Here is a 57,671-nt window from a genome sequence, read left to right as displayed (position 1 = left end):
CTGGCGGACCGACTCAGCCCATCGTACGCATCCCCAACCACGATATTTCGCTGATTAAGCGTTATCTGGATGCGGGGGTAAATACCCTGATGGTGCCGCAGGTGGATACCGTCGAACAGGCAAAAGCACTGGTCTCCGCCGTGCGTTATCCACCTCATGGCGTGCGCGGCTACTGTGGGGCGCCGCGTGCCTCCGGCTTTGGGCGGATAAAAAACTACGCCACCACCTGCGAGGAAGAAATTTGTCTCATCGTCATGCCGGAAACCACTCTCGCGCTGGAAAATATCGAGGCGATGGCGGCCATTGATGGCGTTGACGCTTTCTTTATCGGCCCCGGCGATCTCGCGGCCAGCCTCGGTTATATTGGTCAGCCGATGCACCCGGAAGTCATTAAAGTGATTGAAGAGACCGGCCGACGCATCAAAGCGGCTGGAAAAGCCGTCGGCATTCTCTGTACGGATGAAGCGCAAACCCGCCGTTATATCGAGTTGGGTTTTCAGATGATTGCCATTGGTTCTGACCAGGGGCTATTGACCAAAGGCGCGGAGCAACTGCTGGCGAAATTCAGATAGTTTCCCGAAGTACTTGTTTTGGTGTTTCTTTTCCGGATGCGCGCGGCAGCCTCATCCGGTTTTTTCTTTTAGCGACGGGGGCGAATCGCTTTTGTGGAGTCGCCGGTCACCAGTTGCGGGGTAAAGATCTGGCTATCGGTGGAGGCGTAAAAGGCCTCCGGAGCAAGCGTCTGCTCCTGATTCATCAGGCGATCAATGATGGCAACACAGGCGTCAGCAATCTGTTTTTCCGGCAGCGAAATATAGGTCAGTTTCATCTCCAGCAGGCTGGCCCAGGAGACATCGCCATAAGCCACCAGCGAAAGGTCGTCCGGGATACGGATATTTTTCTCTTTCGCGGCCAGTAAGATGCTCATGGCATAACGTGGGCTACCGAGCACCAGGGCGGTAGGCGGCGCCTCTGCGGCCATCACGCGCCTGAAAGCCTCACCGCCAAACTCGGCCTGCGGCGGACCGACATGAATAAGCGCCTGGAGCGCCGTCTGTTCTGCCGGGGTGAAACATTGCAGAAAGCCCTGTAACCGTTCATAGCCAGTGCTCAACTCTTCGGAGGAGCCAATATAACCGATACGCTGGTGACCCAGTTCTCGCAGATGTTTTACCGCCAGCGAAATGCCGTGGCGATCGTCTATAGCGATAACCGGCGCCTGCAGGCTGCGATGTTTGCGCAGTAGCTGGACGGCATTCGTACGGGTAATCAGCTCTTGCGTTTCTGCAAGAGGGTTGGCGGTTGGGGCGAAAATAATGCCGTCCACACGGGCGGTCATTAAGCGCAACAGCGCGGCATGTTCCATCTCCGGCTTGTCGCTGGTAATGCCCAGCATCATCTGCCAGGAGCGCTCGGCGGCGACATGCGCGATGGCATTGGTGACGGTAATAAAGAAATCGTTCTGAATATCCGGGATCACCAGACCAAATGCGCCGGTACTGGCATTACGCAGCGCGCGCGCGGCGCTATTGGGAATATAACCATAATCTCTGGCAGCCTGTAGCACACTGTCTTTGGTGGCCTGGCTAATGGCGGGGTGATCGTTTAAAGCACGCGATACCGTGGTATGAGATAAGCCCAATATTGCAGCCAATTTTTTTATTGTCACTGCGTCACCTTAATGTCGTCCTGGCGCGGATTTCCCGTCATCAATTCAGAAAGCCGGGGATTAAATTATAATCCCTACAGTTTTTCGCTGTGAAAATGCATCAAGAATATTGTGCAGAAGCCATAATAACAGATTCTTATATCTGGTACTATCGTTTTACCATACTAACATCTGCCTGAATTAATTAGACATAGTGCAAACTTATAAATATTTTAACTTGCCTTAAGAATTGTTTTCTTATTAAGAAAAAATTAAGGGTTATTATTATTGATAATGAAAAATGATATTTAATTCCCCCGAAACGCCCTCTTCCCTGTGCGCCTCTCCTGCCCGTCGTACCGATCTTTTACAAGAACAAGCGAGACATTCCTCACACTTTTACATGACAGGCTATGCTGTTAGGGAGGACAAATTTCATTCTAAGGAGACGCCAATGACCACCCGGCAACCGCTTTTCCCCCGCCGCCAGACGCATCCCGTTGCAGACGAGCACGCTGTTTTAAACTGGGCGCAAAACGCCACGCTGGCACAGGAACGCGCGGTTATCACACCAGAAACTGAAGCGCAGTTGCAGCAGGCGATTGCCAGTTGTCAGGGGCGGGTACGCATCATGGGCAGTCGCATGTCTCCGGGCAGGATGCTCGCGATAACCCAGCCGCAGGATATCCTGATTGATCTCTCCCGTCTGCGGGGCCTGCTGGCGGTGAGCGACGATAGCGTCACCTTTGCCGGTGGTACTCCGCTGCATGAGGTTTATGAAGTGCTGACCGCCATGAACCGTATGCTCCACGCCTCGCCGGGGGTGATTGCCTCGCAGACGCTGGCGGGCGCGATCTCGACCGGCACGCACGGCCAGGGTATGCAGCAAAGCTCGCTGGCGGATGAGGCGCTTGCTATCCGGCTTATTGATGCAGCGGGCCAGATTCATACGCTGGATGACCAGCATCCCTGGTTTGCGGCGGCACAGTTGGGGCTGGGAACGCTGGGCGCCATCAGCGCCGTTACGCTACGCACGCGTCCTTACACACAGTTTACCTGTTTTAAAAGCGCGCACAGTGCCGATACGCTCGAAGAAGATCTGGTGGCCTGGAATCAGCAATGGACATTCAGCAAGGCCTGGTGGTTTGTAGATGAAAACAAAGTCCACGCCTGGAATGCCCGTGAAGCGCATGACGATGAGCGTCAGACCTGGCGGGATAACCATGGTGACCTGCTGACGCTGGAAGAGACCAGTGATCAGATGAATGTCGCGGTGGAAAACACCCTGCAAAATATGCGCAACGACACCCGTATCGTGGATGAAAACGGTAAGCCGTTTCGTACTGTGACGCGCTTTAAAGATTTCTCCGACGTGATTGGCGATGTCTATCAGGTCTTCTGTCGCGGCATCGCCACGCCGCAGATCAATATAGAGATTGGCGTACCGATGGACCGCGCCCCCGCGCTTATCACGCGGATCCGCGAGTGGCACACCCGTGAACAACCTCATATGCACTACCCGATCATTTTGCGCTGTACCGGGCCATCAGGCGCCTGGCTGAGCCCATCCTGGCAGCAGCCCACCTGTTTCTTCGGTTTTGTGGTCTATTACGCCGAGGATGGTTCACTCTCCGAAGAGGGGCTGGCCTTTTTGCGCGCGGTGGAGACGCTTTTGGCAAGTGAGGGTGGGAAGCCCCACTGGGGGAAATATTTCGATGCCAGCCTGTATGACTGGCCCGCGCTTTATCCACAGTTACCTGCTTTCAAGGAGGTGCGCCAGGCGCTCGATCCGCAGGGTAAATTCCTCAATGACTTTATGGCGGAGCTATTGTCATGAGTGCCGCATTCGCCTGGGTGACGTTGCTCACCCAGCCCGGCTACGTACCGGGCGTGGAGGCATTGCGCCACTCGCTGCAAAAAAGCGGTTCACCGTGGCCGCTGGTGGTGATGGTGACGCCTGGCATTGAGGCCGCGACACGCAGGTCGTTGAGCGATGCCGGATGTGTGGTTCGGGAGGTGCCGATTCTTGGCCCCGATCCCGCGCTGGCACACCGCTACGCTAATGCCCGTTTTGCCGAGGTGTGGAGCAAACTGGCGGTATGGACACTTGAGGAGTATCAGCGCGTGGCGTTTCTCGACGCCGATATGCTGGTGGTACAGAACATGGATGAAGTGTTCGAGTTACCGCTACAGGCGGGCTTTATTGCCGCCTGCCACGCGTGCCGGTGTAATCCCAACCGTATCGCCAGCTACCCGGAAAGCTGGCAGCCTGAAAACTGCTATTACAGTTGGTGTGAAGATCCGCAGATGACGGCGCATCCACCGGCGACCCTGGATAATTATCTTAATGGCGGTTTTCTGCTGTTGACGCCGGATAAAGATATGTACGACAGGATGGTGACGCAACTGGCCGCCATGGCGGATATCTCCGATTACGTGTTTGCCGAGCAGGATTTTCTCAACGATGTTTTCCGCGATCGCTGGGTGCCGCTGCATTATGGTTATAACGCATTAAAGACGCTGGCGTTGCAGCACCCGCAGATGTGGGATTTCAGCCGGGTGAAGAATGTGCATTACATCATTGATAAACCCTGGGAGAAGTTCCCCGAGCCGGACGATAAGTGGTACGCATTGCACCGTCTGTGGTGGGAGTATTACCCACATTGAGGGGGGAAATCTGTGGGGTCTGCTCCCCCTCACCAGAGCACATTCAGGAAAAATCCCCGGTGGCGCTGCGCTTACCGGGGCTACAAATCGTAGATACTGTGAACGTCTTCAACCTTGTTAACCATGGCTGACTCGTTTTCCCGCATGACAACCACAGCGACATCTTTGTGCCCCCCTGGCGCAGAGCGTGCAGCGAGGGGGTTGAGTCCCCGCTGAAATCGGTGAGACGAAGACCCTATGACAAGGGCAGGCCGCCAGGGATGGCGGACTGAGGTTTGTCGAGACAGGACGTCGAGTCAAACCGACCGCAGGCAGCGGGGCGGGAGGCGAACGCAGTGCGAAGCACCGATTTTTTGCGGGGCCGCGGGGATTGTAAAGGGGAACGCGGTGTTCCCCTTTACCCGTTCACGTGTCCGGAGGTGACATTTCGCCATGAACATAAGGTGAACGGAACCCACCTTCCGAGCCGCATATTCCCCTCACCCCAACCCTCTCCCAGGGGGAGAGGGAGAAAACCGGTGGTAGCCCGGATAAGGCGTTTGCGCCGCATCCGGGAATGCGTTACCCCACCATCTCCAGGTAAATCCGGCGCAACAGCTTCGTTATCTCGCCAGGCTTACCGTCGCCGATTTGCTGACCGTCCACACTCACCACCGGCCAGACAAAGGTGGTGGCGGAACTGATAAACACTTCGCTCGCCTGGCGTGCCTCTTGCGGCGTAAATAACCGCTCTTCAAAGGTGATGCCGTGCTCCTCACCCAGACGGAACAACGCCTTACGGGTAATGCCGTGCAAAATATTATTGCTCAACGGCCGCGTAACGATGGTTTTATCCGCCGTCACGATATAACAGTTGCAAGAGCTGCCCTCGGTAATAAAGCCATCTTCCACCAAAAACGCATCATCCGCGCCGTTGGCCTCGGCCCAGGCTTTTGCCAGACACGGCGCCAGCAACTGCACGGTTTTAATATCCCGCCGCTGCCAGCGAATATCCGGGCAGGTCACCACACGGATGCCCTTACTGGCAGCAGGATGGTCCACAACCGCACGCGCCTGGGTAAACAACACCAGCGTGGTCGGCGTCTGCGCCGATGGAAAGTGAAAATCGCGATCGCCACTGTTACCGCGCGTCAGTTGCAGATAGATCCCCCCTTCTGTGAGTCCATTCTCCGCGATCAGGCGTTGATGGATCTCGCGCAGATCGTCTTGCGAAAGCGTCAGAGGTAAGCCCAGCTCACGACAAGATCGCGCGAGCCGCGCAACATGGCCGGCAAAGTCCACCAGCTTGCCGTTCACCACCGCCGTAACTTCATACACTGCGTCGGCAAATAAAAAACCACGATCAAAAACGGAAATTTTGGCCTCTTCTTCCGGCACATACTCCCCGTTGAGGTAAACCGTGCGTGACATGTCTATCTCCTTACATCATTACGCCACTAACCCCATAACGCCGGGGTCGGGGGAAAAAGTTCGCTGCCGTCGTAACGCAACCCGTCTTCACGATCTTCGACGAGCAATAGCGGCCCGTCGAGATCAACCACGCTCGCCTGCTGCGCCACTACCACGGCGGGTGCCATCGATAACGATGTGCTGACCATGCAACCCACCATAATCTGCAGGCCAAGACGCGTGGACTCTTCCCGCACGCGCAGCGCCTCGGTTAATCCGCCGGTTTTATCCAGTTTGATATTCACCATCTCGTAGCACCCGGCAATAGCGCCAAGCGAGCCAAGATCGTGGCAGGATTCATCGGCGCACAGCGGCACCGGATGCGGCAACTGAGCCAGCACCGCGTCTTTGCCTGCCGGGAGCGGCTGCTCAATAAGCGTGACGCCAAGGCGCGCCAGTTCGGGAGCCTGACGCAGATAGATCGTCTCATCCCAGCCTTCGTTGGCATCCACAATCAGTCTGGCCTGCGGCGCCCCTTCCCGCACAGCGCTGACCCGGGCAATGTCCTCATCATCGGCGAGCTTGAGTTTAAGTAGCGGACGCCAGGCGTTTTCCTGCGCCATCTGCTGCATGCGCGCCGGGGTATCAAGGGATAAGGTGTACGCGGTATGCAAACTGTGTGGTGCGGGTAATGCGGCCCGCTGCCAGACACTCTGCCCGGACGACTTACACTCCAGATCCCAGAACGCGCAGTCCAGCGCATTACGCGCCGCCCCCGCAGGCAGTGCGCTTTGCAATTGCATACGCGTCATACCCGCCGCCAGCGCGGGGCGCAGACGCTCGATTTGTGCCATGACGCTCTCAACCGATTCGCCATAACGTGCATAAGGCAGACATTCGCCGCGTCCGGTAAATCCCTGCAACTGAAGGGTGACACTCACCACATCGGCCACGGTTCGACTCCCCCTGGCGATGGTAAACGCATGGCGCAATGGCCAGCGTTCATGGGCGATGGTCAGTTCCATTACAGTGCCGCCAGCGTATCAACAATCGCGCCAACGCCCTGACGGAACGGATCCACAACCGGCAGTCCGTGACGTGCTTCCAGTTCAGCCATCAGTGCCCGCGCATCAGCATCGCTCAGGGCGGAAGTATTCAAAGAGATCCCCACGAAACGGGCATCCGGGTTGGTCAGTTGCGCCATTTTCAGATTCAGCGCCATACAGTCAGCGATGTCCGGAATCGGATAATCCACGCCGCGCATATGGGTGCGGGTCGGCTCGTGACACAGCACCAGCGCATCCGGTTGCGCGCCATGAATCAGGCCAGTCGTCACGCCCGCGAAAGAGGGATGAAACAGAGACCCCTGCCCTTCAATAATATCCCAGTGATCGGCCTCGTTCGCCGGGGCGAGCGTTTCCACCGCGCCGGAGACAAAATCGGAGACCACCGCGTCAACGCTCACGCCCGCCCCGCTAATCAGAATGCCGGTTTGCCCGGTGGCGCGAAATGTGGCTTTCCCGCCGCGCGCCAGGATCTCTTTTTCAATAGCCAGCGCGGTATACATTTTGCCGCAAGAGCAGTCAGTACCTACTGGCAGTACGCGTTTACCGCTGCGTTTGCGCCCGCTGGCAACCGGGTATTGCTGCGTCGGATGGCGAACATCAAACAAATTACGACCCAGCCGGTCGGCCAGCGCTTTTAACTCAGGAACATCGGCCAGTTTATTATGCAGGCCCGCCGCTAAATCCATTCCCTTTTCCAGCGCCGCACTCAGTACTGAAATCCACTCTTTTGAAATAATACCGCCACGGTTAGCCACACCCACCACCAGTGTTTTTGCCCCAGCTTTAACCGCAGCATCAATATCCATATCCGTTAATTGGCAATCGGCATGGCAATTCGCCATACGGTACTGACCCACGCAATATTCCGGGTGCCATTGTTTAATCCCATCGGCAACTTTTGCTGCCAGTTGGTCATGCGCATCACCAAGAAAAAGCAGATAGGGCTTTTGGATATTCATTATTTATCCCCCTCAGGATAAGACTGAAAATAAATTAACGCAGAAATAACATTTCTGAAAAAAATTAAATAAAGGCTGACTGTTAATGCAGGATAACAAGGGTTTTATTATTGTCAACTGTCGCTATTTCAGGCTTTATTTACCATGTTTATTGCAAATAGGTAGTGTTTTATTCTGATAAAAGAAATCCAGAAAACGCTTGTGAAAATATTAATCTTTAAATCCACCCCCTCCTCTCAGCCAGGCAATAAAAATATTTATCATAATGTGATCTCATCACTATTCACGCACCAATAAAGCGCAATGCACTATTTTAGCGATCCAAAACAGTGCTATTACGCACGATAAATCTATAAGAAGAATGGATGAGAAAAATCCAATTAATGGATGTAAGGTGAATCCGTTATTGATGGAAATTGTCGCCAGAAATATCTCTGGAAAATCAAAAGGCCTGGCCCTTAATTAATATTCATTTCTTCCGGCTTTCGTTTCTAACGGAAATATCAGGCTCGCGCTTACGGAAGAAGTCAGTACGACATGCAGCGCATTCCAGACGAAGCGGCCGCGTGGTGCCAGGCGCATCAGTATTCAGTGTTACGCGGTATTTGATGCTTCAACATTCACAATTAACTGACGGACGGTGAGGTAACAATGAAGAGTTTTTGTGGGAAAGTCTCTTTAATGGCAGTACTGATTTCCGGCCTGGCTGGGGCGCACAGCGCACTGGCGGCAGAGATTAAAATCGGTGTGGTATTGCCCCTGAGCGGGCCGCTCAGCGGATATGGTCAACCTTCACAGAAAGGCCTGGAACTGATTCAGAGCATCACCCCGACCCTGAAAAACGGCGACACCGTCAAGCTTATCGTGATTGACGATAAAAGTGACAAAGTTGAAGCCGCGAACGCCATGCAGCGCCTGGTCTCCAGCGACAAAGTCGACGCGGTAATCGGTGAAGTCACCTCCGGTAACACGCTGGCGATGGTCAAAATTGCCGATGACAGCAAAACTCCGCTGGTCTCCTCTACCGCAACCAACGACCGCGTCACCCGTAACCACCCGTATGTCAGCCGCGTCTGTTTCTCCGACAGCTTCCAGGGCGTGGTGGGTGCCAACCTGGCCTCACGCGATCTGAATGCGAAAACGGCGGCTATCGTCTTTGACAGCAGCAATGACTACTCCGTTGGCCTGGCTAAAGCCTTCCGCGCCCAGTTCCTGAAAAATGGCGGCACCATTCCTATTGAAGTCCAGGCACCTGCGGGCAGCAAAGACTTTAAAGCGCAGCTTTCCAGCGTGAAAGCCAAAAACGTCGACATGATCTACATGCCGATCTACTACACCGAAGGCGCACTGATTGCCGTGCAGGCAAAACAGTTGGGCTTAAACAAACCGGTTGTTGGCGGCGATGGTCTGGCGGCGGATCCGGTGTTCTTTGATGTGGGCAAAGATGCGGTGAACGGGTACATGACCACCGACTACTACTCACCGAACGCCAAAGAGCAGACTCCGGCAGGCGAAACCTTTATTAAAGGCTGGGAAGAGAAATTCAAATCACCAACCCATACCTGGGGCGCAATGGCAGCCGATGCCTACAACGTGATCGTCAATGCGATGAACCAGTGTAGCGATCCGCACGATCGCGTCTGCGTTAACGAGAAAATCCGCGCGACCAAAGACTTCCAGGGTGTAACCGGTACGTTAACTCTGAAAGACGGCGACGCCATTCGTAGCGCGGTGATTAACGAAGTGAAAGATGGTCAACTGGCATTCAAAACTGTGGTGAATCCGTAAGCAGTAATAAGAGGTTATTAAACGAGATGGATGGCACCATTTTTCTCCAGCAGGTCGTCAATGGCATGAGTCTGGGCGGCATGTACGCCCTGATCGCCATTGGCTATACCATGGTGTATGGGGTCCTGCGCCTGATCAACTTCGCGCATGCGGATGTCATGATGGTCGGTGCATTTGCGACCCTGTTTCTTTTTTCTTCCATTGGGCTGCCCTTCTGGGTAGCCATTTTACTGACCCTCGGGCTTTGCGGCCTGTTGGGAATGTTTATCGACCGGGTGGCTTATCGCCCGCTGCGTCAGGCATCAAAAATCTCCATGCTGATCACCGCCATTGGCGTCAGCTTCTTCCTGGAAAACTTGTTTAACGTCCTCTTCGGCGGCAGCTCGCGTTTCTTTTCTGCGCCGGACTGGTTCAACAACACCCTGACTTTTGGTCACATCATCATCACTAACGTGGCGTGGGTCGTGCCGCTGATCACCGTGCTTCTGCTACTGGCGATCCTCTGGCTGCTCTACCGCACCCGCTACGGGATGGCGATCCGCGCGGTGGCGTTTGACGTCAATACCGTGCGCCTGATGGGTATTGATGCGAACCGCATTATCTCGCTGGTGTTCGCCCTGGGCAGCAGTCTTGCCGCGCTGGGCGGTGTCTTTTACTCCATCAGCTACCCGACTATCGATCCGTTGATGGGCGTACTGATTGGCCTGAAAGCGTTTGCCGCCGCCGTGCTCGGTGGCATTGGCAGCGTCACCGGCGCGGTGCTCGGCGGGTTTATTCTTGGCTTCACCGAAGTGGTCGCTGTCGCGCTGTACCCCGAATTGGGGGGTTACAAAGACGCCTTCGCCTTTATGTTTTTGATTCTGGTCTTGTTGTTCCGCCCGGTGGGCATTATGGGTGACGAACGTCTGGAAAGGAGCCGCTTCTAATGTTTAACGCTTCAACCACTCTCGGCGCTCAGGGGCGTAACCTGGTCATTATTGTGCTCGCCATTGCGCTGCTGGCCGGGATGAATCTGGTTTTCAACGATTACATTATTCGGGTAATCAGCACCGTATTTGTCTTTATGATCCTGGCGGTGAGCTACAACCTGATTAACGGCGTCACCGGGCAGTTGTCACTGGAACCCAATGGATTTGTCGCCGTGGGTGCCTATGTTACCGCGCTGTTTATTCTCTCAAGCGACAGCAAAATCGATATGTTCGAGATGACCGCGCCAAGCCCGTTTATCCTGATGTTACACACCAGTTTCTTACCGGCGCTGTTGATAAGCGGACTATGCGCCGCTTTTCTGGCGGTCTGCCTCGCGTTCCCGGTGTTTCGCGTACGCGGCGACTATCTGGCGATTGTGACCCTGGGTTTTGGCTTTATTATCAAGATCCTCGCCATCAATAACCCGCAGATCACCAACGGCGCCATTGGACTTAATGATATTCCTCAGCAGCCCCATCTGCTGTTCTGGTGCGGGCTGTTCGCCCTGGCGGCATCGGGGATGATCCTGCAACTGGTGTGGTCGAAGTATGGCCGCATGATGAAGGCGATCCGCGATGACGAAGACGCCGCCATCGCCATGGGGGTGAATACCTTTCGTATCAAAACCTGTGCCTTTGCCACCAGCGCCTTTTTCGAAGGCATTGGCGGTGGGTTGCTGGCCTCATTGCTGACCACCATCGCGCCGGGATTGTTCGACTTTATGCTGACCTTCCAGTTGTTGATCATTATCGTGCTCGGCGGTCTGGGCAGCACCACGGGCGCACTGCTCGGCACCATCGTGGTTGTGGGCAGCGGCGAATGGTTGCGTTTCCTCGACCAGCCGCTGTCGCTGTTCGGCCACGACCTGGGCTCTTATCCGGGGCTGCGTATGGTGGTGTTCTCACTGCTGCTGCTGATCATTATGTTATTCGCCCGTGAAGGTCTGTTGGGCAAAAAAGAAGTGTGGCAAGTCCGCTTCGGGAGACGCCGTCATGATGTCAAATAACGCGATTCTCGAAGTGCAGGAGGTCGTCATGCAGTTCGGCGGCCTGCGGGCGATTGATAACGTCAGTTTTCACGTTGATGAAGCCGAAATCTTTGGCCTGATTGGCCCCAACGGCGCCGGAAAAACTACCCTGTTTAACGTCATCACGGCCAACTACAAGCCGACCAGCGGCAACGTGCTGCTGGCGGGCAAATCGGTCAAGGGCTTAAAACCAAACAAGGTGGTGAACGCAGGGATTGCCCGCACCTTCCAGAACATCCGTCTGTTTAACTCGATGACCGTGTTGGAAAACGTGATGGTCGGGCTGGATCACAGCAGCCACTATTCACTGCTGGAAGCCGCGCTGCATATTGGCCGCTATTTCCCTGCCGAACGTGCCGCCCGGGCAAAGGCGATGGCGCTACTGGACTATATCGGTATCGCCGAATACGCCAACATGCAGGCCACCAATCTGAGCTATGGCAACCAGCGCAAAGTGGAGATTGCCCGCGCGCTGGCGACCGGGCCAAAACTGCTGTTGCTGGATGAGCCCGCCGCCGGGATGAACCCCAAAGAGACAGAAGATCTGGCAAGCCTGATTTTCCGCATGCGTAAGGATTACCAGCTCAGCGTGTTGTTAATTGAGCATGATATGCCGTTCGTGAATGCCCTGTGTGAACGCGTCATGGTGCTGGAATATGGCAAACCGTTATTCAGCGGACTGATGTCCGACGCGATTCAACATCCGGAGGTGATCTCCGCCTACCTGGGGGACGTAAATTATGCTTAGCGCCCGTGAGCTGAAAGTGTTTTATGGCGTTATTCAGGGGCTGAAAGGCATCGATATCGAGATTAACGACCGGGAAATTGTGACGCTGATTGGCAGCAACGGCGCGGGGAAAACCTCGACGCTGAACGGTATCGTCAATATGGTGCGCTCCAGCGGAACGGTCAATTTTCTCAATGAGGATATCTCCCGCAGTCAGACGCACCACATCGTCCGCAAGGGGCTTGCGCTGGTACCGGAAGGGCGAAAAATTTTCACCAACCTGACCATCGAAGAGAACCTTCGCATGGGGGCGTATAACAATCTGGCGAATTTCACCCGTCTGCGCGACAGGATGTACAGCCTCTTTCCGCGTCTGAAAGAGCGCCGTAAACAGATGGCAGGCACGATGAGCGGCGGTGAGCAGCAGATGCTCGCCATCGCCCGCGCCTTGATGAGCGAGCCGGTGTTATTGATGCTTGATGAGCCGAGTCTGGGCCTTGCGCCAAAAGTGGTAGGTGAGTTATTTGCCACCATTCGCCAGTTGCGTGAGGAGAACATCACCATCTTGTTGGTGGAGCAAAACGCCACGGCGGCCCTGCGGATTGCCGACCGGGCCTATGTGCTGGAAAACGGCAAGATTGTGCTTTCCGGCGAGGCAAAGGATGTGCTCGCAAACCCGGAAGTGAAGAAGATGTATCTGGGGGGATAAACCAGGTTCCCGGATGACGGTGCAACGCCTTGTCCGGGCTACCTCGCCACGATCGCGGGTCAACATAACCTTACCTTTCAGCGGTGATTGCTGCGGCCATCCCGCGCAAAAAACCCTCTGTTTTCCGCATGATGAGTCGAAATATTAGTAGTTTTCCCTCCGGGAAATAGAACGTATATTGACGCAAATTCATTCATCTTGTTGTCGATACTATGCCCGTTCAATTTTCATCTTTACCCGTGACCTTAGGCGTCACCGGACACCGCGATGTGCAGGATACAGAGCAGCTTCTCATCCTGCTGGAGAGTGAAATCAGCGCGATTCAGGCGCGCTATCCTCATTCACCGGTCATGGCGCTCTCTTCGCTGGCCGAAGGGGCGGACCGCCTGTTTGCCCGCGTGATCATGGAAAAAAGATTACCGCTGCATGTGGTGTTGCCTTTTGCCAAAGAAGAGTACGAGCGTGACTTCGCCGACACGGTGACGGAATTTCGCGAACTCTACGATTACGCGCAAAAGACCGGCGGTATCTACTGCATCGACACGGTGATCCCCGGTTCTGAAGCGATGATTTCCCTGGATCAAAACCCGCAAGGCTCTCTCTACCGCGACCTGCAATATGCCAGAGCGGGTATGTACCTGGCGCAGCGTTGTCATATTCTTTTCGCGCTGTGGGATGGCGAAAAAGCCAGGGGCTTAGGGGGCACCGCGCAGGTGGTTAACTTCCGCCGCGAAGGGCGCATTCAGGAGCACGACCTGGCCGCGCTGAATGCCAGACTGCCCGGCATCAAGCGCTATCTGGGCCAATCCAACCTGCTGGATGTACCGGACACCGGCCTGGTGTGCCATATTCACGTGCGCCGTAAAGCGGGAACCTATGCTAACGGCGCCACCGCCCCTTCTGTCTCCTGGTATCCGCCGCTGCCGGTCAAAGGCCAGCCGGAGACGCCATCGATCCACGGCGAAGAGTCCTGGTATCGCAGCCTTGAGCGCCTCGATACGCTGAATGCGCGTATCACCAAAGAAGATGAGGCGAACGCCAGCCTCGGCGCATCGCATCTCTGTCACGCCGCTTTCGCCCATATTGACAGGCTGGCGAATAAACAGATGAAAGATATGCGTAAGGTGTACAACGTTATCTTTGGGTTGGCGGCCATCATGGCCCTGGTGGGCAACCGGGTGCCGGGTGATGGCGAGCACTGGGTTATCACCTCGCTGAGCCTGTCGCTGCTCCTGCTGGTACTGCTTTCCGTCGCGCTCAGCCGCGTCCACAGTTCTCGCGCTAACCGCAATGCCACCGAACTGCGTGCACTGGCGGAGGGGCTGCGTGTGCAGAACGTCTGGCGTCAGGCCGGGATTGCGCGCGCCGTTTCGCTACATTATCTGCGCCGCAGCCACGACAATATCGCCTGGGTGCGCCGGGCAATGCTGGCTGCGAGTATTTACCCGCAAAGCGAGGCCAGCACGCTAAAAACGGCGATTAACGCAGTGAAAGAGAGCTGGGTGCGCGATCAGAAAAATTACTTCGAAAAAAACGTCCATAAAAAAGAGCGCAAGCACCGCCTCGCAAAACGCATGGCTTTCGGGCTGTTTATCTGCGGTATCGCCATCACATCTGTGGTGCTGGCCTCCAGCCTGTGGGGGCTTACCGATGAGCACCTGGCGCATACACTCCATTTCTGGAATATGGTGGGCGAGCACCTGGCGGAGTTTTTGATCGCCTGCGCCGCACTCTGCGCCGCTTACGCGAAATTTCTTGGCTATGAAGAGGATATCGCCGACTACGAACGGTCCGCGGTGTTGTTCTCTACTGCGCTGGCGAAAATGGAAGCCCATTCGCCGACGCCGGATACCGAAGACTTGCAGGAAATCATGTATGCGCTCGGTATCGAAACCCTACAGGAAAATGCACGCTGGGTGGCGCGCACCACCGGACGTGATGTGGAAATTATTGGCGGCTAACACATATTAGGCGAAGGAATGGCATGATGACTCAGGCAACCACGCAGCGCGAAATCCGGGTATTTCTCTCCTCCACGTTTCGGGATATGGACGCCGAACGCCACTATCTGGTGACCCGCGTCTTCCCGGAGATCCGCCAGATCTGCTATCAGCGGATGATCAATTTCAGCGAAATCGATCTGCGCTGGGGAATCACCGAAGAGGCGGCCCACAATGGCCGCACGGTGCAAATCTGTCTTGAAGAGATTGAACGCTGCCGGTCGCTTGGCATTCCTCCTTTCTTTATCGGCTTCCTTGGCGAGCGCTACGGCTGGGTGCCGCAGGCTGACGATCTGGCCGCCTACTGGCAGCAATCACCGGACCAGCGCTACGCCGGGCTGATCCGTGACGCACTGGAAGAAAATATCAGCGTCACGGAGCTGGAAATTCGCTTTGCGTTTCTGGCGCCTCCGCCGGATGTCGCCCCCCTCTCTTCTGCCAGCACGCCGCGTGTGCAGATGTTTTTACGCGATCCGGCCCTCACTGCCACCATGGCAAGCGCTAACGCACCGCAGGATGTCTGGTTTGATCGCCTGCCTGATGGCACGCCGGACAGCACGCGCACAGCACAACTGGCTTCCCTGAAACAACGGCTGCGTCAGCATTTTCCGCAGACTATCGCTATCGATGGCTATGACAGCGTGGAACAATTCGGCGAGGCGGTAAGGGCTTACCTGCTCAGCGCCATCGATACGCTGTATCCGGCGGAAAAGATGCCCAATCGCTGGCAACAGCGCGCCCATGAACACGCGCAGTTCGCCGCCGTGCGTCGCCGGGCCTATGTGCCGCTTACAGCATTTCGCCAGCAGATAGTCAGCGAGCTTAACCAGGGCTGGATGGCCATTTCCCCGGAACCCTGGCTGATTACCGCCCCGTCGGGGATGGGTAAAAGCGCCTTTTTAGCCGACTTAGAAAGCACGCTGCGGGAGAAAAACCGGCAGGCGCCGATGCCGTGGGACGACGATTATGTGCCGCTTGAAATTAGCGAGCTCCTGAGCCAGGACGATAACTATCGCGTATTCAGCCACTATATTGGCGCGGATGGCGACACGACGCTCGACAACTGGCGTAACCGGCTGTTCTGGTTTTTGGCCGAAGAGGGAGATAGCACAGAGCCCGCCTCCGATGACCATCACGCCTGGCAGCAGGTGATGGAAAGAGTTCAACGCTTCCGTCAGCGCGAGAATGCGACGCTGGTTCTGATTCTGGATGCCATCAACCAGTTTGATAAACCTGAGCTTGCGATTCACCGCCTGCAACAGCTTGAATGGCCTTCACGCGTGCTGCTGGTCTTGTCCGCCACGCCAGAGGTGCAGTCATTCCTTGAGCAGCAAAAAATCACCTGGAAATGCCACTCGCTCCCGGCGCTGACGCAGGAAGAGCGCGAAGCGCTTTGCCAGGCAAGCCTGAGCCTGGTCAGCAAGTCCTTGTCCGGGGAGCTGACCGGGCAGCTTATCAGCGCGCCCGCCTGCGACAATCCGCTGTTTATGCGCCTGGTATTAGAAGAGCTTTGCCTGCATGCCCGACACGAAGCGCTGCCGGAGAGACTGAGCGCGCTGCTGGCCTGTGCCGGGCCTGGCGCGTTGTTTACCTCCGTATTAGCGGCGTCTGACCGTGATTTCTCATCGAAACTGGCGACCCGCGCCGCCTGCGCCATTGCGGCCTCTCGTCGCGGGCTGACCCATAGCGAACTGTCCCGCATTCTGGCGATTTACCCCTCGCTGAAAGTCCCGGATAGCGAGTTAGTGCCGCTGCTGGCACGGCTTGCCCCGTATTGCCAGAACAGCGATGGTCGCCTGCGGTTATTGCATAACACGCTCTATCAGGCGCTACAGGACAATGATGAAATGGAAAGCTGCCGGGAACGTATTCTCGGGGAGATCCAGGACAGCAGCGGCTTTGCGCTGGCGGAACGCACCTGGCAGTGGCTGTCGCTCGGTGAGATCGATCCGGTCATACGCGAACTCTCTGAGGTGATGGCGGTGATCCGTTTGCACGAGGTGGATCCAGGCCTGTTACACACCGTCTGGCAGTTTAGTGGTATTTACGACGGACGGCGTCTTGACCCCCGGTTTGAACAGACATTTGCGTGGACCGCCCCGGACCCGGCGGTGCTGCAAAACCACCTGCCTGCCGCGCTCTCCATCTTCACCTGGTTACGTCAGAGCCGGGCGGAAAAGGCGGCGACACAGTGGGCAGAGATGATTAAACCTGCCGTAGAGGACGATAAAACGCCGCCGGGGCTGAAAGCGCACTTTTACAATACGCTCACGGTACTGGCGCAAAAAACCGCTAACCCGGCACTGGCAAAAGAGGCCATGGATCAGGTGCTGGAAAATCTGTTTAACCCCGGAGAAGCCGGTATGAAAATGCTGGCGGTAACCATGTCTAACATGGCGCAGCAACTCAATGCGGCGGGTAAGAGTGAACAGGCGCTGGAACTTTACCAGAAGGCAAAAGTCGCGGCCCTGCAACCCCCGCGGGACCCTGCCGTTCTGGCCAACATTATCATGCAAATCGCGCAGATTAAGGCCCAAAGCGGCAACACCGCCGAAACGGAACAGCATCTGCAGGAAGCGGTTGCACTCATTGAACAGATGCCGCCAACACCGCAGCGGCAAATTATGCTGTCATCGTTTTATCAGGAACTTGCCACCGTTTATCTGGTGGAAAAAAACTTTGCCCGCGCCGTCGGGCTCTATGACCGCGCCATTGCCGCGGTAGAAACGATTTACAGCAGCGACGCAACCGAGATACGTAAACTCGAGGAAAGTCGCGATCTGTTTTACCGCCTGGCCGGCGAGCACGGCCAGACAGAGTAAGCCCGCTTAGTGAACGAGCTTATTCCAGGCACTGCGTAGCTTTTCACCCACGCTACGCTTTGCCTCTGTTTGCACGCTCGCAGGTTCCGCCGGAGATTCATCTGTCATGGATACCGGCTCCGCTGGCGTTCCAGGTTGTGCCGCTGTTGACCATGTTGAGACGTCGACTTTTAGGGATGTCTGCCATGACGGGGTCGCCATACTGACAGGCATCTGCCCCCATTGTTCCTTGCGCCCCGTTTTGTCCAGCACGCCTCTTGCCACCAGCCATTGAAACAGCGCGTTTTTTTCCGGGGATGCTTCAAGCCACTGCGGCTCCACCATGGTAAAGAGCGTGCGGTACAAGGTTTCCGCAGCCGCATACTCGGCCAGAAAATAATGCATTTCTGCTGCCTCCGCCACGGACTGCACCTTAAGCTCAACGTCACCATGGTCATGCTCAACACGAAGCGACATAATTTGCAGCAGCAATGCTTTCGCTTCCTGATATTTCTGCTGTGCTTTGTAAGTACAGGCCAGATTACGCATAACCTTGAGCCTGCCTGCATTCTCCGGCGCGAGCTTACCCTCCTGTACAGCGAGCCATTTCGCCCAAGAGGCGGCCGCCTCATCCAGACGATCCTGGCCCAGGTAGAGCATGCCGAGGTCATCAAGTAACCGTAACATCACCGGGCTTTCAGGCCGACTCAGTTCAGACTGCGTGGTCAGCATCGCTTCATACAACGGGATCGCCTTTTCATGGCGATCGTCTTCCATATAGAGGTTTGCCAGCGATTGTCGGGCAAATAGCAGCTCCGCCTGATTATCCGGCAGATGCTCAAGCAAAGGGATGGCTTCGCGCAGTTGCGATGCGGCGTCTTCAAGGCGCCCCATGGAATGGTATAACTCCGCCATATAGAACAGCCCGGCAATGAAGTCAGGATGGCCCGGTGATAACGATTTACACCGGATGTCCATCATCTGCGTAAACAGCGGTTCGGCTTTATCGGCGTCGCCCTGACGATAATAGAGTTCTCCCAAATCGTTCAGACTTGTGGCGATATCGGGATGTTCCGGCGGCAAAACCGCCTTACGCAAGGCCAGCACTTCAAGCAAAACAGGTTCGGCTTCGTCGTAACGCATAAGCTCCATATAGAGCCCGCCAAGGCTGCGCTTTAAGCCAATGAGATGGGGATTGTCGCGGGCCTGCAGACGCGCTCTCACTGCCAGCGATTTACGCAGTAAAGACTCCGCCTGCTCATATTCTTCCAGTTGTTGATAACACTCCCCCAGACTCTGGGCGAGGTTGGCAAAATCGATACTGTTTTCGTTGCTCACCGCTTGCAGTGCTTCGCGCAATAGCGGCTCTGCTTTTTCCGGCTGGCCCAGTGCGCCGTAAATTCCAGCCAGGTTATTCAGCACGACGCCAATATCCGGGTGCCCTGCGGGCAACATCTTGCGCATCATTGCCAGCGCATCATGCAGCAGCGGTTCCGCTTTGTCATACTGCCCAAGCAGGCGATAGAAAAGCGCCAGGCTATTGATCGTCCCCATGGTGTTGATCACGTTAACGGGCGTGGCTTTGCGTACCAGAACAGCCGCCAGTTCACTCCAGCGCACACCAATCTGCCAGAATCCGCGTTGCAAAAACCAGGCGCTTACCGCGTTCATTGTGGGCGTAAACACCACCTCAGGGCGCCAGACATTCCAGTTTTCCACCAGCGCATGTAATAACAGCGAAAGGGAGCTTCGCCCGGCGCCAAGTGCGAGCATTGCCTGCGAGGCCAGCTCCGGGTAGCTTTGCTGTAACGCGCAAAAGGCGTCGACATGCCCGAGGGTTTCCACCAGTTGCTCATAATTTTCCAGCGCCATCCATTGGTATGTGCGTTCGGCCACCGAAAACGCATCCCGTTGATTAAACCGGGCCACCAGCGCCCGCCGGGACGGGGACATCAACGGCGACAGCGCGGTCAGCGTTTGGGTAAAGATGGTATGGGTGATACGCAACCTGCCGTCTTCGTTCAGGCAAAACGGCGCAATACGCGCCAGCAAGCGCAGCAAGGTCTGGTCGGCCATTTTCAGGCCTGACTGGTGCAGATGCGGTGCCAGCAGGACGGCTAAATCACTGTGGGATACCCCCGCGCGGGAAGCGGCAATCAGCGTCGTCGCATGGCTGGCAAGGGAGTATCCCTCAGCGCGAAAATCCCGGTCGGTTTCATTTAACAGCGCCAGGAACAGTTGCCCCGCATCATCATAAGTGAGTAATGCGCTCACCCGTGCCGCCAGGGTGTCGTGATCCGCATGCAGGCGTAACTCTTCCATCACCAGACGCAAAAACAGCGCGTTACCGCAGGCGGGCGCGGCAACCAGTTGCCCGACTAACGTCTCCGGCAGCTTTTTACTGTACTGGCGCAAAAATAACGTTATGGCCTCGCGGCGATGCGCTTCGGTCAGTTCCGGGAAAGCCAGCGTCTGCCACGTGTCCGGTAGCGGTTCCGTTGAGGTCACCACCAGCAATGTGCCCGGTAAGAAGCGCAGGCCATTGAGGCGGCGCATCCCCGCCTCCTGAGGGGAGAACTGGTTAATGGCATCCAGCAGCAGAATGATGGGCTTGCCCATCTGCACCTGGGCGGCGCTCACGAGTTCCGCAAACGCCGCCCAGCGCGCGTCATCTTCGGTGGGAACGTCAAGCGTGGCGGGCAGATAAGGCGTAAGCACCTGTAGCACCCGCTCACGCCAGCTTTCCGGCGTGTTATCGCCGTCCGCGCCAACGAAATGGGCGATCACCAACGCCGTGTTAAAGGTTTCAGAGGCCACCAGGTCGGCCATAAACGCACTTTTCCCCCGCCCGGAATCGCCGACCAGCGCCAGACGGTTCAGGGGATCGCGCGCCTGATCTCCATTTGGGAGCATGGCAGCAAGCATGTCCTGTGCCCATGTCTCAACCTGCTGTTTAAAAGCGGGCAATGGCACATAGTTCTCGCGCCGGGAAAGCGCATAGCATTGTTGCGCATGTAACCTGAGTTGCCGCTCATTCGGCACCTCATCAAGGGGGAAGTGGGTATCCAGTTCGGCAGTTAAGAAATCGAGGATCTGCTGACCAAATTCGCTGATCGCCTGGTAGCCATCAACACCGATGCACTCCGCGTGCGTCTCTCTGATTGCCCTTTTCAGGGCCGCAAGCTTGTCGCAGGCAGCTTCTGTGCTTTCATAGAACGTGGCCGACGCTTTCCCGGCAAGAGAGGCCGTTAAATCCGGATGGCGAAAATAGAGCTGGACCCGCTGCCTGCTGACCCCCTGCGCATCGTCCATAAACCCAAAGCGCATCTCCAGTTCGGTAACGCTGATACCTTCCGCCAGCGCCGCTTCGATACGTCGGGCATAGGGGTTTTCATCCTGCGCCGCCTGGTGCCAGTAATTTTCCAGCTCGTGACGCTGTGGTACCCAACCGTAACGTTCGCCGATAAAGCCAATAAAGAACGGCGAAATGCCCAACGCACGGCAGCGGGCGATCTCTTCGAGGCAGATTTGCACCGTCTGGCCGTTGTGCGCATCCTCTTCGGTAATCCCCCAGCGCAGGTCAATCTCGCTAAATACCACCTGGCGTTCAAGACACTGCTGTCGAAACAGGGGAAAAACGCGGGTCAGTAATTCATGACGCTCGTTTTCCATATCCCGAAAGGTGGAAGACAAAAACAGGCGAATCTGGCGAGGCTGACTGGCTGACGTTGGCATGAGCGCTGTTCCATGTGGTTGGTCGGTAACATATTTATCCGTAACGACGAATAAGGTTCTGGGCCTGACGTTTCACCGAATCATTGACCCGTTCGGATGCCAGAATTTTCTCTAGCGTGGAGATGCCCAAACCCGATCCATATTGGCCACCCGCCACCGCGCATCATCACCCAGCGGGCGATTTTGGGTACGCAGAACACCACGCGCATGTAAAAGGGAGCGTATTTTTGAATGCAGAGACAATAAAGCGATAGCGCTTAACGAGGATAAATCCCGTTCTGAACAATCTGACTTATCCATGTATTTATCTGGACCCCAATGTCACCGCTACAAGATGGGCTGTCAGCCTGGCATTTTGCCCTTTCTGACCGGGTTCGTCATCCCCCCAGAACTGGTCGAAACGCGCCTTCCTGAAAACAGGGATTGTTACCCGCCCGCTGTTATCTGACAATGACAAAATATAAAGGCAGCCGCGCAGGGAAAGCCGCAGATGAAAAAGTATTCTTACCCCTATTTGTTGACCCTCGCCATTGCCGTTGTGGCGGCGATTTTTGGCTTTTTCGCCTGGCGCAACATGATTTATCGCCCCACCTTCCTGTCCCATGCGGCGTTTCGATATATGGTGATGACCGCACTTGCGATGACGGTTGTCGTCTGTTTTGCCCTACGAAAACGCTTTGCCGCCAATATCAGCACACGAACGGAATATCTCAAAGCCTGGTGCGGTATGGCCCTGGGGATGGTGTTTGTTTTTTCCGCGCTCTTCACCACGCTCACCTGGCTGCTGCCCGGCGTTGAATCGACCTATACCGCCCCTTATCGCTACAGCTCTGGCGGCTCACGAAGCTGCTCCGGGGCCAGCGTCTATGACCGCGATCTTGATGAAGAGATCCGCATCTGCGAGCCCTCCGGCAATCTCTATTCTGGTCGCACCCTGCGGGTAATAAAGCGGACCAACGCGTTGGGAATGGTGGTGATAGACGCCACCACACTTCCCTGAGGCTCCGTCTGTCGGCCTGAGAGAGCATCAGGCATATTTACCGTTAGTGACAAAATGGCAATGGGTAATGAAATATTGCGGGTTTCGCCGGAGCGCGACTGCGCGTAGCATGATGGCCTTCCCTGTGACCCGTGTCGGTGGCAGGGAAGCACGCAGGCTCGCCCTATTCTTCGACAACGTTATTCGATGTTACAGCGCAGGGAATGGAAGGATGTCATGTCTTTATCCCTGATAAAATCTCTCTCTGACACGTGGGAAAAACACAATGAAAAGCTGGCTTGTAGCGTTACTTAGCGCGGCACTGCTCTCTCCCCTGGCGGCATCGGCTGACAGCACTTACGTCTTCTTTCGTCACGGTGAGAAACCGGACAACAACAGCGGGCAGCTCACCTGCAAAGGGTTAAACCGGGCGCTGAGTCTCCCCTCGGTGCTGCTCAAGCGCTACGGTACCCCGGACGCGCTGTATGCCTCAGCGCCGAAAGAGAAAAAAACCGGCAGCTCGCTGCGCCCGCTGACCACCATCACGCCGCTGGCGATTCAGGTATCCAAACCGGTAGTGCTACGTTTCCATGCTGATGACACCAGTGAACTGGTTTCCGCACTGCTGGCGCAGCAAAACCAGCCGCTGACGTTTATTTCCTGGGAGCATAAAAATCTGGTCACCGCCGCAAAAACGCTGATTACCCAGACGGGTGGCGATGCGTCGCAGGTGCCGTCATGGCCGTCGGCGGACTTTGATTCGATTTATGTGGTTCAGCTTGACGCACAGCAGCATTTTAAATCTTTTACCAGGGATACCGAAGGGCTGGATGGCGTCTCCAGCCAGTGTTCTGCCCCGGCGCAATAATCGGTGTGAAAGGAAATAGCGAGGGGAAGGATAACCTCGTTATTCCTTTTAAAATGCTAACGTTTCTTTTATAGGAACAATAAAGTGCGATAAAAATGCGCGAAAGCAGAAGAGTAGTGCTATTAATAATTCTATTCAAAAACAAGAAGACAATTCGGGATACAACAGCGCATTATCTTTAAATCAGCGCATAAAAATGGCCCGTCTCCCGAGCCGAATAACAAAACGTTTATAAGTTTGATTTAGCTTAAGGTAGCGAAAATTTCGCGAGGAAAAATAGCGACCGAAATATACACCCGGAATATATCGAAAAATAAAGCAAAAAAAGAAAATCCCTTTTGCGACTTTAGCGTTGAGTCTTATCTGTATTCATAATGTAACCAGTAAAGACAGGGTGGTTAATTAATGCACAGAGCAATGCATAAATATATCGATACTTTCACTGATACCCTGCGCCTTTTCTTTTTTGGGTTTCTCTTTTTTTTCTGCCGCCCGGTACTGGCAGATGAGCCACACATTGCATTAAGCGAATATTTTATTGAAACCTGGTCGACAAAAGACGGCCTGCCACACAATAGCATCAACGCCATCGCACAGACCCGGGAAGGTTATTTATGGTTCGGCACCTGGGAAGGGTTCGCCCGCTACAACGGCAAAACCTTCCAGGTCTTCGAACGCGGCGGCGAAAGCGCCATGCCCGACTCCGGAACGCTGGCGTTTGTCGCCGGGCCAGACGGCAGCCTGCTGGTTGCAGGCGCGCGCGGCGGTCTCTCTTCCTGGAAAGATGGCATCTGGACGCCCTATGCTGCGGCACCGACCATGATTGGTTCCGCCATGCGCGACAGTAAAGGTAATCTGTGGGTGACCATGCCCGGAAAAGGCCTGTTAATGCGCCCCGCCAATGAAACCGGCGCAACGCGGGATGTGCATATTCTCGATAACGTCACCGCCAACAAAAGCGTGGAAGACGCGGACGGCACTATCTGGGCCGCAACCGACAACGGTCTGTATCAGGTGATCGACAATAAAGCGACCCCGGTGCCGCCAGCCAGCGGTTTGCCGCAAGTCCGCGCCTTTAGTTTGCTGGTAACAGACGATAACACTTTACTGGTGGGTACCGAAGCCGGCGTCTGGAAGCGCGTCGGTGAAGATTTTCAGCCGCTGCACCCGGAACTTACCAACGAAGTGGTCTCCACCATGATGCAGGATAAGCGTGGAGATATCTGGTTCGGCACCATTAACCACGGCATATTCCGCCTCAGTCCACAAGGGCTGGAACACCTGAATATTGATAATGGTATCGTTCATAACCGCGTGCAAAGCATCCTGGAAGATCGGGAACAAAGTATCTGGATTGGTACTAACTCGGGATTGATCCGCCTGCGTCGCGCGCCGTTTATCACCGTGAGCACCCGCCAGGGCCTGAACGGCGATTATGTTCGTACCGTGATGACGCACTCGGACGGCAGTATCCTGGTGGGCACCAGTACCGGGCTGAACCGCATTCGGAATGGGCGCGTCGAACAAATTAACTGGAATCAACACACGCAGCCATCGGTACTGAGCCTCGGCGAGGCCACGGATGGCAGCGTATGGGTCGGTACTTATACCGATGGCCTGCTGCACTGGAAAAATGGCCAATTAACCCCGGTATTACAGCAATCTAATGGCCTGCCCGGTAACGAGGTTCGCGCCATCCTCACCGATCACCAGCAGAACCTGTGGATCGGCACCGCCTCCGGTTTGAGCGTCTTACGCGCCGATGGCACGCTCCATACCTACTCGGCAGATGACGGTCTTCCTGCCAGCTTTATTATGGCGCTGCAGGAAGATGAACAGCAGCGCATTTGGGTGGGTACTGGCGTGGGGGTCTCCGTTTTTCATAACGGAAAATTTGAGCACATCGATATTTCCGCCATGGAGAATGCCGAATATGCCTTCGGCTTTTACAGCGAACCTGGCTATATGTGGATGACAACCGACCGGGGCTTGCTCCGTTATCGGAGCAGCGATGGCGCAATCGGTATGGTGGGGCGTAAAAACGGTCTGCCCATCGACAAACTGTTCCAGGTGATACCCGACAATATGGGATATCTGTGGCTTAGCTCGAACCGCGGCATGATTAGGATAAGCAAAGCCGAAGCCGTGGATGTTATTGAGGGGCGTAAGCGGCAGATTGCCGTAACCACGCTCGGTGAAAGTGACGGCATGATCAGCGCGCAGGCCAATGGCGGCTCAATGCCTGCCGCCACGCGCGCCGGTGATGGCGGTATCTGGGTGGCGACCGCGCGCGGTGCGGTGATGGTTCACCCTGAACGATTAGGGGAATTTAGCAAGACGCGGTTAGCTGCGGTGGTGGAGTCGGTTGAGAGTAACACCACGCCGCTCGACAATGACTATACCTTTCCTGCCGGAACAACACGCATCCGGATAAACTATTCCGGGCTGGGCTATGTTCTGCCGGAGCGTATTCGTTATCGTACCCGTCTGGAGGGTTTTGATCCGCAGTGGATCGATCGCGAAAACAATACGACAGCGGAATACACCAACCTGCCACCGGGGAACTACCGCTTCAACGTTTCCGCCAGTTACCCCAACGGCGAGTGGAATGGCACGGACACGGTTATCAACCTGCGCATTAACCCGTTTTTCTGGCAGCGGCCCCTCTTTCAGGTGCTGTTAGTGCTGCTGTTTCTGTTGGCGCTGTTCATGGTCTTTCGCTGGCGTCTGAGGCAGGCGCGCCGTAACGAAGAGCGCCTGCGCACGCTGATTGCCGCCAAGACGCTGGCCTTACAGGAGCAGGCTGAGGAGTTTGAACGACAGGCCAAAGAGGATCAGTTGACCGGGCTGGCAAACCGTCGGGTCTTTGATAAACAACTGATGCTCGGCTTCGACGATGCCCGTGCGCACGATTATCCGCTGACGCTGGCAATCTTCGATATTGATCACTTTAAGCAGATAAATGACCGTTGGTCACATGTGGTGGGCGATAAGGTGCTGCAAAGTATCGGGGACCTGCTGCGTAATACACAGCAGGACGCCAGGCTGAGCGCCCGTTGGGGCGGTGAAGAGTTCACTCTGTTGTTTCCGCATATGCCGATAGCGCAGGCTACGGCGATTTGCGAATCACTGCGGGTTACCTTATCGCAGACGGATTATAGGCATATCGCCGAAGGGCTGCAGGTGACGGCGAGCTTCGGCCTGGCGGAGTCGTCCTCTGCCAGTGACAGCAATGCGTTAATTAAGCAGGCCGACCACGCGCTGTATATCGCCAAACAGACTGGCCGCAACAAAGTGGTTTGCTGGTCCGGCGAAGAGGAGAGCGCATCTGGTCATTTTCAGATTTAGGGTTATGGCGTATTCAACACCAAATGAAAACCCGGCAGCGTTATTTCCATATTGGGAATAACGCTGTGCGAAAGCACAATTGCAATGCAGAAAGACTATTCGCAAGAAGCATAAAATTGATTTTGATTATTCCCAAACCATGCCGAACATTTCTTTGCCGTATCCGGTACTTTTAATTCCAGTGTTTTTTTCGTCCCCTTATAACGGCAAACAAGATAGAGCGGCAAATTCATTTCCCGGCCATAATCCTGATAATCTTGCAGCGTCCACACCATATCATTCAGCGTGTCAGGCATTAACTCTCCCAACTTGTCCGGTGGCCCCTGAAAAAGGCTGACGTCATCCATCCTGTATGAGGTATTCTTCACTGTCAGCGAATCAGGACATTGGATTTTTTCAGCGCTTGCCAAACCTGAAAACAGTAGCGCTACGCTTAACACTATCCCTTTACGTCTGGACATAATAACGACTTCCATTTTTCAGCAGAAATGCACATTGATAGCGGGTTTCTGAACAAAAACTGCGAATCCATACCTGTGCAGAGAGACGTTATTCGCAAGCAGCTATAAGCTTACGGTTCTTATCATAGGCAACGGAACATTTTTTGGCCGTGGCCGGAACAATCAACTCGACGCTCTGCTTCGTGTTCTTATAGTGGCATATAAAATAGAGTGACGTTTTATGCTCTTTCGCCTCATCTTGATAATCAGGCAGCGTCCATACCGTCTCCCGATCGTTATCCGGCATCAGTTCGACTAAATCTTTAGGCGGCCCCACGAACAAACTGGCATCGTTTAAGGCGTGTGTTTTATCTTGCTGCGTTGGATATTGCGGACAAACCGTTGTTGCCTGAGCCGCGCCAACAGACAACGATAATATTATTCCTGACATAAAGAACTTACACCATGGCATAGCTGTAGACTCCTTGAAAGATCGCAGATCCCCTGAACACAACCGCGCACTTTAGCATACTCGCCACAGTGTTTTTCCCGTATACGCCCAAGATCACTCACAGGTCGCTAATACAGCGTCTTTCTTGCCATAGTGGGCTGAGCATTTTTTTGCATCGGCAGGGACTTTAATTGTTACGGTTTTATCTGTCCCTTTATAACGGCAGACTAGGAATAAAGACGTATTATGTTCTTTCACATAGTCCTGATAATCTTTTAATGTCCATACCCACGCATCAAGCGTGTCTGGCATTAAATCCGCTTTCTCTTCGGGAGGCCCCATAAAGAGACTAACGTAATTCATTGAGTATGTCTTATTATTTTCCTTTAACGTCTCAGGGCAGTTTATTTTTTCGGCCTGGGCAATACCTGAAAACAAAAACATGCTGGTGCTTAATAATAATGCATTACTCCACGACATAATAATTATCTCCATTGTTTTCAATGCGCGGCGTTTTTAAAAATTTAATGGTGCGTTCGCTGACTGGTTTGGGAGCAACAACCAGACGTCCCTGGCTATCGCGATTTCGCCCCACCCACTGATCCAGCACCTGTATGCCCGACGCATCCTGCCCAAGATAAATAGCGGCGTGGGAACGGCCGTCAGTATGGTTGCCATAGCGACCATCCGCGTCGAACGTGGCAATCGCCGTACCGGGCGCAATGGTCATATTACCTTTAACTAATTCGCCCCGTTTCCATGCTACCGTGCGCGGCATATTGGCCGCTTTTTGTGTGTACGCCACACACTGACCATTACCTACAGACTGACCGACATACGCTAACGGTGTTTTTGCGATATATGCCATGGAGTTAACACCCGTAGAAGTTGAGTGATGACATTCTGCATCTAATGTAAAGATATGCAAATAGAGGACAAGGGCGGATTTTAAATTAAGAAAATTCCTGGCTAGCTGGAGTATGTATTATATATTTATCAAACGGTTATATAAAAAGCGCGCCGTAATTATTGGCCGCTGGAAATGAAGACTCTGAGCCTGCCCTCCCCTGATAAAGAGCTATTAATGGCAAGCTCAGCACCCCATGACGGGATTACAAATTAGATTTTTTATCCGCTTTCGCGGGCGCGTTCTGTTTTGTCGGCGCGCCTAACGTGTGCTTAAACCAGCCGACAACATGGTCAATCACCTGCGGCTGATACCAGTGAATATCGCCATGCTCCGCCCCCTCAACCAGGACATACTCAGCGGTCTCTTTTTTGGCTTTCAACGCCTGATATAACTGTGCGCTTTGCTGAGGAGAAACCAGCGTATCCGCACTGCCGTGCATAATCAAAAACGGCGGTTCATGGCCGGTAATATGGCCCATAGGGCTTGCGGCAAGCGCTTTTTTCGGGTCGCTGTCGATGGTTGCCCCGGCAAAGGTGCGAAATGCCGCGCCATGGACCAGTAACGCTTCGGTCACCGCCGCTGAGCGATGCACCTGCTGTATCTGTTCCGGGAAACCTTCGCCTATATTGAGCAAATTCGAGATGCCATAAATCGTGGCCACACCCTGAACGTCAGATGACTGCTCGGGGTAATCCCCCTTGTCATACTCTTTTTCGCCGTTGGTCGTTCCCAGCATTTGCGCCAGCCATCCCCCGGCGGAATCACCCAACACGGCAATGCGGGCAGGATCGATGTTGTACTCTTTGGCGTGCGCTCTGAGGTAACGTACCGCCGTTTTCCCGTCGACCAATGGCGCGGGGAATTTATCCGGAATTACGCGGTATTCCGCGGCGGCAACCACATAACCTGCGTTCGCCAGCGCCATACGCATCGCGATGTATTTATCGTGATTGGCCGTCATAAAACCGCCGCCTGGGAAGTAGACAATGGCCGGTTTCAGGTCATTATTGCGCGGGACCAACAGCGACATCCTGAGCTGCCTGAGCGCCACGCCATCTTTGACCTGCGAGTAAATCACGTTGCTGAATAAATCGGTCTGATCCTGTGACGGCGTGAATTTCATTATCTTTGCGCCCTCGGTTGATCCGGGTAAGGTATCGGCAGCGGCAACCGCCTGTGAAATAGCGGACGATAACAGCATACAGCCCGCCAGAATAAGGGATGTTGATTTCATAATGTCCTTCTGTGTAGGGGGATTTTTCCCGATCCTGACGCAGGATATCATTCGAATTAACCGATGAATAACGCAAGAAGTCAATGTAATTGATGCAGTAATCCGATGATTCGCGCCAGAAAATCTCTGGCGCGGGTGATGTCATCGGCAAGCGCTTAGCATACTGAACCAAACGCCATGCTTTCACGGGGCAAAAATTTCGCCATGAACGTGGCAAGTTATTTGAGGACTCCCTTAAGGCCCTCTAACTGATATGATCAGCAGGAAAATTCTCCCGCCCCAAAAACACCGAAGGGAATGATTATGTCGTGGAGTAAGGAAATAATTTTAGGTTGTGCGTTGTTTCTCTTTTCCAGCACTGTTTTTGCCGAAAAAATCAACTGCCCACCTGTTTTACAGGATGGCAATAAAACATACCGAATGAATGTCGTCGATGTTTTCGTCGGGCCGCCAGAAGAAAGGGCGTCATTATTACCGGATACAGACGAAGAAATGGTATGGACACAGCAAAGATGAGTTTTACGCCTCTTGTGAATAAACCTGCGCATTGCCAGATATCGCCCGCTTAGCGGAACTGGCGATACGCCATAAACCATCCATAAGAGATGAACAGTAAATTGTTCACACTCCGCAGTGTTTCATCGCAAACAGAACGTTTACCACTCAATATTTAATCAGCGTTTAAATAAACGGTAGCCCCATAGCACCAGAGCAGCAATCACAGCAGCCAGAGCAGTCTTGATAAGCAACAGCGTGAAGGCGTAATTGTTCATTGCCTCTTCGCCGTCACCCGTAACAGAAATATGACGCATAAAAATATCGTTAACCCAACGCTCAGGGATCAGAAAGAGCGCAGCGATCAGCACAACAATAAACAGGATAATTTTCATCTCACATCACCGAAAGGGGGAAAGGGGATTATGCGTCGCGGGATCATAGCACAAGCAAAACGCGAAAAAGCCATGCTAATACGTCGAAGAATAGTGAGACGGTTTAATTTATATCAATTCATTGTTATCGGCTCCTTGCAAAGGAGAGTATGCAGATGAACCTTTGAAAAAATCATGTACAAATAATAATTAGATCCCTTAGAGTACCGCAAAAGTCACAAAATTTGTGTGGAACCTGACCTTTATGGACGTAAAACTGCAACCTGTGATGGGAAGAGATATGCGCGATAAAATGACCACTCAACGGTGGTCGTTCTTTTTGCTGAGCTTGACTTTAGCGGCTCTCTTCATTCCAATGCTCCACCATAACTTATGGGGCGGCGATGATTGGGGGCCACATGTATTAAGGCTGCAAGCTCTCAATGCACAACTTGACCATCAACAATTCCCTCCCCTTTTTGACTACTGGACAGAAAATCAGTACGGCTTATCGTGGGGAGCGTTTTATCCCCCTCTGAGTACTTTATTGCTTTTTATAAGCAGACTTTTTCTATTTGGCTTTGACAATAATGCGCTACAGATGAAATTCACCCTGGGATCAATTATTCTAATCTCAGCATTTTCAGCATACTATGCAGCTAAACGGGAGTTTTCATCCGCAACAGCCGGCCATATCAGCGCAACACTTTTTATTAGCTCAAGTTATTTCCTATGCAATTTTTTCCAAAGGTTTGCTGTCGGGGAATGTCTCGCAATGGCATTCATGCCCTTACTTATTAGAGGATGCAATGCATTATTAACAGGAGACAAAGATCGAAAGCTCATTCCTTTATCCTGCACATTAATACTATTAGCCAACATCCCTAGTTTCATCGTCGTATTGATTTTCTTTTTCATATTTTCGCTGATAAACATCAAAAAAATCATTACCCGTGAAATCATTATTTTTCTGGCAAAATCAGCTCTGGTCAGTCTACTAATTTCCAGCTTTTACTGGTTACCACTGATCTATCATATGCATTACTCTGATATCTTTGCATTCACCAAAATGCAGAAATCTTATGAATTTATAAATCAAACCAGGGTTAAATTTGTCCACGTATTACTTGCAACTAAAAACACAAGTGGAACGATTGGGTATAGCTTATTTCTAAGCCCTGGGATTTTAATTATTGTTTTATCTATTATTGCACTATTCACTGATAAAGAACGCATATCAAGATCTATGCTTCTGATCGCTGGTATTCTTACATTAATGCTATGCCCTGTTTTTTCATGGAACTGGATACCTGAAAAAATATCTGTATTACAGCTAATTCAGTTCTCATGGAGATTATTGAGTTGCATCACTGCAATCCTCTCCCTTTATGCTGTACTGCCTGTATTGCAATGGATGAACAAAACAAAAAGCTGGCTATTTATTTTACCGATACTCATCGCATTGCAAATCACATTCCCGATTCACGGTGCAATTTTTTCCACACCGCCAGAATTTAGTTCAAACATTTTATACCGTGATTATGTTAATAACAATATAAAATTCCCAATCACTCATGAATCGCTCAACGCAGCAGGATCTCATACCATTGAAAAACCGAATGGTTTTAATAATGGATATCCTTATTTTCAGGTTGAAGCAGAAAAACAGACCCTCTTTACCCTACCTTATATTATGTATTCTGGTTATTATCTTATGATTGATAATAAAAAGACACAGCCAATATATTTAGATAATGGTTTTATAGGTGCGAACGTAGAGAAAGGTATGCACACCATCGCTCTAGGATACGATAAAAACATTTACATCATCCCAGGATTAATTAGTCTTGCGATGCTATTAATTATTATCGTTTCAGAAACTCGGTTATATATACGACGACACCGCTAAACACCTCTTGACGGCCACGCATAGTGATTTTTTCGTTGTTCATCACAAGCGTGGCACTACAAAAAAATACTCAGCATGGTTCGAAGGTAGCGCAGAACAGACACATATTGTTTGCCAATAAGCCCATCTGATTGCCAGATACCTTCTGGTTTGACAGTGAAGATGAGGTCAATACCGAAGGTAACTGGCAGAGCGGGAATAAGACCGTTATTTCTACCTGTGCACCACAGGCTTAAAGCGTAAAGCTATCGCAATCAACAGGATGACGCCTGCACTCATGATGAGCCACGCGTTTGTCAGTGACGCACCGCTGTCGCGCACCATACCGGCGATTAATGGCATCAGCGCGGCAATCAGGTATCCGCCACCCTGCACTCGTGACAACAGTTTGCCTGCCTCGGCCGGCGTTCGGGCATGATCAAATGTCACAATAAGCGATAGCGGGAACAGCGCGCCAATACCGCAACCAAGCAGCAATGTTGACACAACTGGCGTGGTTCCGGGAGAAAAGACAAGACACATCAACCCTGCCAGCAACATCAACAGCACGATGAGCAGCGGAACACGGCGGTCAGGAAAGCGCGTTATCAGCGCTGAAACGACAAAGCCCGCTACAACTTCGGTTAACGTAAGCCAGGCCAGCATATAGCCGCTGCTCCGTGCGCTCCAGCCCGCCTGGATATAGAGAGGGGGAAGCCACGCCAGTACCAGGGTATAGGCGCCTGTCCCGATGCCAAAAAATAGCAATAACAGCCATGTCCTGGATGACGATAATGTCACCTCTGCGAACACCGTTTTTTCTACCTGGCGGTGCCTGGCCCATGACAGCCAAAATAGCAGGGCAAGAAGCGCTAACAAACCGCCTATTGCCAGCGTAGGCTTTAGATCAAGCAGGGTAAACAACGGCTCGGCCGTGGCGGCAGCCAGCGCCGCACCGGCCATAATTCCGGTGCTGAACAGAGACATAAACGTGCTGGCCGATTGCGCGTATTCTTTTTTTATCAGCGCTGGCATTAACGCCTGGATCATGCCGATACTCGCGCCACCCGCTAAAGCTGTACACATAAGCCCCGTGAGTGATGTGCTAAAGCCCCGGAATAAACAGGCGAAAAGCAGGATGGAAAGCCCTACTGTAATACCCCTGACTGCACCGGTTCTGGCTAAAAGCCATGGTCCACTCAGCGCAACCAACCCCATCATGGCGACAGGCAAAGTGGTGAGCAGACTGAATTCCGTGGCGGATAGCCCTGCTTCACGCTGTAAAACCGGAAATAACGGTCCGATGGAAGCCAGGATGGGGCGAAGATTCAACCCGATCAAAAAAGCGATAAATGCGAACATAAAGGGCGAAGATGCTATGCGTTTCAAAACGTAATCCTTTTAGGCATGTGATTGCTCCAGCAAAAAATGCGTAAGCATTTATCTTAACATTAAGATAAATGTGTTCCTTGTGTAAGATGGACCGCACAACTCGATAAATAACCCTATTTAAGGTACGAAAATGCATGACCATATCGACTTCGTTGTCAGCCAGTGGGACAGCGCAATGCCTGAGCTTGACGCCTCTTCAATGAAAGTTTTTGGCCGAATGTTGAGGGTGATGAAGCATTTGGGGAAGATGCGCGCCCAGGCACTGGAACCGTTCGGCTTTCGCGATGGGGAATTTGACGTCCTTGCCACTTTGCGCCGAGCCGGCGCGCCTTATTGTCTTTCTCCAACACAGCTATATAAATCGCTACTGGTCACTTCCGGGGCGATGACGAATCGCCTTAACCATCTTGAAGAGCAAGGACTGATTGAGCGAATTCAAGATCCCGATGACAAACGCAGCACACTGGTCAGCCTGACAGCTTATGGGCGAGAGCGTATCGAACAAGCGCTTCTCGTCCACACTGAAACGCAAAACGCGATACTGGCCAACCTTTCCCAGGCTAAACGGGAGCAGCTTGAATCATTATTAAGGGAGTTGCTGCTGACATTTCCGGGCTGAGATTGCGGCCCTCGCTCATATCGATAATGGCCGGGTAATTAAAGGCCCGCTCATGGGCCCCTCTCTTTAAGCCATCGTAAAATGGCTCTGAGGTGTCTGTCGAATTCGAGGCGATTCAGTTGGCTAATCATGCTCACCTCGGCTTTGGCGAGGCGTTGTATACACTATGAGATCTGGGAAGTAGGAGTCTGCGCTAATTGAAATTTCAACACGTAAAGAATGTAACAGCGACACAATAAATGGAGGCTAAGGAAGGGGCCGCAAAGCGGCCCACCTTAGCTTCAACGTATAGTGTGTCTGATTAGCAGCAGAGATCAAACTTATCGCGAGCGTTTGACCTCGTTTGTTTCAAAAGCCAATGCGGTAAGCATTGTGATTCATCAATTTTTGAAATTATCAAAAATCAACTTCGCAGTTAAAGCCTGAAAATACTACAATTATTCATAAGGTGTCCGCAACTCTTTTCTGTAAAGAATTTGCTCAAGATTTTTATTTCCAAACCAGTTAAAAAACACTATCTTACCTCTAAAAAAATCAACGACCTGCTGTATTTCAGCATTTGTTTTTCCTTTTTTGAATGAAGGAAAAAAAGCTCTATAAGCTTTTATTTTATATTTATCATCAAGTATAGGACAGGACAAAACATCGGATATTAACAGTGTCATCTCACAATGAGCTTTGTTATTAGTATTATCTTTGAATTTATCCAGAATAATATCCTTAATCCGATCAAGAAGAATCGCGCAATCACTCCTCCCATGAATGTAGTATAGTACGCTACAAATTACAAAGTAACTCACCCCCTCAGAGGAATTTATTTTTGAATCAATAAAATCAACCAAGTAACTTTCATCGAAATAATATTCACCGCCAAGTTCCTTTAAGGCAATAAGGATATTAGAAAACTCAACATAACCACCTTCGGAATAACTCAGGCCATTCTTCAAAGACAATGTAACTTCATCCAAGAGATTCTTCTTTAACACTTCCTTTATATCATCTTGAAATCGCTCAGCAAACGAATTAACCTCTAATATGATTTGACAAGCTATATATGTCGGCCTAACTCTATTATCCATGGAATAAACAAAAAATATCACCTCTAATTGCAATGATATGAACCTTATTAACTTGAGATATCTCTTCTCATCGTATGAATACAAAGAAAGCACTTTTAAGAGTGAAAATAGTTTTTTCTTTAACGCCATCAGGAGATAACTTGAAACTTGATCAAAGGTTACTTTATTTCGTTTAACAACGACTTTAATAGACTTAATAATTTCCCCTGTTCGACTAAATCTTTTCTTTTTTTTATCAAGCAAGAATAGATTATCTATTTTATTTAGTTCATCTTCTGTGAGATTCTTAGATATCAAGCTATTAACTTCATTTATTGTTCCAACATCTACAATATCATTAAATATGTCGTCAATAACTTGCTTCAATTCGTATTTAGCTATTGTTAACCCTGTTATAAACGGACGTATAGTGGTTTCTTTTTTTGATTCATTCAGATAAAGCTTGTAATATTCTAACTCAGCAGAAAGTACCATTTCAATTTTTGATATATTAGCCTCATCGGAAACAAATATAAAATAATCATCAACATATCTTTTAATGACGTAATCGTCATTAAAATCAAGATTAAACAACTTACTTAACTTCTCGGTAATGTTTAAATCAATCCTTTGCAGAATAATTTCCGCATAAATTCTTGACACTTCAGGACCGATCAATATCCCATTAGTTTCCCCGTGATTAAAATCTCTAAATAGCTTATCAAGAGCACCTTCAAAATGAGTGCTGTCTATATTTTCTTTAGCATACTTTTTATTTTTGACAGCCCAAGCCAAGCTATGAGTATAAATGTGTGAAAAGCATTTAGAGATATCAAACTTCACCATATATTCGTATTTCCTTTCAAGACGGTGAAATTCAAAAGACTCATAAAACTTATATAGAAAAGGATATTTCTTATAAGAAAAATATGATGAAGCTGTCTGGCTTTGCAAATCAAAACCGTCAATAACTAAATCAACTCCTCCATCTTTTAATTCAACTCTATCTTTCAAGAAATCTTTTTCATAATAGTAAGTACCGATCTTATTGGGATATCTGAGAGAAATGTCACTTCTGGAACATAAATGGATGATAAGATGTTCATATTGCTTATAAAACTGGCATATTTTGAGTTGATGCGCTGGATGTATGATAGCCAAACTACGGAAACTCGCTTGGCCTTTCTTTATCTTATATATATATGGCACCGTAGATTTAAGACTCTCTACTAAAAACAAATCCTTAAATTCGGATGGCAAATCATCCCTATTTATAATATGGTAAAAATCTTCATTAGAAAAAAGAATAGGGACCTCATAAGGTAATACATCCGTTAATAACACCCTATTATAATCACCTTTTTTTATTTTTATTTTCATTTACCAGCACCTCCTTATGTCATTTATCTCTTTAAAAGTAAAGCTAACTTTTCTCCTGTTATTGTATCCGCTCAGAAAAGAATATTTCCTTAATGTTTTTAATAACTCTTTATCACCTTTAGTTATTAATTGATTACCTAGACTGCCACGGCAAGAAAATAACATTTTATTTTTAAACAAGTCTAACACTTTGAGTTGCTCATACGACCTGATATGTAAATAATTATAGTACACGCCACTATATAGTGGCGAACTTCCTTCATCAGAAATTTTTTTCGCTTTTTCAAGAATCACATTTGAAGTAAGAAATTTAATTCTTTTCTCCAATAAAGGGAAATTATTTGTTTTACAATAATCTTTTAAAGAGAGTACAATTTTTCTTTTTAATTTAAGGATTTTCTTTTTTGAAATTGTAACTTTAACATCTCTCTTTTCAGAGCTCTTAACTTTCCCATTTCTTACACAAAAACAATACCCTAGATAATTAAACTCATTTGCCACCATCCCTTTATCATCATTATTAATATTTATTTCACGACATTTTGCAATATTAAATTCTAGATCATCCGGCAAAAACCGTTTAAAGAAATTTTGAAAGTCTATTATTTTTTCACAAGTAAAAATAATAATATCATCTACATAGCGAGCATAGTAGAAAACACTGCCTGTACGTTTAACTTTATCATCAAAATCTTCAAGATAAAGTTCAGCCATAGTTGCACTTAAACCAATACCTCTTGGAAGACCTCTTTCTAAAGATACATGAGGTAATTCAAAAAAAAGTTTTAATAATCTTTTTGTTTTATATGAAACAATGGAGGATTTTAATAATTTTTCTAGAATTATGTTTCGATTAATACTTTCATAAAAGTCTTTAATGTCTAACTTATATACAAAAAAAGGTATAGGCTCTTCAAGCATGCATATCACGTGCCTTACAATATCATTCCTATCTGATTGTGTGACACCATAAATTCTCTTCAAATTATCATTAGCTTTCCTCAGCGCTAAGATATCTTTGAATTCATTTGGAATTAGAACTCGTTTATTATTTATCTTTGCAAAGGAAATTTGCCCAAACGAAAAACCATCATCATTAATGATTTGTGAAAACCTCATCATTTCGCTTTCATAATCTTCCCTATTAATATTCCTGAGAAAATTTTTAGGATCTTCTTTATATAAAAGCCTCATAAGATTTCTTGCCGAGAATGTTTGATCCAGCATTTTTCATCCTAATATCTTGTCTGCGTACCAATTTAACATTTCTTTACGGTTGCAATAGTAATCAGCATGATTATAGATACCTCGAATTTTATTCTTATCGCTGTGAGCAAGTTGCATTTCAATCCATGTAGACTCAAAGCCATGTTCATGCAAAATCGTTGACATCGTATGCCTAAAACCATGCCCAGTCACTGTTCCTCCATACCCAATACGCTTGATCAGCTGGTTGATGCTAGCCTCACTCATAGGCTTATTCGGATCATTCCGCCCCGGAAAAACATAACGGTAGTTCCCTGTCATGATCTTAAGTTGTTCGAGTAAATCTAACGCTTGAATTGATAACGGCACAAGATGTGACCTGCACATTTTCATCCTTTCAGTAGGAATTTCCCAAATAGCGTTATCTAGATCAAATTCTGCCCATAATGCAGCACGTAATTCAATGGTTCTTACACCGGTGATCATTAGTAATTTCGTGGCAATCTGAACAAGTCTACTTCCAGTGTAACCGTCTAAGGCTCTTAGAAAATTAGGTATCTCATCGGCTTTTAGGAAAGGAAAATGATTGGATTGATGAACTTCGAGAGCACTTGAGAGATCTGCCGCAGGATTAAACTCCGCCCTACCTGTAGCAATTGCATAGCGGAATACTTCGGAGCAACGCTGCCGCACTTTACGCATTTTCTCTAACGCGCCACGTTTTTCAATTTTACGCAGCACATTAAGCAGTTCTAGCGGTTTGATTTCACAAACGGGTCTAGTCCCGACAAAAGGAAAGATGTCGTTCTGAAACGCTTCCATGATGTCCGAGGCATATCCTACCGACCATTTGGCAGACTTCATTTGATGCCACTCTGTCGCTATCTTTTCGAACGCGCTCTCAGACTCGGTTTACAAAACAATCTTCTGCTCTTTTCGAACCTCACTCGGATTCTTTCCTTCGGCGAAAAGTTTTCAGGCATCGTCACGACGAGAACGGGCATCTGCAAGTGTGATCGTAGGATACACACCAAGCGAGATCGTTTTTGGTTTACCGGCAAAACGATAACGGAACCGCCAACTCTTGCTTCCATTAGGTTCTATAAGCAATGACAGCCCTTTCCCATCTCCAGGTGTATAGGCTTTAGCTTCAGGCTTAGCGCGGCGAATCTGCATATCGTTTAAAGGCATGTGTATAGGAATCCAGGACCGAACAGGAGCATATACACATTTAGTACCGGATTCGACGGGATAGCTATGGGTTAAAACGGACTAAAGAGAAAGAAAAAACTTTATAAAACAAAAACTTTATGGGTGACTACGACCGTGTGAGGAACTCGAAGTGGTGCCGATAATAGGAGTCGAACCTACGACCTTCGCATTACGAATGCGCTGCTCTACCAACTGAGCTATATCGGCCCTGAAAGGACGGGATTCACGTCGGTGAACCACGGGGCAAAAGGTTAGATCTAACGAGGTGATGCGTCAATGCCCTTTGGAATCAAACGGCTACTTTTGCATCACCCCGCTGTTATTTACGCACGAATCGTATCGTCACCGAAACCGATCCACTTGTAGGTGGTCAGGGCTTCAAGGCCCATCGGTCCACGCGCATGCAATTTTTGCGTGCTCACCGCCACTTCCGCGCCCAGGCCAAACTGACCGCCGTCGGTAAAACGCGTGGAGGCATTCACATAAACAGCAGAAGAGTCGACCTCATTGACGAAACGGTTCGCATTACTAAGAGTACGCGTCAGGATAGCATCGGAGTGCTGCGTGCCATGCTCGCGGATATGGGCGATAGCATCGTCCAGGTCAGCAACGATTTTCACGTTCAGATCCAGCGACAAAAACTCATTGTCATACTCTTCTGCTTTAACCGGTACAACCGCTGCCGGACCCGATTGCAGCGCCGCCAGCGATTGCGCATCCGCATGCAAGGTAACGCCGCTTTCCGCCATCTGCTTGCTCAACGCAGGCAGGAAAGTGCCCGCAATATCCTGATGAACCAGCAGCGTTTCGACGGTGTTACAGGTACTCGGACGCTGGGTTTTCGCATTCACGATAATGTTCAGCGCCGGGGCAATCTCTGCCGTATTATCAACAAAAATATGGCAAACGCCGATGCCCCCGGTAATCACCGGAATGGTGGACTGTTCACGACACAGCTTATGCAGGCCAGCGCCACCGCGCGGGATCAGCATGTCGATGTATTTATCCATCTTAAGCATTTCATTGACCAGCGCGCGGTCCGGGCTTTCAATCGCCTGTACCGCGCCGGCGGGTAAACCGCACTCTTCCAGCGCCTGCTGAATCACTTTTACCGTTGCCGCATTGGTGCGCCAGGTCTCTTTACCGCCGCGCAGAATCGCCGCGTTGCCGGTTTTCAGGCACAGGGAAGCCACATCCACGGTGACATTCGGACGCGCTTCATAAATCACGCCAATTACGCCGAGCGGCACACGGCGACGCTCAATGCGCAGGCCGCTGTCCAGCAGACCGCCGTCGATCACCTGCCCTACCGGGTCAGCCAGCTTGCACACCTGGCGAACATCGTCAGCAATCGCTTTCAAACGCGCTGTCGTCAACGCAAGGCGATCAAGCAGCGCTTCGCTCAGCCCATTACGGCGAGCCTCCAGAACGTCCTGCTCGTTAGCGAGAATAATCTCGTCAGACTGTGCTTCCAGGTAATCGGCGATTTTTTCCAGTACGCGATTTTTTTCACGGCTGGAGAGCAATGCCAGCTTGTACGACGCTGCTTTAGCAGCGATGCCCATCTGTTCCAGCATACATCTGCTCCTTAACGGATAATCATATCGTCGCGATGCACGGCGACCGGGCCATATTCATAGCCGAGAATGGAATCAATTTGCTGCGAATGATGACCGGCAACGCGACGCAGCGCGTCACTGTTATAGCGGGTAACGCCATGTGCAATATCGCGACCTTCGAGGTTACGGATGCGGATCACTTCACCACGGGAAAAGTTGCCTGTCACGCTTTTAATCCCTTTTGGCAACAAGGAGCTGCCGCGTTCCAGGATAGCGGCTGTCGCGCCTTCATCAACGGTGATTTCACCTGCCGGAGGCGCGCCAAAAATCCAGCGTTTACGGTTTTCCAGCGGTGAAGCCTGCGCATGGAAAAGCGTCCCGACCTGAACCCCTTCCATCACATCGCCAATCACACCCGGCCTGCTGCCTGCGGCAATAATAGTATCGATACCTGCACGACAGGCAACATCCGCCGCCTGCAATTTGGTACCCATCCCGCCAGTACCCAGGCCCGATACGCTGTCACCCGCAATCGCGCGCAACGCGTCATCAATACCGAACACATCCTTGATCAATTCAGCGTCCGGGTTGTTACGCGGGTCAGCGGTAAAGAGACCTTGCTGATCGGTCAGAAGCAGGAGTTTGTCTGCGCCCGCCAGAATAGCGGCCAGCGCCGATAAATTGTCATTGTCGCCGACTTTGATTTCCGCCGTCGCAACGGCGTCATTCTCGTTGATGACCGGCACAATGTTGTTGTCGAGGAGCGCACGCAGAGTGTCACGCGCATTAAGGAAACGCTCACGGTCTTCCATATCGGCGCGGGTTAACAGCATTTGCCCAACGTGGATGCCGTAAATTGAGAACAACTGTTCCCATAGTTGAATCAGGCGGCTTTGCCCGACAGCGGCAAGGAGTTGTTTCGAGGCGATGGTGGCAGGCAACTCCGGGTAACCCAGGTGCTCACGCCCGGCGGCGATAGCGCCAGAAGTCACAATAACAATACGATGCCCTGCTGCATGTAGCTGTGCGCACTGGCGCACGAGTTCAACAATGTGGGCGCGGTTCAGGCGGCGGGATCCGCCCGTTAAAACACTGGTGCCGAGTTTCACTACCAGCGTCTGGCTGTCGCTCATGATTTCTGCCGTTCAACGTAGAAGAAAAAAAGTAAACAGTCTTTGTAACAGGATCAGAGCCAACTTCCAACTGGCAGTTTTAACAACTTAAGAAAATCCTTGAAGGCAATCAGAAAACCTACTTACAAAACTTGACGCTTTTATGACACTACCTGTAAAACCTGCTTTGTAAAAAAATAAATAAGAATTGTCATAAAACTTTAATTCGCAGACGTTAAAACCTACGTGAATTTTTCACTCGAGCGGCGACGTTCAGCGATCTAAAGCGCGTTAATTACAATTAATCAGGAAACATAATGAAAAAAACTACTTTGGCATTAATGATGATCGGCCTTGGTGTTGTTTCTGCTTCTTCCAACGCTGCGGAAATCTACAACAAAAATGGTAACAAACTGGATCTGTACGGCAAAATCAAAGCCATGCACTACTTCAGCGATGATACCACTCAGGATGGCGACAAAACTTACGTACGTCTGGGCTTCAAAGGCGAAACGCAGATCAACGATCAACTGACCGGTTTCGGTCGTTGGGAATCTGAATTCGCTGGCAACACCGACGAAAGCAGCTCTACTCAGAAAACGCGTCTGGCGTTCGCTGGCCTGAAAGCCAAAACCTACGGTTCTATCGACTACGGTCGTAACCTGGGTATCCTGTACGATGCAGCGTCTGTAACCGATATGTTCCCGGAATTCGGCGGTGACTCTCTGACCCGTACCGATAACTTCATGACCAAACGTACCACTGGCGTGGCTACCTACCGTAACACCGACTTCTTCGGTGCGGTTGACGGTCTGAACCTGGGCCTGCAGTACCAGGGTAAAAACGAAGGTTCCCGTGCTGCTTCTAAACAGAATGGCGACGGCTTCGGTACCTCCCTGTCCTACAACTTTGGCGGCAGCCCGGTTACTCTGATTGCTGCGTATGCCAAATCGGACCGTACTGATCTGCAGAACTCTCAGGCACTGGGTAAAGGCGCTAACGCGGAAGCGTGGATTTCTGGCGTGAAATACGACGCTAACAACATCTACCTGGCGGCTATGTACAGCATCGCACAGAACATGACGCCAATCGGCAGCCGTGGTTTTGCTAACAAATCTGAAAACTTCGAAGCCGTTGCTCAGTACCAGTTCGACTTCGGTCTGCGTCCGTCCATTGGTTACGTACAGACCAAAGGTAAAGACCTGGGAAATGGTTGGGGCGATCAGGACCTGGTTAAATATGTTGACGTAGGCGCGACCTACTACTTCAACAAAAACTTCTCTGCGATGGTTGATTACAAAATCAACCAACTGGACAAAGGTGATTTCGCAACTTACGTCGGTTCAAGTTACGTTACCGACGACATCGTTGCTGTTGGCGTGACTTACCAGTTCTAAGTCTTATCGCATAAACGCACTTCACTGAAGAACATAAAGCACCGAACGATAACCTCGTCGGTGCTTTCTTTTTTCCGCCAGTATATGCAACAAAAAGCAAGAAAGAGCTATCGAAAAACCGTTGTGAAACAGCGCTCGACAGCGCGCCGTTATGCACACATGCCTGACTCAGAATGCCGTTTCCAGTGAATCGGTGACGCAATAGTCATCATCCACCAGTGGCAAATAGCGCCACTTATCAAACGCGGTACAGGGATGTGAAATGCCACAACCTACCCAGTCGCCGGGCTTTAAGGCATCCTCTTGCGGCAACAACAAATAGGCATGTTGATCGTTCACCTCGCTGATGCGCATGCCAGAAGCGGCGCGAGGAGCACTACCATCCACATTTCGCACCCACAGCGGATTCGGCAAGTCCTGGTCAAAGGGCACATCGCGGCGTCCGAAATCAACAAACGCCAGGCCTGGCTCAGGGCGCGATAATACCCTCCCCCAGATCTCCAGCGCGGGTTCAAAATGATGACGAGCGCCCGGTTGGGCAAACGGCGCGATGCGGGCATATAACCCGTTATCGTGGGCCATATAGGCACCCGAACGAATCAGCGGTGTGATCGGTAGCGATACCCTCGCCTCGCTAAAACAGGCGCTGACCACATCAAACCAGGCGCCGCCTCCGGCGCTGAGAATAATAGTGTCGCTGCTGAACAGTTGTTCCCCGGCCAGCAGCGCAGCCGTCGCGATCAGCATCTGGCAATAATCGCGCACCCTGGCGATACCCTCGGCATCACGCCCCGCACCCAGCGCGCCTTCATAGCCCGCCACGCCCACCAGTTGCAGGACCGGGCTTGCCGCTATCGCGGCGGCAATCTCCAGTGCTTGCGCGGATGAGCGACACCCCGTGCGCCCGCCACTGACCGACATCTCCAGCAGAACCGCAATGCGACTGTCGCCGAGATGCTGTTCCAGCAAACGCACTCCCTCCAGCGAATCAACATAGCAAAGGAAGCCATGGTCAGGATGCTGCTTTTGCCACTCACCTATCCAGCGAATACCGGCAGGGTCGACCAGTTGATTGGCGAGAAAAACATTACGGATACCAAACTGGCGCAGCGCGCGAACCTGCGCAGGCGTTGCCGCACTCAATCCCCAGGCACCGCCTTCGGTGACGGCTCGACGCAGGATGGCGGGCGACATTGACGTCTTGCCGTGTGCTGCCAGCAGCACACCCTGTTCGCGACAAAAATCAGCCAACTGACGCAGATTATTCTCCAGCGCCGATTGCTTCATTAGCATCAATGGAGAAAACACGCTATCGCTGGCCAGTACCGGCGTCCCCACAGGTAACGGCGCATCGCCACGGCCTGCAACAGATTTAAAGCGTGGCGCAGGTTGCAGCGCATCCAACAGACCGTCTGCCACCAACGGAAAATGAATCGACATAACGCCTCCGATCAATGCTCAAGAACACGCGATAAAAACTGCTGGGTGCGCGGATTTTGTGGATTAACGAATATCTGCTCTGGCGATCCTTGTTCCGCAATCACCCCCTGATCCATAAACACCACGCGGTCTGCGGTTTTGCGCGCAAAGCCCATCTCGTGGGTAACCACCACCATGGTCATCCCTTCACGCGCCAGGCTGCGCATCACCTCCATGACTTCGCCCACCAGTTCGGGATCGAGCGCGGAGGTGGCTTCATCAAAAAACATAATTTTCGGCTCTACTGCCAGCGCCCTGGCGATCGCCACGCGTTGCTGCTGACCGCCGGAAAGTTGCGCCGGATAATAATGCGCGCGCTCAGCCAGCCCGACGCGCGTCAGGGCCGCCATGCCGCGTTTATTGGCCTCAGCCTCAGACAGTTTTTGCGCTTTTATCAGCGCCAGCGTCACGTTGCCGAGCGCGGTTTTGTGGGGAAACAGGTTGAACTGCTGAAACACCATTCCGACATGACCACAAATTTCCCGGCTGCGTTTATGGTCGTGCAGCGGCACATTGTTAACCCAGATTTCGCCCCCATCGGCCGTTTCCAGCCCGCTCATGATGCGTAACACGGTACTTTTGCCGGAACCTGATGCGCCAATCAGCACCAGCACTTCGCCGGGCGAAACATCAAGGCTGATCTCTTTCAGCACCTGGGTGCTACCAAAAGATTTGGTAATACGGCTCAGCGTAATGGCGGAATTGCTCATGAGAACTGGCTCCTGGTTTGATGATGTTGAACCCAACGGGAAAGCGGAAAGCAGACAACGAAGTACAGCACGGCCACCAGCGCATAAATCACTACCGGCTGACCGATACGATCAACGATCGCCTGGCCCTGGTGCATCAGTTCCGACATGCCAATCATGCTGACGATGGAGGTATCCTTAATCAGGGAAAGATACTGCCCCACCAGTGGCGGCAGTACGATGCCGCGCGTCTGTGGCAAGATCACGCTAAGAAAGGTCTGGCGTTTTGACAACCCGAGGATCCACGACACTTCCCATTGTCCTTTGGGTACCGCTTCGATCCCGGCGCGAAAGACTTCGGCGATATAGGCCCCCTGGTAAATACTCAAACCGAGGATACCGGCGGCAAACAAATTGATTTCATAGCCAAAATAGGCCACGCCAAAGTAGATAAACATCAGGGTGATCAACACCGGCGTGCCGCGAAACAACTCGGTGTAAAGCACGGCAATGTGGCTGGCGACCGGGACACGGCTGGTACGCAACACGGCGGCGAGCAGGCCAAGCAGCGTGCTGCCAATGATGGCCGCGACCGAAAGCAGCAGGGTGATCCACAGCCCCTCCAGTAGCAACGGCAACGAGGTCATTACCATATCGCTCATAGCGCATTCTCCCGTTTCAGTGGGTTAGTCAGCCATTTTTTTGCCCACCACCGGGCGGACTTTTTTACCGGCGTGACCAGTTGCGGATGAAATAAGCGGCTTCCCACCATGTTACCGAGCCAGGAAAAGAGATTACTCAGCAGCAGATAGACCAGCGCCACCACGCTGAACGTCTGGATATAAAGCAAAGTACGGGCATTTATCACGGTGGCGGTGCCGGTCAATTCCGGCAGTGCAATGGCCGACAATAGCGACGTGCCGAGCAATAGCTGGATCAGGTTGTTAATAATGGCCGGCCACACGGCGCGCGCGGCCTGGGGCAACACCACACTCAGAAAGACCTGGCGGCGTGAAATACCTAAAATCCACGCGGCTTCCAGTTGCCCTTTCGGCACCGACTGTATTCCGGCGCGAAAGGTCTCCGACAGGTAAGCACCGACGTTAATGCCCAAAGCCAGCACCCCCGCGGTAAAGGCGCTCATGGTGATGCCGAGGGAAGGCAGACCAAAAAAGATGATGAAAATTTGCAGCAACACCGGCGTGTTACGGATAAATTCCACATAGCAGTGGCTCAGCCAGCGTAGCGGCGCTACCGCCGAGGCTTTCGCCAGCGCTGCAAGCAAGCCGAGTGCGACGGCCAGCACGAACGCGAGAAGAGTAACCTGTAACGTCAGCCAGGCGGCGGCCAGGAAGGTCTCGCCGTAACTCCACAGGGTTAGCCATTGATAACTCATGCATGGACTCCTTTCTGCGGTGTAGCAGACCAAAGGGCGCTACACCGCAGGCAATCAGAATTGCGGATTCAGTGGGTAACGCGGCTTATCACCAAACCATTTTTGATAGAGCGTGGCGTTCTCACCGGACGCGTTGATCTCAAACAGGAATTCATTGAGGTAGTTCAGCCATACCTGGTCGCCCTGCTTCACACCAAAGGCGTTATATTCCAGCGGCACCAGCGCTTCATTGGTGACCGTCAGGGTCGGATCAAGCTTGGCCTGATAAGCGAGGAAGTTGTTATCCTCAATCATTGCATCAGCCTGCCCCTGCTTCACCGCCAGAATGGCCGCCTGGGAAGAGTCGTATTCCTGAATTTTGACCTCAATGCCCATACTGCGCACTTCGTCTCCGTTGGTTGACCCTTTCACCGTAGCGATGGTCTTACCGGCCATATCATGCGCCGATTTGATGCCGCTCTCTTTACGGACCAACATCGCTTCGCTCGCCACAACATACGGGTGGGTGAAACCGATCTCTTTGGCGCGTTCCAGGTTGCGCGTGAAGTTACAGAACACCACGTCCACTTTGTTGGTTTGCAGGTTAGGGATGCGGTTGGCGCTGGTCGTGTTCACCATTTCCAGTTTCACGCCCATCTCTTTCGCCAGCGCTTTCGCCAAATCGACGTCGTAACCATCCGGTTTGCCGTCTTTATCGTAAAAACCGAAGGGAGCGAAACTCAGGCAATCACCCACGCGTAACGTGCCGCGTTGCAATACGGTTTGCAGCGTCGATTGGGGAGCCGCACCCGCCACTTGCTTCTCTTCCGTGGGGGTACAACCGGCAACGGCCAGCAGGGCCAGCGTTCCGGCGATGATTTTTAACGAAGTTGCATTCATTGTTTTGCTCGCTTATTAAATGGAGACGACATAAAAAGCATCAGTTATTAACGGGCAGCCCTGGTGTGGGCGAATAAATAAAAATCTCAGTGAATTATCAGATAAATAATATTATTTTCGGTCGGCGCGAAAGCATTTCATATCCACTTCCACTTTGCAGTCGACGACTAAATCCTGCACGCTACAAATACGTGCCGGTGGGTTTCCGGTAAATATCTCGCTGAAAACTTTATTAAAGGAACTGAAATAACGTGCGTCGGTTAATACTGCCGTGACGTGTACCACATCCTCTACCCTGTACCCCGCCTCGCGCATAATGGACAGGCAGTTATCAAACGCCAGACGGGTCTGCTCAATGATCCCGCCTTCCACCACTTCGCCTTCGCGCATCGGCGTCTGGCCTGAGATATACAGCCAGCCATCAGCCTCAACGGCGCGTGCGAACGGCAGTTTTTGCCCGCCCGTACCAGTGCCGCCTTCAATGCCATAACGCTTAATCGTCATGCAATGCTGCTCCTTTTTGTTCTGAGAATCGCCATGAATACCGCGTCACAACCGTCTGGTATATCGGACCGTTATCTGCAATATCGGATAGAGCAAGATTTGCACAGGTTTTTTACTTTTGCAATATATCCCGATCAATTTAATTTTTTGTGGTGTTGTGGCGATCGCAAAATAAAAAATGAATGGGGGGAATGGCAGAATGAAAATGTTACCGGGGTCGTAATTTTAAAAAAATAATTTGTGCGCCATGCGCTAAAATGAGGCCCCAAAATAGAACAAAGAAATATAAAAACCGGTAGTAAAATTTTAATTACCGGGGATGGGTTAACGACGACGCTGGGTGTATCATGCTTTTCTTTTTTATTGTCTTTACTGTCTGGCGCGACCGCCCGACTGCATCAGGAGAATTTGCTTATGCCGGACGAGAAGCCATCGCGTGCGCGCGGTGTTGACCGGGTTATCGACATTTTTCACCAGTTGCATATCGCTCGTCAGCCGATGGCGATGCGCGATTTGATCGAGGCCACCGGCGCGCCGCGCTCCAGTGTATATGAACTTGTCAGCCTGCTCAGCGAGGCCGGGCTGCTGGAAGTGGATGCCGACGGCGCGGTGTTCTTTGGCCGTGAAATGCACTATTACGGTGCAGATTATATGGCACATAACGATCTTATCCGCCGCTCACATCAGTTAATGGTTGAACTGGTCGCCCGCCATGGCGAGACGGTGCAGCTCTGTATGCTGGAGGGGAATAAGTACACCGTCGTGCTGTCGGAAAGTAATGCCCACCCGTTCAAAATCACGTCGGATATCGGCGTGCGGGTACCGATCACCTGGACGGCGACTGGCCGTCTGTTACTCAGTAATTGGTCGGACAGCGCTATTCTCAACCTTATACCCGAAGAAGATTACCGTCTGGCGAACGGGCAAGTGCTCGATAAACAAGCCTTCCTGGAAGATATTCATCGTGCCGGACAGCAGGGCTATTGTCTGACTGAGGGGTTATCGGAGAGTTTTACCTGCTGTATGGCGGCGCCGATTCGTTCTCGTAGCGGGCAGGCGGTCGCGGCGATCTGTTTTATGGTGAGTCGCGATACACCGGAGGAGCGCCGTCAAATGTTGCTCAAAGAGTTGATCGTTTCCGGCCAAAAACTGTCGGATTTCACCTGAGTCCGGCATGTTTTCCCTGCTCCGGCAGGCGGAAGAGCAGCCATCAACAACGACATCGCCAGTTGCGTTGAGACGTAAAAAATCCGGAATCAGCGGGCTGAATCCGGATTGTCTCTTGTCGGGGAAATCTTTTTACTGCGCTTACACCGTCAGGTTAATCTCGTCAGAGAAATTTTCCGCAGGCTCCAGTTTCAGCTCCAGCGCCGCAAGGACCTCGCGGGCGCGACCATGAAACTCACGAAGCGTATGCTCCAGCCGGTCAGTCACTTCTGAATCTTTTATCTCGGTTGCTTTCCAGTTCCCGTCTTTATCGTACAGCCCAAAATGGTAGCTATAGGTAAAACGGTCTTGGTGCGCTTCCATTTCCATCCACCAGCCCCAAAATTCACGCTTCTCCGGCGCGGGCTTTACATTGACGCATACGGCCAGGCAATCAAAAAAGAAGCGATTATCGGCACACTGTTCTTCCCGAATATACGGGCCTAGCGCGGTAAACCTTTTAATGAGTTTGCTCTTGGGATGTCCACTCGGTAACGTCATTGCGATCTCCTTATGTGATGCAACTGTTTTACCAAATCAATCAAAATTAGCAATCCATTAACGCAATCTATCATTGATCCAGTCGGTAATGTCCCGCAGCGCCTTATCAAAATTGCGATAAACCGGATTAAACGGGATTTCGAGTAATTTACCATCCGCAGATGACGACGTGATTAAACGCGACTCCTCCTCCGGGCTGAACGGATCGTTTTTCCAGAAGCCAGACAGCATCGGCGTCGGGCAGCGCCGCCCCAGTAACCCCTGCGTTTTTAGCGAATAGCGATTCAGCTCAACATACAGTGACTCATCCGACGCATTGTGCATGCCAAGCCGACTGGCGAGCACGTCCATATACATCTCCGGCACGCGCCCCAGTTGCTGGGGGTTAGTGAGCAGCGCATGCACAACTGGCCCCAGACAGGCCACGGCTTTCAGGCGCGGAGACTCCAGATAACCAAGGCGGACCGCCACGTTGGCACCAAAGCGGAAACCAAACGCTGCCACGCGTGTATGGTCAACCCACGGAATGTTCGGCAGCGCTTTCAGCACGTGTTGATGCAGCAGGCTCGAATCCTGGGTGAGTTTCCATTTTGAGGAGAACCCCACAGAAGGCATATCCAGCGTCAGCATGGCGATGCCTTTCGGCGCAAAATAGCGTTCATACAGGTTGTAGTAATCGCTTTGCAGGCCATCCAGCCCGCCGCACATCAGGACGGTGGGAAAAGGTCCCTCCCCTTTGGGCATATGCAAGAAGCCAATCACCGGAGAACCGCCGGGAATCGCAAATTCCATCTCTTTCATGGTGCCCGGCAGACGTTGCGCTGCTTCTTCATAGGCGCGATTCGCCAGCGCCTGCGCCTGCTCCGCCAGCACATCCCCTTTAATATGCGGATAAGCGGCGATGCTATAGAGGTTTGACGCATGCAGCCAGTGCTGGCCGCTGAGGGTGGTATCCTGCTCCTGGCTGGCTTTTTGCTGCCACTGCATAGCCTGAGTGGACCATTCGTAGATCCAGTTGCCGCCGCGATAACCGACCACCGTATCGTAAAGTTCAGGATCGGTATGTTCCGCCGTGCTCATGGCGATCCGCGCCTGTACGTCCAGGATCTCTTTCGGATCAACGCCCCGCCAGATCCACATCAGTCGGTTGATCATCCGATACCAGTGGGGCGCATTGTTACCGTCAAGGGTGGATTCTACAGGCGACTGTTTGCTATGGGTAAGGCGACGCACCAGCGTTGAGGTTTCCGGGTGCTTGAAGCGGGGTTTGAACAGGGTTTCGCTGAGGTTAGCTTGTGGCATTACGCGCAGCCTCCATGAATACGTCGATGACGGTATTGTAACCTGGTGGATGCGAAAAAAAACAACGCCCGGCGATGCCAGGCGTTGTAAATAATCATAAAGAGAGGATTAACGACCAGAGATAGGCGGAACGAAGACCACGCCCATATCCCACGGCTGTTCAATCCAGGTATCCTGCGGGATATCAATCACGTAATCGTCAACCAGCGGACGCCCGGCCGGTTTAGCGAAAATAGTGACGAAGTGCGCTTTTGGGTACATTTCGCGGATAGCCACCGCGGTGCCGCCGGTATCGACCAGATCATCAATAACGATGAAACCTTCACCATCACCCTCTGCGCGTTTGATAATTTTCATTTCGCGCTGGTTGTCGTGGTCATAACTGGAAATGCAAACGGTATCGACATGGCGAATACCCAGTTCACGTGCCAGTAATGCGCCCGGAACCAGACCACCACGGCTAACGGCAATAATGCCTTTCCACTGTTCAGAAGGCATCAGGCGGTTTGCCAGTTTGCGTGCATGAATCTGCAACATGTCCCAGGTGACGACGTATTTTTCGCTCATGTGAAGTGTCCCAGCCTGTGTATATACGGCTTAAAAAGTGTTCTACGGGGAAATAGGTTGCGCGAGATTATAGAGATCTGTCGCGCTAAAAACCAGTGTTACCGGGCCGGGCTGGCGCTTTTTACGCGACGCGTACTAACAGAGAGACAATAAAGTGGTATTCTCAAGTCCATCTCGCAATCCGGCCTTGTGATTGTTCTGTAGTTTAACCCTCGGACCTGCAAAATATGCTGGCAGGCCTTTTAAAGGAGACTCATCGTGTCTGAATTGTCTCAACTATCGCCACAACCGCTGTGGGATATTTTTGCCAAAATCTGTTCTATTCCTCATCCGTCTTACCATGAAGAAGAACTCGCCGCGCACATCATGAGCTGGGCGAAAGAAAAAGGCTTACATGCGGAACGCGATCAGGTTGGCAACATTCTGCTGCGCAAACCGGCAACGGCAGGTATGGAAAACCGCAAACCGGTTGTGCTACAGGCGCACCTGGATATGGTGCCGCAGAAAAACAACGACACCGTACATGACTTCACCAAAGACCCGATTCAGCCCTACATCGATGGCGAATGGGTAAAAGCGCGCGGCACTACGCTTGGCGCTGATAACGGTATCGGTATGGCATCCGCGCTGGCGGTGCTGGCGGATGACCGCGTTGAGCATGGTCCCCTGGAAGTGCTGCTGACCATGACCGAAGAGTCCGGCATGGATGGCGCGTTTGGTCTGCAGCCCGGCTGGTTGCAGGCTGATATTCTGATCAACACTGACTCAGAAGAAGAAGGCGAAATCTACATGGGTTGCGCCGGCGGTATTGATTTCATCACCACCCTGCCGCTCTCCCGCGAAGCGGTACCTGCGGGCTACCAGACGTTCAAACTGACCCTGAAAGGGCTGAAAGGCGGCCACTCCGGCGGCGATATTCATCTGGGTCTTGGTAACGCCAACAAATTGCTGGCGCGCTTCCTGGCAGGCCACGCGGCTGAGCTGGACCTGCGTCTGGCCGATTTCAACGGCGGAACCCTGCGTAACGCTATCCCGCGTGAAGCCTTCGCCACGTTTGCCGTTCCGGCCGATAAAGCTGAACAGTTGAAAACGCTGGCAGCAATTTATCAGGACATCCTGAAAAACGAGCTGGCGATGAAAGAGAAAAACCTGGTGGTACTGCTGGATAGCGTTTCCAGCGACAAGCAGGCGCTGACCTCTGCTTCCCGCGATAGCTTCATTCAATTGCTGAACGCCACGCCAAACGGTGTGATCCGTAACTCCGACGTTGCCAAAGGCGTGGTCGAGACCTCCCTGAACGTTGGCGTGGTCACCATGCAGGACGACAGCGTGGAAATCATCTGTCTGATCCGCTCTTTGATCGATAGCGGCAAAGATTATGTGGTGAGCATGCTGGAATCGCTGGGCAAACTGGCTGGTGCAAAAACCGCTCCGAAAGGCGGCTACCCTGGCTGGCAGCCGGATGCGAACTCACCGGTGATGCATCTGGTGCGTGAGACCTATCAGCGTCTGTTCAACAAGACGCCGAACATTCAGATCATTCACGCCGGTCTGGAATGTGGTCTGTTCAAAAAACCGTACCCGGATATGGATATGGTTTCTATTGGGCCCACCATCACCGGTCCGCACTCCCCGGATGAGCAGGTACATATCGAAAGCGTGAGCCATTACTGGACGCTGCTGACCGAGCTGCTGAAAGCTATTCCGGCGAAATAAGTCGTATTGTCCGCACCTTGTACTGGTGCGGACACTTCCCTTTTATCTTCCTGTTACCTTCTTATTTTCACGCTTATCACAGCCCCAGCACCAACTGACGTTCTAATTGCGGATCGAGCAGCGTCACATGCAAACCCACTAAACGCACGCCGCGCCCGCTACGCCGCTCATTCCAGGTTTTCCGCGCCGTCGCCAGCAAATCGTCTTTATTTAAGCGTGGCCAGACGTGTTCCTGGGTGGTGAGCTGGAAATCGGCAAACTTGAGTTTGACTCCCTGCCGGGCAATCAACAGATCGGGTTTTATCTTTGCCAGCCGCCGTTCCAGTTCCGGATAAAGGTGTTGGTTGATAATGGCTTCACACTCTTCCCATTCATGAATGTCTTCTATCAGCGTACGCTCCACGCCAACCGATTTGCGCAGCCGGTCACTACTGATATGTCGCTCATCAATCCCCTGACTGCGCTCCCACAACACGCGACCAAATTTACCGAAGCGTTTTAGCAACATCGCCAGGTCACTGTTCTGCACATCTTCGCAGGTACGCAACCCAAGCGTTTCCAGTTTTGCCGCCGACACCTTGCCAACGCCCGGAATTTTACTGAGTGGCAGCGTACGTAAAAACGCCGGTACATCCGCAGGGGCAATGACATATTGCCCGTCAGGTTTATTCAGATCTGAGGCGATTTTCGCCAGGAACTTCACCGGTGCAATCCCGGCCGATGCGGTGAGTTGGGTTTCGCGGAATATGGTCCGGCGAATCTCTTCTGCCATTAACGTTGCCGAACCGTGGCAGTGGGGGCTGTCGGTCACATCCAGATACGCTTCATCCAGCGACAGGGGCTCAATCAGGCTTGTATAACGGGAAAAGATTTCGCGGATCTGGTGAGAGGCTTCCCGGTAGGCTTCAAAGCGCCCCGGTAATAAGGTGAGATGCGGGCAGAGCTTTAACGCCATTGCCGTGGGCATGGCGCTGCGCACGCCATATTTACGCGCCGGATAGTTAGCCGTGCTGATAACGCCGCGCTGAACCCGGCTGCCGCCGATAGCGATAGGGATATCCCGCAGAGCCGGGTTATCACGCATCTCCACCGCCGCAAAAAAGCAGTCCATATCGACATGTATGATTTTGCGCATACGCTCACCTTATCAGATACTGGATAAGTATACAGCATCATTACCCATAATGAGAAGAGTGAGGAAAAAAGAGGGTTCACAGTGAAAAAAACGCCTAATAGCGCTGTTATTTCTGGGGTTTTCATCAGACAATATTTAACAGGGGGACCGCTGCAAAAAACTAATTTGTAAACTCAGCGATCCGGGCTTGCGAAAAACTACCGTGATGCTACTGTGGGCGCACCCAATCCAGATTAATCTGAATTTATGGGATTCTTTTGCCGTCCTGGCAATGTGGTAACCGTTTTATCAAGGAAACAAGCAGTATGCGCAAAATCGCATTTTTTCTTGCGATGCTTCTGATGCCGTGCGTCTCGTTTGCCAGCTTATTAAGCAGCAATGGTTCAACAACGCCGATCAGCAAAGAATATAAGCAGCAGTTGATGGGGTCGCCGGTATACATCCAGATCTTCAAAGAAGAGCGTACCCTTGATCTCTACGTCAAAATGGGTGAGCAATATCAGCTCCTCAATAGTTACAAAATTTGTAACTACTCCGGCGGCCTGGGTCCGAAACAGCGTCAGGGCGATTTCAAAAGCCCGGAAGGGTTCTATTCCATTCAGCGCAGCCAGCTAAAACCGGATAGCCGTTTTTATAAAGCCATCAATATTGGTTTTCCTAACGCCTATGACCGTGCCCACGGTTATGAAGGGAAATACCTGATGATCCACGGCGCGTGCGTGTCGATTGGCTGTTACGCCATGACCGATTCGCAAATCGACGAGATTTTCCAGTTCGTCACCGCCGCGCTGGTGTTTGGTCAGGAAAGCGTGCAACTGAGCATCTACCCGTTCCGTATGACGGACGCGAATATGCAGCGTCACAAATATTCGACCTATGCGAAATTCTGGGAACAGTTAAAACCGGGTTATGACTTCTTCCAGCAGACGCAGAAACCGCCTGTGGTCTCTGTTGTTGACGGGAACTACGTGGTCAGCAAACCGCTGAGCCACGAAGTTATTCACCCGCAGTTGGCGTCAAACTATACGCTCCCCGAGACAAAATAATGCCCATTCGCCTGGCATAATCTTTTGCCAGGTTTCATTGCCCGTTAGCGGCTGGGTAGCAATCACGGTAACCACATCGTTAGGTGTGGTTTCCCGCTGAAAATCAATTTCCACATCCTGATCCAGCAGTTTCGCCACGCCAAACGGTGCCCGACGGGTAATGCAGAACAGATTGGTCGAGCAGAACGCCATGACATAACGCCCATCCGACAGCAGCATATTAAAAACACCCTTCCCACGCAGTTCAGTCGCCAGCGTCGCGATATATTTAAATACCGCTTCCATATTGCCCGGAGTACGCGGATAGCGCGTGGTGAGTTTGTGCAGCAGCCAGCAGAAAGCTTTTTCGCTGTCGGTTTCCCCGACAGGACGAAAGTTGCCGGTCTCCAGCGATTTATACCCGGTTAACTGCCCGTTATGGGCGTAGGTCCAGTTGCGTCCCCAGAGTTCACGGGTAAAGGGGTGCGTGTTTTCCAGCGCCACTTCACCACGGTTCGCCTGGCGAATATGGGCCACCACCGAGCAGGACTTTATCGGGTACTCCTGCACCAGACGGGCAATCGGAGAGTTAAAGCTGGGTTGCGGGTCTTTAAACGTACGACAGCCTTTGCCTTCGTAAAAGGTGATACCCCAGCCATCTTTATGCGGCCCGGTTCCCCCACCGCGCTGAACAAGCCCGGTGAAACTAAAGCAAATATCGGTTGGCACATTGGCGCTCATCCCGAGCAGTTCGCACATTCAACACCCCCAAACGCCCAAATATGGAGAAGGCGTAATTGTCGCAGCCAGTTTGAACACGGACAGCGCGTAAGAACCGGAGCGTACACCGGGTACGAGAGGATTCTGAACACAGCCCTGGTTCAAACTGGCGAATAAAATAGCCTTCTTACGCTTTTACCATCTCTTTTTCGATCAGCATAATCAGGATATGGATCACTTTAATGTGGATTTCCTGAATGCGGTCGGCGTAACCAAAGTGCGGTACACGGATTTCAACGTCGGCAGTACCTGCCATTTTGCCGCCGTCTTTACCGGTCAGGGTGATGACTTTCATGCCCTGCGCGCGCGCCGCGTCAATCGCTTTAATGACATTACCAGAATTACCGGAAGTAGAAATACCTAACAGTACATCCCCTGCACGGCCAACGGCTTCAACATAGCGAGAGAAAACATGGTCGTAACCAAAGTCATTACTGACGCAGGAGAGATGGCTCACATCAGAAATCGCAATCCCCGGATAACCCGGACGGTTTTCACGATAGCGTCCCGTTAACTCTTCGGCAAAGTGCATCGCATCACAGTGGGAACCACCATTGCCGCAGGACAATACCTTACCGCCGGCTTTGAAGCTGTCAGCCAGCAGAACCGCTGCACGCTGAATGGCGTGAATATTGGCATCGTCTTTTAAAAAGTTTGCCAGCGTTTCCGCTGCTTCGTTCAGTTCGTTACGAATCAGATCCTGGTACATGAGGATATCCTTCAGTATGAAAGCAGTATGAATATAAATTCTCGCGCGCAGTTTACCGGATAGCATGGCAAGCGAGAAGCTAAAGCCATGGTGATCGTCGGGGGTTTTCGTTTTTCGTGCCACATTCCTCCCCAACAATGTGAACCAGGTTGTAATTATTTTGTAAACACATTGCTAAAAGAAATAACATCCACTACAACCATATCATCACAAGTGGTCAGACCTCCTACAAGCAAGGGAGCTTTTCTCTATGATGATTTTGAGTCTTCTCGCAACTGTTGTCCTACTCGGCGTGTTGTTCTATCACCGGGTGAGTCTGCTGCTCAGCAGCGTAATCCTCCTGGCATGGACTGCCGCGCTTGGCGCTTCAGGTCT

49 protein-coding genes, 1 tRNA gene and 1 pseudogene (2 of these 51 cut by a window edge) are annotated in these 57,671 nt (G+C 51.8%); 21 read left to right on the top strand and 30 right to left on the bottom strand.

Features of this window, described 5'->3' with window-relative positions:
* Window positions 1–572: the 3' portion of an HpcH/HpaI aldolase family protein gene (locus ABIB59_RS08860; protein WP_041852588.1), read on the top strand. Its footprint begins 193 nt before the window's first position; 572 of the gene's 765 nt are visible here — the last part of the coding sequence; its start codon lies off the left edge, out of view; its stop codon occupies window positions 570–572.
* Between the two features lie 68 nt (window positions 573–640).
* On the opposite strand, the gene ABIB59_RS08855 is transcribed toward ABIB59_RS08860, so the two are convergent.
* Window positions 641–1,669 (bottom strand): LacI family DNA-binding transcriptional regulator, encoded by a 1,029-nt coding sequence (locus ABIB59_RS08855; RefSeq protein ID WP_071195878.1) that lies wholly within the window; start codon window positions 1,667–1,669, stop codon window positions 641–643.
* A gap of 433 nt (window positions 1,670–2,102) precedes the next feature.
* Between ABIB59_RS08855 and ABIB59_RS08850 the strand changes: the two genes are divergently transcribed.
* Window positions 2,103–3,485, top strand: coding sequence for a D-arabinono-1,4-lactone oxidase (locus tag ABIB59_RS08850; protein ID WP_354035054.1), 1,383 nt, complete (start codon window positions 2,103–2,105; stop codon window positions 3,483–3,485).
* On the top strand, window positions 3,482–4,315 hold the full coding sequence (locus tag ABIB59_RS08845) for a glycosyltransferase family 8 protein (protein ID WP_169039868.1): 834 nt from the start codon (window positions 3,482–3,484) through the stop codon (window positions 4,313–4,315). Before ABIB59_RS08850 ends, ABIB59_RS08845 begins: the two co-directional genes overlap by 4 nt.
* Window positions 4,316–4,876: 561 nt before the next feature.
* On the opposite strand, the gene ABIB59_RS08840 is transcribed toward ABIB59_RS08845, so the two are convergent.
* Genes ABIB59_RS08840 through dgcN form a run of 3 tightly spaced genes read right to left on the bottom strand, consistent with a single transcriptional unit; the run spans window position 4,877 to window position 7,730 of the window.
* Complete coding sequence (locus ABIB59_RS08840) at window positions 4,877–5,725, bottom strand: D-amino-acid transaminase (protein ID WP_071195881.1); 849 nt, start codon at window positions 5,723–5,725, stop codon at window positions 4,877–4,879.
* A 26-nt stretch (window positions 5,726–5,751) separates the two neighbouring features.
* Window positions 5,752–6,729 carry an N-acetyl-D-Glu racemase DgcA gene (dgcA, locus tag ABIB59_RS08835; protein ID WP_354035051.1) on the bottom strand — a complete coding sequence of 326 codons (978 nt, stop codon included), beginning with the start codon at window positions 6,727–6,729 and terminating at the stop codon, window positions 5,752–5,754.
* A complete protein-coding gene (gene dgcN, locus ABIB59_RS08830) occupies window positions 6,729–7,730 on the bottom strand; it encodes an N-acetyltransferase DgcN (protein WP_071195882.1) in 1,002 nt (333 codons plus the stop codon). Before dgcN ends, dgcA begins: the two co-directional genes overlap by 1 nt.
* Before the next feature lie 651 nt (window positions 7,731–8,381).
* On the opposite strand from dgcN, the gene ABIB59_RS08825 reads away from it, so the two are divergent.
* The 7 genes from ABIB59_RS08825 (at window position 8,382) to ABIB59_RS08795 (ending at window position 17,772) form a co-directional block, all read left to right on the top strand.
* On the top strand, window positions 8,382–9,518 hold the full coding sequence (locus tag ABIB59_RS08825; RefSeq protein ID WP_041852594.1) for an ABC transporter substrate-binding protein: 1,137 nt from the start codon (window positions 8,382–8,384) through the stop codon (window positions 9,516–9,518).
* A gap of 26 nt (window positions 9,519–9,544) precedes the next feature.
* Window positions 9,545–10,444 (top strand): branched-chain amino acid ABC transporter permease, encoded by a 900-nt coding sequence (locus ABIB59_RS08820; protein ID WP_041852595.1) that lies wholly within the window; start codon window positions 9,545–9,547, stop codon window positions 10,442–10,444.
* A complete protein-coding gene (locus tag ABIB59_RS08815; protein ID WP_041852596.1) occupies window positions 10,444–11,493 on the top strand; it encodes a branched-chain amino acid ABC transporter permease in 1,050 nt (349 codons plus the stop codon). The genes ABIB59_RS08820 and ABIB59_RS08815 overlap by 1 nt, the downstream gene beginning before the upstream one ends.
* Window positions 11,480–12,262 carry an ABC transporter ATP-binding protein gene (locus ABIB59_RS08810; RefSeq protein ID WP_079497600.1) on the top strand — a complete coding sequence of 261 codons (783 nt, stop codon included), beginning with the start codon at window positions 11,480–11,482 and terminating at the stop codon, window positions 12,260–12,262. Before ABIB59_RS08815 ends, ABIB59_RS08810 begins: the two co-directional genes overlap by 14 nt.
* A complete protein-coding gene (locus tag ABIB59_RS08805; RefSeq protein WP_041852598.1) occupies window positions 12,255–12,950 on the top strand; it encodes an ABC transporter ATP-binding protein in 696 nt (231 codons plus the stop codon). The genes ABIB59_RS08810 and ABIB59_RS08805 overlap by 8 nt, the downstream gene beginning before the upstream one ends.
* Before the next feature lie 212 nt (window positions 12,951–13,162).
* Window positions 13,163–14,911: a hypothetical protein gene (locus tag ABIB59_RS08800; RefSeq protein ID WP_354035048.1), complete on the top strand. Its 1,749-nt coding sequence runs from the start codon at window positions 13,163–13,165 to the stop codon at window positions 14,909–14,911.
* A gap of 23 nt (window positions 14,912–14,934) precedes the next feature.
* Complete coding sequence (locus ABIB59_RS08795; RefSeq protein WP_354035046.1) at window positions 14,935–17,772, top strand: DUF4062 domain-containing protein; 2,838 nt, start codon at window positions 14,935–14,937, stop codon at window positions 17,770–17,772.
* Window positions 17,773–17,778: 6 nt separating this feature from the next.
* On the opposite strand, the gene ABIB59_RS08790 is transcribed toward ABIB59_RS08795, so the two are convergent.
* The gene (locus ABIB59_RS08790; protein ID WP_354035044.1) at window positions 17,779–21,486 is read right to left on the bottom strand and encodes a tetratricopeptide repeat protein; all 3,708 of its coding nucleotides are present in this window, start codon (window positions 21,484–21,486) and stop codon (window positions 17,779–17,781) included.
* Between the two features lie 490 nt (window positions 21,487–21,976).
* On the opposite strand from ABIB59_RS08790, the gene ABIB59_RS08785 reads away from it, so the two are divergent.
* The 3 genes from ABIB59_RS08785 (at window position 21,977) to ABIB59_RS08775 (ending at window position 26,681) form a co-directional block, all read left to right on the top strand.
* Window positions 21,977–22,486, top strand: coding sequence for a hypothetical protein (locus ABIB59_RS08785; protein WP_125125247.1), 510 nt, complete (start codon window positions 21,977–21,979; stop codon window positions 22,484–22,486).
* Between the two features lie 265 nt (window positions 22,487–22,751).
* Entirely contained in the window at window positions 22,752–23,333 is a 582-nt protein-coding gene (locus ABIB59_RS08780; protein ID WP_071195888.1) for a histidine phosphatase family protein, read from the top strand.
* Window positions 23,334–23,738: 405 nt separating this feature from the next.
* Complete coding sequence (locus ABIB59_RS08775) at window positions 23,739–26,681, top strand: ligand-binding sensor domain-containing diguanylate cyclase (protein WP_354035042.1); 2,943 nt, start codon at window positions 23,739–23,741, stop codon at window positions 26,679–26,681.
* Window positions 26,682–26,776: 95 nt separating this feature from the next.
* Here the strand turns inward: ABIB59_RS08775 and ABIB59_RS08770 are convergent, their stop codons facing one another.
* The 5 genes from ABIB59_RS08770 to ABIB59_RS08750 form a co-directional block, all read right to left on the bottom strand.
* Window positions 26,777–27,142, bottom strand: coding sequence for an STY0301 family protein (locus ABIB59_RS08770; protein WP_110295583.1), 366 nt, complete (start codon window positions 27,140–27,142; stop codon window positions 26,777–26,779).
* 88 nt (window positions 27,143–27,230) lie between these two features.
* Window positions 27,231–27,593 (bottom strand): STY0301 family protein, encoded by a 363-nt coding sequence (locus tag ABIB59_RS08765; protein WP_110295582.1) that lies wholly within the window; start codon window positions 27,591–27,593, stop codon window positions 27,231–27,233.
* 93 nt (window positions 27,594–27,686) lie between these two features.
* Window positions 27,687–28,052, bottom strand: a complete 366-nt coding sequence (locus ABIB59_RS08760) for an STY0301 family protein (protein WP_110295581.1) — start codon at window positions 28,050–28,052, stop codon at window positions 27,687–27,689.
* A complete protein-coding gene (locus ABIB59_RS08755; protein ID WP_110295580.1) occupies window positions 28,039–28,440 on the bottom strand; it encodes a BPSL0067 family protein in 402 nt (133 codons plus the stop codon). The genes ABIB59_RS08760 and ABIB59_RS08755 overlap by 14 nt, the downstream gene beginning before the upstream one ends.
* A 244-nt stretch (window positions 28,441–28,684) precedes the next feature.
* On the bottom strand, window positions 28,685–29,716 hold the full coding sequence (locus tag ABIB59_RS08750; protein WP_041852607.1) for an alpha/beta hydrolase fold domain-containing protein: 1,032 nt from the start codon (window positions 29,714–29,716) through the stop codon (window positions 28,685–28,687).
* Window positions 29,717–30,019: 303 nt separating this feature from the next.
* Here ABIB59_RS08750 and ABIB59_RS08745 point away from each other — a divergent pair, with 303 nt between their 5' ends.
* Window positions 30,020–30,232 carry an STY0301 family protein gene (locus tag ABIB59_RS08745; RefSeq protein ID WP_335254741.1) on the top strand — a complete coding sequence of 71 codons (213 nt, stop codon included), beginning with the start codon at window positions 30,020–30,022 and terminating at the stop codon, window positions 30,230–30,232.
* A gap of 158 nt (window positions 30,233–30,390) precedes the next feature.
* On the opposite strand, the gene ABIB59_RS08740 is transcribed toward ABIB59_RS08745, so the two are convergent.
* The gene (locus ABIB59_RS08740; RefSeq protein ID WP_354035038.1) at window positions 30,391–30,606 is read right to left on the bottom strand and encodes a hypothetical protein; all 216 of its coding nucleotides are present in this window, start codon (window positions 30,604–30,606) and stop codon (window positions 30,391–30,393) included.
* Between the two features lie 244 nt (window positions 30,607–30,850).
* Between ABIB59_RS08740 and ABIB59_RS08735 the strand changes: the two genes are divergently transcribed.
* Complete coding sequence (locus tag ABIB59_RS08735) at window positions 30,851–32,494, top strand: putative glycosyltransferase family protein (RefSeq protein ID WP_354035036.1); 1,644 nt, start codon at window positions 30,851–30,853, stop codon at window positions 32,492–32,494.
* 213 nt (window positions 32,495–32,707) lie between these two features.
* Here ABIB59_RS08735 and ABIB59_RS08730 read toward each other — a convergent pair whose 3' ends face one another.
* Window positions 32,708–33,835, bottom strand: a complete 1,128-nt coding sequence (locus ABIB59_RS08730) for an MFS transporter (RefSeq protein WP_502910502.1) — start codon at window positions 33,833–33,835, stop codon at window positions 32,708–32,710.
* A 160-nt stretch (window positions 33,836–33,995) separates the two neighbouring features.
* Here ABIB59_RS08730 and ABIB59_RS08725 point away from each other — a divergent pair, with 160 nt between their 5' ends.
* Window positions 33,996–34,484, top strand: coding sequence for a MarR family winged helix-turn-helix transcriptional regulator (locus ABIB59_RS08725; protein ID WP_041852609.1), 489 nt, complete (start codon window positions 33,996–33,998; stop codon window positions 34,482–34,484).
* Between the two features lie 437 nt (window positions 34,485–34,921).
* Here ABIB59_RS08725 and drt3b read toward each other — a convergent pair whose 3' ends face one another.
* The 6 genes and pseudogenes from drt3b to proB all read right to left on the bottom strand — a co-directional run bounded on the left by drt3b (window position 34,922) and on the right by proB (window position 42,032).
* Window positions 34,922–36,922, bottom strand: a complete 2,001-nt coding sequence (drt3b, locus tag ABIB59_RS08720) for an antiviral reverse transcriptase Drt3b (protein WP_354035032.1) — start codon at window positions 36,920–36,922, stop codon at window positions 34,922–34,924.
* Window positions 36,923–38,149 (bottom strand): antiviral reverse transcriptase Drt3a, encoded by a 1,227-nt coding sequence (drt3a, locus tag ABIB59_RS08715; RefSeq protein ID WP_354035030.1) that lies wholly within the window; start codon window positions 38,147–38,149, stop codon window positions 36,923–36,925.
* A 3-nt stretch (window positions 38,150–38,152) separates the two neighbouring features.
* A pseudogene (locus tag ABIB59_RS08710) lies at window positions 38,153–39,319 on the bottom strand (tyrosine-type recombinase/integrase).
* 152 nt (window positions 39,320–39,471) lie between these two features.
* Window positions 39,472–39,547 (bottom strand) — tRNA-Thr (locus ABIB59_RS08705).
* Between the two features lie 116 nt (window positions 39,548–39,663).
* Window positions 39,664–40,917: a glutamate-5-semialdehyde dehydrogenase gene (gene proA, locus ABIB59_RS08700; protein ID WP_169039891.1), complete on the bottom strand. Its 1,254-nt coding sequence runs from the start codon at window positions 40,915–40,917 to the stop codon at window positions 39,664–39,666.
* A gap of 11 nt (window positions 40,918–40,928) precedes the next feature.
* On the bottom strand, window positions 40,929–42,032 hold the full coding sequence (gene proB / locus ABIB59_RS08695; protein ID WP_041852618.1) for a glutamate 5-kinase: 1,104 nt from the start codon (window positions 42,030–42,032) through the stop codon (window positions 40,929–40,931).
* Between the two features lie 296 nt (window positions 42,033–42,328).
* On the opposite strand from proB, the gene ABIB59_RS08690 reads away from it, so the two are divergent.
* A complete protein-coding gene (locus ABIB59_RS08690; protein WP_041852619.1) occupies window positions 42,329–43,408 on the top strand; it encodes a porin in 1,080 nt (359 codons plus the stop codon).
* Window positions 43,409–43,576: 168 nt separating this feature from the next.
* On the opposite strand, the gene ABIB59_RS08685 is transcribed toward ABIB59_RS08690, so the two are convergent.
* The 6 genes from ABIB59_RS08685 to ABIB59_RS08660 form a co-directional block, all read right to left on the bottom strand.
* On the bottom strand, window positions 43,577–44,848 hold the full coding sequence (locus tag ABIB59_RS08685) for an alanine racemase (RefSeq protein WP_334749780.1): 1,272 nt from the start codon (window positions 44,846–44,848) through the stop codon (window positions 43,577–43,579).
* Window positions 44,849–44,859: 11 nt separating this feature from the next.
* The gene (locus ABIB59_RS08680; protein WP_079497616.1) at window positions 44,860–45,597 is read right to left on the bottom strand and encodes an amino acid ABC transporter ATP-binding protein; all 738 of its coding nucleotides are present in this window, start codon (window positions 45,595–45,597) and stop codon (window positions 44,860–44,862) included.
* A complete protein-coding gene (locus ABIB59_RS08675; RefSeq protein WP_071195909.1) occupies window positions 45,594–46,238 on the bottom strand; it encodes an amino acid ABC transporter permease in 645 nt (214 codons plus the stop codon). The genes ABIB59_RS08680 and ABIB59_RS08675 overlap by 4 nt, the downstream gene beginning before the upstream one ends.
* The gene (locus ABIB59_RS08670; RefSeq protein ID WP_071195910.1) at window positions 46,235–46,972 is read right to left on the bottom strand and encodes an amino acid ABC transporter permease; all 738 of its coding nucleotides are present in this window, start codon (window positions 46,970–46,972) and stop codon (window positions 46,235–46,237) included. Before ABIB59_RS08670 ends, ABIB59_RS08675 begins: the two co-directional genes overlap by 4 nt.
* A gap of 54 nt (window positions 46,973–47,026) precedes the next feature.
* A complete protein-coding gene (locus tag ABIB59_RS08665) occupies window positions 47,027–47,851 on the bottom strand; it encodes an ABC transporter substrate-binding protein (protein WP_041852624.1) in 825 nt (274 codons plus the stop codon).
* Window positions 47,852–47,962: 111 nt separating this feature from the next.
* Window positions 47,963–48,355: a RidA family protein gene (locus tag ABIB59_RS08660; protein WP_047371700.1), complete on the bottom strand. Its 393-nt coding sequence runs from the start codon at window positions 48,353–48,355 to the stop codon at window positions 47,963–47,965.
* 414 nt (window positions 48,356–48,769) lie between these two features.
* On the opposite strand from ABIB59_RS08660, the gene ABIB59_RS08655 reads away from it, so the two are divergent.
* On the top strand, window positions 48,770–49,522 hold the full coding sequence (locus ABIB59_RS08655; RefSeq protein WP_071195911.1) for an IclR family transcriptional regulator: 753 nt from the start codon (window positions 48,770–48,772) through the stop codon (window positions 49,520–49,522).
* 141 nt (window positions 49,523–49,663) lie between these two features.
* On the opposite strand, the gene crl is transcribed toward ABIB59_RS08655, so the two are convergent.
* The 3 genes from crl to gpt all read right to left on the bottom strand — a co-directional run bounded on the left by crl (window position 49,664) and on the right by gpt (window position 51,931).
* Window positions 49,664–50,062, bottom strand: coding sequence for a sigma factor-binding protein Crl (crl, locus tag ABIB59_RS08650; protein ID WP_041852627.1), 399 nt, complete (start codon window positions 50,060–50,062; stop codon window positions 49,664–49,666).
* Between the two features lie 57 nt (window positions 50,063–50,119).
* Window positions 50,120–51,364, bottom strand: coding sequence for an esterase FrsA (frsA, locus tag ABIB59_RS08645; protein ID WP_041852628.1), 1,245 nt, complete (start codon window positions 51,362–51,364; stop codon window positions 50,120–50,122).
* Between the two features lie 108 nt (window positions 51,365–51,472).
* Window positions 51,473–51,931, bottom strand: a complete 459-nt coding sequence (gene gpt / locus ABIB59_RS08640) for a xanthine phosphoribosyltransferase (protein WP_041852629.1) — start codon at window positions 51,929–51,931, stop codon at window positions 51,473–51,475.
* A 258-nt stretch (window positions 51,932–52,189) separates the two neighbouring features.
* Here gpt and pepD point away from each other — a divergent pair, with 258 nt between their 5' ends.
* Window positions 52,190–53,647 (top strand): cytosol nonspecific dipeptidase, encoded by a 1,458-nt coding sequence (pepD, locus tag ABIB59_RS08635; RefSeq protein WP_354035025.1) that lies wholly within the window; start codon window positions 52,190–52,192, stop codon window positions 53,645–53,647.
* Window positions 53,648–53,723: 76 nt separating this feature from the next.
* On the opposite strand, the gene dinB is transcribed toward pepD, so the two are convergent.
* Window positions 53,724–54,782 carry a DNA polymerase IV gene (dinB, locus tag ABIB59_RS08630; protein WP_041852631.1) on the bottom strand — a complete coding sequence of 353 codons (1,059 nt, stop codon included), beginning with the start codon at window positions 54,780–54,782 and terminating at the stop codon, window positions 53,724–53,726.
* Window positions 54,783–55,087: 305 nt separating this feature from the next.
* Between dinB and dpaA the strand changes: the two genes are divergently transcribed.
* Entirely contained in the window at window positions 55,088–55,828 is a 741-nt protein-coding gene (dpaA, locus tag ABIB59_RS08625; RefSeq protein ID WP_041852632.1) for a peptidoglycan meso-diaminopimelic acid protein amidase, read from the top strand.
* On the opposite strand, the gene ABIB59_RS08620 is transcribed toward dpaA, so the two are convergent.
* Both ABIB59_RS08620 and lpcA read right to left on the bottom strand, forming a co-directional pair.
* Window positions 55,799–56,566, bottom strand: coding sequence for a class II glutamine amidotransferase (locus ABIB59_RS08620; protein ID WP_041852633.1), 768 nt, complete (start codon window positions 56,564–56,566; stop codon window positions 55,799–55,801). The two genes, dpaA and ABIB59_RS08620, sit on opposite strands and share 30 nt — an antisense overlap.
* 148 nt (window positions 56,567–56,714) lie before the next feature.
* Window positions 56,715–57,296 (bottom strand): D-sedoheptulose 7-phosphate isomerase, encoded by a 582-nt coding sequence (lpcA, locus tag ABIB59_RS08615; RefSeq protein WP_041852634.1) that lies wholly within the window; start codon window positions 57,294–57,296, stop codon window positions 56,715–56,717.
* 250 nt (window positions 57,297–57,546) lie between these two features.
* On the opposite strand from lpcA, the gene fadE reads away from it, so the two are divergent.
* A protein-coding gene (gene fadE / locus ABIB59_RS08610; protein ID WP_354035022.1) for an acyl-CoA dehydrogenase FadE crosses the window boundary here: on the top strand, window positions 57,547–57,671 show its 5' end (the start). It continues 2,320 nt past the right edge of the window; only the first 125 of its 2,445 coding nucleotides appear in the window; its start codon is at window positions 57,547–57,549; its stop codon lies off the right edge, out of view.

This window comes from Citrobacter sp. UYEF32 (assembly GCF_040546205.1).
Classification (GTDB): domain Bacteria; phylum Pseudomonadota; class Gammaproteobacteria; order Enterobacterales; family Enterobacteriaceae; genus Phytobacter; species Phytobacter diazotrophicus.
The sequence above is the reverse complement of the archived record's forward strand: the minus strand, read 5'-3'. Positions and strand labels throughout refer to the sequence as shown.

What these genes read in the sequence shown, in the direction of transcription:
- ABIB59_RS08740 (WP_354035038.1), bottom strand. Translation starts at nt 30,606, where the DNA reads ATGAAAATTATCCTGTTTATTGTTGTGCTGATCGCTGCGCTCTTTCTG.
- ABIB59_RS08660 (WP_047371700.1), bottom strand. Translation starts at nt 48,355, where the DNA reads ATGACGATTAAGCGTTATGGCATTGAAGGCGGCACTGGTACGGGCGGG.
- lpcA (WP_041852634.1), bottom strand. Translation starts at nt 57,296, where the DNA reads ATGTACCAGGATCTGATTCGTAACGAACTGAACGAAGCAGCGGAAACG.
- ABIB59_RS08820 (WP_041852595.1), top strand. Translation starts at nt 9,545, where the DNA reads ATGGATGGCACCATTTTTCTCCAGCAGGTCGTCAATGGCATGAGTCTG.
- ABIB59_RS08775 (WP_354035042.1), top strand. Translation starts at nt 23,739, where the DNA reads ATGCACAGAGCAATGCATAAATATATCGATACTTTCACTGATACCCTG.
- ABIB59_RS08850 (WP_354035054.1), top strand. Translation starts at nt 2,103, where the DNA reads ATGACCACCCGGCAACCGCTTTTCCCCCGCCGCCAGACGCATCCCGTT.
- ABIB59_RS08755 (WP_110295580.1), bottom strand. Translation starts at nt 28,440, where the DNA reads ATGGCATATATCGCAAAAACACCGTTAGCGTATGTCGGTCAGTCTGTA.
- ABIB59_RS08725 (WP_041852609.1), top strand. Translation starts at nt 33,996, where the DNA reads ATGCATGACCATATCGACTTCGTTGTCAGCCAGTGGGACAGCGCAATG.
- ABIB59_RS08680 (WP_079497616.1), bottom strand. Translation starts at nt 45,597, where the DNA reads ATGAGCAATTCCGCCATTACGCTGAGCCGTATTACCAAATCTTTTGGT.
- ABIB59_RS08730 (WP_502910502.1), bottom strand. Translation starts at nt 33,835, where the DNA reads ATGTTCGCATTTATCGCTTTTTTGATCGGGTTGAATCTTCGCCCCATC.
- ABIB59_RS08845 (WP_169039868.1), top strand. Translation starts at nt 3,482, where the DNA reads ATGAGTGCCGCATTCGCCTGGGTGACGTTGCTCACCCAGCCCGGCTAC.
- ABIB59_RS08670 (WP_071195910.1), bottom strand. Translation starts at nt 46,972, where the DNA reads ATGAGTTATCAATGGCTAACCCTGTGGAGTTACGGCGAGACCTTCCTG.
- ABIB59_RS08780 (WP_071195888.1), top strand. Translation starts at nt 22,752, where the DNA reads ATGAAAAGCTGGCTTGTAGCGTTACTTAGCGCGGCACTGCTCTCTCCC.
- ABIB59_RS08620 (WP_041852633.1), bottom strand. Translation starts at nt 56,566, where the DNA reads ATGTGCGAACTGCTCGGGATGAGCGCCAATGTGCCAACCGATATTTGC.
- dinB (WP_041852631.1), bottom strand. Translation starts at nt 54,782, where the DNA reads ATGCGCAAAATCATACATGTCGATATGGACTGCTTTTTTGCGGCGGTG.
- ABIB59_RS08800 (WP_354035048.1), top strand. Translation starts at nt 13,163, where the DNA reads ATGCCCGTTCAATTTTCATCTTTACCCGTGACCTTAGGCGTCACCGGA.
- ABIB59_RS08810 (WP_079497600.1), top strand. Translation starts at nt 11,480, where the DNA reads ATGATGTCAAATAACGCGATTCTCGAAGTGCAGGAGGTCGTCATGCAG.
- ABIB59_RS08745 (WP_335254741.1), top strand. Translation starts at nt 30,020, where the DNA reads ATGTCGTGGAGTAAGGAAATAATTTTAGGTTGTGCGTTGTTTCTCTTT.
- ABIB59_RS08795 (WP_354035046.1), top strand. Translation starts at nt 14,935, where the DNA reads ATGATGACTCAGGCAACCACGCAGCGCGAAATCCGGGTATTTCTCTCC.
- ABIB59_RS08735 (WP_354035036.1), top strand. Translation starts at nt 30,851, where the DNA reads ATGGACGTAAAACTGCAACCTGTGATGGGAAGAGATATGCGCGATAAA.
- drt3b (WP_354035032.1), bottom strand. Translation starts at nt 36,922, where the DNA reads ATGAAAATAAAAATAAAAAAAGGTGATTATAATAGGGTGTTATTAACG.
- ABIB59_RS08815 (WP_041852596.1), top strand. Translation starts at nt 10,444, where the DNA reads ATGTTTAACGCTTCAACCACTCTCGGCGCTCAGGGGCGTAACCTGGTC.
- ABIB59_RS08675 (WP_071195909.1), bottom strand. Translation starts at nt 46,238, where the DNA reads ATGAGCGATATGGTAATGACCTCGTTGCCGTTGCTACTGGAGGGGCTG.
- ABIB59_RS08765 (WP_110295582.1), bottom strand. Translation starts at nt 27,593, where the DNA reads ATGCCATGGTGTAAGTTCTTTATGTCAGGAATAATATTATCGTTGTCT.
- ABIB59_RS08825 (WP_041852594.1), top strand. Translation starts at nt 8,382, where the DNA reads ATGAAGAGTTTTTGTGGGAAAGTCTCTTTAATGGCAGTACTGATTTCC.
- crl (WP_041852627.1), bottom strand. Translation starts at nt 50,062, where the DNA reads ATGACGTTACCGAGTGGACATCCCAAGAGCAAACTCATTAAAAGGTTT.
- dgcA (WP_354035051.1), bottom strand. Translation starts at nt 6,729, where the DNA reads ATGGAACTGACCATCGCCCATGAACGCTGGCCATTGCGCCATGCGTTT.
- dgcN (WP_071195882.1), bottom strand. Translation starts at nt 7,730, where the DNA reads ATGAATATCCAAAAGCCCTATCTGCTTTTTCTTGGTGATGCGCATGAC.
- ABIB59_RS08790 (WP_354035044.1), bottom strand. Translation starts at nt 21,486, where the DNA reads ATGCCAACGTCAGCCAGTCAGCCTCGCCAGATTCGCCTGTTTTTGTCT.
- ABIB59_RS08655 (WP_071195911.1), top strand. Translation starts at nt 48,770, where the DNA reads ATGCCGGACGAGAAGCCATCGCGTGCGCGCGGTGTTGACCGGGTTATC.
- gpt (WP_041852629.1), bottom strand. Translation starts at nt 51,931, where the DNA reads ATGAGCGAAAAATACGTCGTCACCTGGGACATGTTGCAGATTCATGCA.
- proB (WP_041852618.1), bottom strand. Translation starts at nt 42,032, where the DNA reads ATGAGCGACAGCCAGACGCTGGTAGTGAAACTCGGCACCAGTGTTTTA.
- dpaA (WP_041852632.1), top strand. Translation starts at nt 55,088, where the DNA reads ATGCGCAAAATCGCATTTTTTCTTGCGATGCTTCTGATGCCGTGCGTC.
- ABIB59_RS08840 (WP_071195881.1), bottom strand. Translation starts at nt 5,725, where the DNA reads ATGTCACGCACGGTTTACCTCAACGGGGAGTATGTGCCGGAAGAAGAG.
- ABIB59_RS08805 (WP_041852598.1), top strand. Translation starts at nt 12,255, where the DNA reads ATGCTTAGCGCCCGTGAGCTGAAAGTGTTTTATGGCGTTATTCAGGGG.
- ABIB59_RS08750 (WP_041852607.1), bottom strand. Translation starts at nt 29,716, where the DNA reads ATGAAATCAACATCCCTTATTCTGGCGGGCTGTATGCTGTTATCGTCC.
- ABIB59_RS08770 (WP_110295583.1), bottom strand. Translation starts at nt 27,142, where the DNA reads ATGTCCAGACGTAAAGGGATAGTGTTAAGCGTAGCGCTACTGTTTTCA.
- ABIB59_RS08685 (WP_334749780.1), bottom strand. Translation starts at nt 44,848, where the DNA reads ATGTCGATTCATTTTCCGTTGGTGGCAGACGGTCTGTTGGATGCGCTG.
- ABIB59_RS08665 (WP_041852624.1), bottom strand. Translation starts at nt 47,851, where the DNA reads ATGAATGCAACTTCGTTAAAAATCATCGCCGGAACGCTGGCCCTGCTG.
- ABIB59_RS08690 (WP_041852619.1), top strand. Translation starts at nt 42,329, where the DNA reads ATGAAAAAAACTACTTTGGCATTAATGATGATCGGCCTTGGTGTTGTT.
- ABIB59_RS08785 (WP_125125247.1), top strand. Translation starts at nt 21,977, where the DNA reads ATGAAAAAGTATTCTTACCCCTATTTGTTGACCCTCGCCATTGCCGTT.
- frsA (WP_041852628.1), bottom strand. Translation starts at nt 51,364, where the DNA reads ATGCCACAAGCTAACCTCAGCGAAACCCTGTTCAAACCCCGCTTCAAG.
- drt3a (WP_354035030.1), bottom strand. Translation starts at nt 38,149, where the DNA reads ATGCTGGATCAAACATTCTCGGCAAGAAATCTTATGAGGCTTTTATAT.
- proA (WP_169039891.1), bottom strand. Translation starts at nt 40,917, where the DNA reads ATGCTGGAACAGATGGGCATCGCTGCTAAAGCAGCGTCGTACAAGCTG.
- ABIB59_RS08760 (WP_110295581.1), bottom strand. Translation starts at nt 28,052, where the DNA reads ATGTCGTGGAGTAATGCATTATTATTAAGCACCAGCATGTTTTTGTTT.